A 57671-nucleotide genomic window follows, 5' to 3' on the forward strand; every position below is an offset into this window, starting at 1 on the left:
GTGCTCGTGCACCACGTCGACCGGGCAGCTACAGCGCGCGTACTCCGGGCGCTCACACAACTCGGCCAGCGCATCCACCTGAACCGCCTCGACGTACGCCTTGAGGCGTTCCTGCGCCTGCAGCACCACGACCAGCTCGTGCGCGGACAACGCCTGAACGTCGACCTCGGCCAGCAACACCGCCAACTCCGGCCCATGCGCCCGCCCCAGCCCGGCGACCGCCCAGGCGCCCTCGGGTGTCGCGTCGTCGTCGCTCACACAGTCACCCCTATTCGTCCGGCCGAAGGATCGCGCCTACACCCTCCATTCAACCGGACACGCGTTCGAATCCATAGAGATGACCACCATGATTCCTCAGGGCAACCGGTTGCCCCGAACAGGGCAACCAAGCCATCACCTCCGGGCAACCACGCCCTGCTTGACCAACTCCGCCAAGACCAACCCCGCCAAGACCGGACAGACACACGCCGATCTGCCCGGCGGCGACGACGAGCGCAGACGTCAGCGGTCCACGACATCGCGGAGATGGGCCGGCGACCGCCGCCGGGCAAGTCGACTAACCGTCACCGTCGACGGCGCGCAGGGTGTGCACCTTGATGTCCGCGGCGACCAGCCGCGCCGCCGCGTGCTGCCAGTTGTACAGCGTGCGTTCCGGCACGTACCTGCGGAACCAGTCGAAGGCGCGCCGCGAGGTCTCGTCCAGGCTGCTGAGGTCGGGCTGGCGACGGTAGGGACGGATGCCGGCGACGTACGGGAAGTACAACGCGTTGTAGTGGCGCCACTCGTCGCTGGTGCCGAACACTTGCTCGCGCGGGCGCAGCCGCTCGATGCTCTCCAGCAGGATCGCCTTCAGCTCGACCGCACGGTCCAGCGACTGTTCGGGTCCGCCGCGCGCGGCGAGCCGCTCGTCGACCGCGGGCAGCCGGGTCAGCGGGCTGGACACCAGCTTGCCGAGGTCGCCGTAGTGTCGCAGCGCATCGCGGACCAGCCGGGTGAAGGCGGTCTCGTCCATCGCCGCGAGCTCGTGGTGCTCGTCCCTGCGCGGAAGCGCGTCGGTGGCCGCACGCAGCTCGGACCGTTCGTCGCGCAGCCGCGGTGTGCCGGCGAACACGAACCGGTCGGCCATCGCCTGCAGCGGGCTGGCGAGCGTCACCAGCGCGACCGCTGTCGCCACGATGCCGAACACCAGCGGCCGGAGCGCCGCGTCGTCGTCGACACCGGCGAGGACCACGCCGACCTGGCCACCGAACACCACCGCCACGAAGCCGGCGCCCATGGCCGAGCGGCGCAGGTCGGCGGCGAGCGCCTCGCCGGACTCCAGCGCGTTCGTGACCGCGGCCACCACGCCCAGCACCACCAGGTCGAGGCCGATCCCGGCCAGTACGAGCCCGTCTGGCACCCAGTCGAGCGGCATCAGCAGCAGCGCCACACCGAGACCGAACAGCAGCGTGACCAGCACGACGATGCCATCGCGTCCGCTCGTCACACTACGCGCCCGCACCAGCAGCACGAGTGCCGCCGCCAACGGGACCAGCACCAGCGCCGTCGCGGCGACCTCCCACGGGCCACCCAGCCACGAGGCCAGCACCAGTGCCACCGTCCCGGCGGGCAGGACGGTGCGCCGCCACGACAGCTCGGCGCCCTGGCGCAGCGGATGCTCGGCCGGAAGCAGCGCGACCAGCACGCCGGTCCAGATCAGCACCGGCAGCCCGGCCAGCACGGCACCGGGATCGACGGTCCAGTCGGTGTCGAACGGTTCCAGCACGAGCGCGGCGGCGTAGGCCAGCAGCCCGGCACCTGAACGCGACATCACCGGGTCGGTGCGGTCGCGACCGAGCAGGTAGAGCCCGAGCCACCACGCGACCGTGAACGCCGCCACCGACAACCCGAGCACGACAAGGAGGCTAGCGGCCGCACCTGCCGGGGCTCAGGCCGGACTCGATACGGTAGGGACCAGCCAGACGAACCCGGCGGAGAGAGGCGGTCACCGTGTCAGCGTGTTGCGGACCATCGGCGGACCACGGCGGAGCGGCCGCCGACGTCGTCGAGCTTCCGTTCACCCCGCCGAAGCGCGAACATCGTGAGGTCGCACGTGGTATGGCGTCGATCCCCGGCGGCGAGTTCTCGATGGGTGGTGACGACCCGGACGCGTTCCCCGACGATGGCGAGGGCCCGGTGCGCACCGTCCGGCTGTCGCCGTACCTCATCGACACGACGGCCGTGACCAACCGCCAGTTCAACGCGTTCGTCAAGGCCACCGGCTACGAGACCGACGCCGAGCGGTTCGGCTGGTCGTTCGTGTTCCACATGTTCATCGGCGCCGAGCAGCGTCCACATGTCATGGACGCGACCGTGCCGGGCGCGCAGTGGTGGCTCGCGGTCGAGGGCGCGACCTGGCGTGCCCCCGAAGGCCCCGGGTCCGACGTCGACACCCGCCCGCAGCACCCTGTCGTCCACGTGTCCTGGCGCGACGCCGCCGCCTATGCGGCCTGGGCGGGCAAGCGGCTGCCCACCGAGGCCGAGTGGGAGATGGCCGCCCGCGGCGGGCTGCATCAGGCGAAGTACGCCTGGGGCGACGAGCTGGTCCCGAAGAACCGCTGGCGGTGCAACATCTGGCAGGGCACGTTCCCGCGCACCAACACCGCCGACGACGGTCACGTCGGCCCGGCGCCGGTCAAGTCGTACGCCCCCAACGGACTCGGTCTCTACGAGGTCGCCGGGAACGTCTGGGAGTGGTGCGCCGACTGGTGGAGCACCACCTGGCACGCTGAGCAGCGCCCCGAGACGCGCACCGACCCCGCCGGCCCGCCCGAGGGCGAGTTCCGGGTGACCCGCGGCGGCAGTTACCTGTGCCACGAGTCCTACTGCAACCGCTACCGGGTCGCCGCCCGGACCCGGAACACGCCGGACAGTTCCACCGGGAACACCGGATTCCGCTGCGCCGCCGACGTCGCGTCCGGCTGAGCCGAGGACGGGCCGTGGACGACGCCGGGCAGCCGTCGCGGCTGCCGCCCTACCTGGCGTTCTTCGGAACGCTGCTGCTCATCGGCCCGGTGCACCTGGTCACGCCGGGGCCGCAGCTGCTGACGTTCCCGGCCACGCTGGCCGGCCTCGCGGTCATCGCGGCCGGGCTGGTCCTGGCCGGCGGGCAGCAGCGCGCGATCGGCCGGCACGGTCAGGGCGGGATGTACACCGACGTCCCGACGCGGCTGATCGACGACGGCGTGTTCCGGTTCTCCCGCAATCCGCTCTACCTGGCGATGGTCCTGCTGACGCTGGGGATCGCCGTGCTGCTGGGCAGTCTCGGCGCGCTGGTGCTCGTGGCACTGGAGTTCGTGGCGATGAACGTGTGGGGCATCCCGTACGAGGAGCGGGTGCTGGCGCGGGAGTTCGGCGACGACTACGCCGCCTACCGCCGCCGGGTCCGCCGCTGGCTGTGAGCGTCATCGATCTCTGCCGCGGAACACCCGGCGTTTCTGGATGAAATACACAAATCAGTGTTAACCAGTACGTTAACCGCGAGTCGACTCCTAGTATGCCGTGCGTGATGTGATCGCCGTCCGTTCCCCACGCCTGGAGGAGTACGTGTCCGATCAACGACGCACGACGCCACTCGACCGCCGCCGATTCCTCACACTCGCCGGGGGTGGCGGGCTCGTCGCCGCCACCTCGACGGTCACCGGATTCGCCACCATCCCGGCGAACGCCTCCGCCTTCCCCGACGATCCGTTCCGGCTCGGCGTGGCCTCGGGTGACCCGCGCCCGGACGGTGTCGTGCTCTGGACGCGGCTGGCACCGGACCCGCTGGCACCCGACGGGCGCGCCGGCATGTCGCCTCGTACCGTCCCGGTCCAGTGGCAGATCGCCGAGGACCCACGGTTCCGCCACGTCGTCCGGGCCGGCACCGAACGCGCCAGTGCCGACCTGGCGCACTCGGTGCACGCGGAGGTCGACGGGCTGCAGCCGGGCCGGGACTACTGGTACCGCTTCCGCGCCGGCCGCGAGGTCAGCCCGGTGGGACACACCCGCACCGCACCGGCGGCCGGCGCGGCGCTGTCGTCGATGACGTTCGCCTTCGCCAGCTGCCAGAACTATCCCGCCGGCTACTTCAACGCCTACCGGCACATGGCGGACGAAGACCTCGACCTCGTGGTCCACCTCGGCGACTACATCTACGAAGGTACCGCTCAGGGCAGCCTCGGCCGCGGGCACCTTCCCACGGTCGAGTGCCGTTCGCTGGCGGACTACCGGATCCGTTACGGGCAGTACAAGAGCGACCCCGACCTGCAGGCCGCGCACGCCGCCTTCCCGTGGGTGGTCGTGCTGGACGACCACGAGGTCGACAACAACTGGGCCGACGAGGTCGACGGGCACGGTGCCGGCGGACCGGAGTTCCTCGCCCGGCGCGCCGCGGCGCTGCAGGCGTACTACGAGAACATGCCGCTGCGCCGCTCCTCGATGCCGAGCGGGTACGACATGCAGCTGTACCGGCGCCTCACCTACGGCAACCTCGCCCAGCTCAACGTCGTCGACTCCCGCCAGTACCGCGACGACCAGGCTTGCGGGGACGGCCGGAGGTTCGACTGCGAAGAGCGCCTCGACCCGAGCCGCACGCTGCTCGGCACCGAGCAGGAGTCGTGGCTGCTGGACGGTCTCGGCGGCTCTCCCACCACGTGGAACGTGATGGCGAACCAGATCTTCATGATGCAGGCCGACTCGGCGTACGGTCCCGAGCAAGCGTTCGGCATGGACACGTGGGACGGTTACGCCGCGGCCCGGTCCCGGCTGTTCACCGGTATCCAGGAGCGCGGCGTGCAGAACTTCGTCGTGCTCACCGGGGACGCGCACCGCAGCGTGGCCTCGGATCTCACCGTCGACTTCGACGACCCCGAGTCGCGCGCCGTGGGCACGGAGTTCCTCGGCACCTCCATCAGCTCCGGCGGCGACGGGCAGGACACCGACGACTGGGGCCGGCGCTGGCTCGCGGAGAATCCGCACATGAAGTTCCACAACGTCCAGCGCGGATACGCCAGGTGCGTGGTCACGCAGGACGAATGGCGCACCGACTACCGCGTCGTTCCGTACGTGACCGAGCGCGGCGCCCCGATCAGGACCCGCGCCAGCGTCTACGTCGAGGCCGGCCGAGCCGGCATCCAGGACGTGTCGGAGGGCTGAGCGAGCGCGACCTCGGCACCGACCGTGACCCGCCCGGCGTTCACCACGTCGCCCTGCACGCCGAAGGCGATCTCGCCGGCGCGGGTCCGGTCGGCGGCCAGCGCGGCCAGGACACGATGGTCGCGGCACCCCGCTCCGGGCTCGCGGTCGACGACGGCGCAGCGCGGCAGCGCGCCGCGGACGGTCACGACGGCCGGCCCGACCCGGAGCTGCACGCCGACCCACGCGTCCTCGCAGAACGGCGGCCGGCCCGGCGTGTCCACGACCAGTGTCGGCCGGAACCGTGCCCCGTCCTCGTCCGGCGCTCCGGTACGCCGGGCGAGCTCGGCCAGCGACGACGTGGTCACCAGCGAGACCGGTCCGGCCCAGATCACGGCTCCCGGCTCCCGCCGGCGGCACAGCCGGACCTCGCGTCCGAGGTAGCGGCTCAGCAACGCCGACCACGGCCCGTCGACGACGTTCAGGCCGACGCGGCGCCCCCAGTAGTCGCCGGTGACGGGGCCGGCCTCGGCCACCCCGCCGGTGACGGTGCCGATCGGGGTGTGCACGGTCAGTGACGGCGGGGCCCAGTCGGCGCGGCACGCCAGCAGTGCCGGGTTCTCGGCGGTGCGCGCCACCCGGCCGGTGGCGGTCTCGAACAGGCAGAACACCCGGTCGTCCGGCACCCCGTCGACCGTCAGCGCGACGTCGCGGCGCGGCACGTGTGCCATGCCTTTCACCGGCGTCGTCGCGATCCGCACCACGCGCATCCGTCGTTCTCCCCGTCCGTCGTCCCGTCCGTCGTTCAGTCGTCCAGCCCGCGCGCCTGCAGCGCCTCGCCGAGCGCGTCCGCCTGGCGCAACACACCGACGACCAGCGGGACGGCGAACGCGCGGATGCTGCGTTCGCGGCCACGGGCACGTTGTGCGTCGCGGACGCGGCCGGCGATACCGGCGACGACCGGCACGCTGCGGATCGCCAACGACAGCAGCAGTGACACCCGCCGCGGGTCCACGCCGACCCGGCGCAGCGGCGACATGCCACGTTCGAGGGCACCCATCAGCTCACTCATCCGCGTCGTCAGCGTCACCAGCCCGGCCAGCGCGACCGCCAGCACGATCCGCGCCGTCAGCGACACCGCGGACCCGGCGTCGGTGATCAGCAACTGGACCACCAGCAGCACCGGCACGAACCAGCGCAGCGGCCGCACCTGCGCCCACGCCGCGGCCGGCCGCACCCGGGCCAGCGCGTACATCGCGGCCACCCCGGCGGCGGCGACCCCGACGGACCACGGCTCCCGAGCCAGCAGCAGGGCGGTGCACGCGAGCGCCAGCCCGGCCAACTTGCCGCCGGCCGGGGCACGATGCAGCGGCGACGTCCCCGCGACGTACGCGCCGGTGATCATGCTCACCGGACCACCTCGAACACCGCGGCCACGCCCATGCCGCCGCCGACGGCGGCCGTCGCCAGGCCCAGCGTCCCGGCGGCCGCGCCGTCGCGCACCAGCCGGCTGAACAGCCGTACGACGACGACCGCGCCGGTGGCACCCCACGGATGCCCCAGCGCCAGGGCGCCGCCGTCGGCGCACACCACACCCGCGTCGACCTCCAGCGGGTCGAGACCCAGCGCGTCCGTCACCGCCAGCACCTGCCCGGCGAACGCCTCGACGATCTCGACCGCGGCCAGGTCGCACACGTCCGCGCCGGCCCGGTCCAGCACCCGGCGCACGGCATCGACGGGCCCCCAGCCGGGCAGCCGCGGGTCGCAGCCGGTGACACTGCCCGCGACCAGGCGCAGTCCGGGCCGTCCGGCGCGGGCCGACTCGGGCACCACGGCCACCGCGGCGGCCCCGTCACTGTTCGCGCACGAGTTCCCGGCCGTCACCGTGCCGTCCGGGACGAACGCGGCGGGCATCCGGGCCAGCACCGACATCGACAGCCGGCGCGGGCGGTCGTCGTGCTCGACCTCGCCGACGGGGACGGTCTCGGCGTCGAACCTCCCCTGCTCACGCGCCCGCAGCGCCTTCGCGTGGCTCGCCTGCGCATAGCGGTCCTGACGTTGTCGCCCGACCCCGCACGAGCCGGCCAGGCGGTCGGCCGCGGCGCCCATGTCCGGGTCGCCGAACTCCGGCGGCGCGAACGGCGCCCGCTCGTACGGCTCGTCGCCGGCGGCTGAGCGCCGGACCCGCAGCGGCGCGGTCGACGCGCTCTCCGCCCCGCCCGCCAGGACCAGCCCGGCGTCCCCGCCGCGCACGTGATCTGCGGCGTGCAGCACGGCGGCGAGGCCGCTGCCGCACTGGCGGTCCACCGTCACCCCCGGCACGCCCACCCCGAGGCCGGCCGACAGCGCCGCGACCCGGGCCACGTTTCCGCCCGGTCCGGTGCAGTTGCCCAGGACCACGTCGTCCACCGGCCCGAGCCCGTCCGCGTCGTCGGCCACCGCCGTCAGGGCCGTCGCCGCCAGCCGGTCGACGGCGACGGTGCCGAACGCCCGCCCGGTCGTCGCGATCGGCGTGCGCCGCGCGGCGACCACCACCGCGGCGTCCGGTCGCGCGGGGACGGCGGCGCTCACGACCACGGCCGCACGTCGAGGGTGCCGGCCGCCAGCGCGTGCCCGATCGCGGTGCGCGCGGGCTTGCCCGACGGCGTCCGCGGCAGCGAGCCGACCGCCACCCAGCGCCGCGGGCGCTGCGCGGGCGCGAGCCCTCGCCGGGCCGCCGCTTCAAGCGCCGCACGCGGGGCGGCGGGCCCGTCGTCCCGCGTGCGGTGCTCGACCACCGCGGTCACCACCGCGCCCAGCCGCTCGTGCCGGGTGCCGACCACGACGACGTCACGCACGCCCGGGACCTGCGACAGCACCGCTTCGACGTCCTCCGGGACGACGGTGGCCGCGCCCGTCAGCACGGCGCCGTCGGCACGCCCGCGTAGCCGCAGCGGCGGTCCCGGGTCGGCGAGGTCACCGACGCTCGCCCAGCCGTTCTCGTCCCACCGCAGCGGGCCAGGCGCACCCGCGAGGTAACCGTGCGCGAGCCACGGCGAGCGGACCCAGAGCTCGCCGGTGCCGTCGCCGTCGGCCCCGGAGCGCTGGCGCACGTCGATCCGCACACCGGGGAACGGCCGGAGCCCGGTGCCGTCGGTGTCCACGGCGACGAACGAGAGCTCGGCGGCGCCGTAGTACGCGAGCACGTCGACGCCCGCCGCGGCGGCGCGCTCGCGGAGCCCGTCCGGCAGCGCTGCGCCGCCCACGACGGCGGTGCGCAGCCGGGTCTGGTCACCGGCGGCGATCCGGCCGACCACCGCGTCCAGCGCGTGCGGCACCAGGTGCGCCACGTCGACCCCGGGCAGGCACGCGGCGACGGCGCTGTCCGACCAGTCCGGGGCGAGCTGCAGCGTCGCCCCGACGGCCAGGGTGTGCAGCGCGGCGAACGCGGTCAGGGACGTGGCCGGCGAGCCGGGCACGAGCACGGTGTCGGCGGGCGTGATGCCGGTCAGCGCCGAGACGGCGTCGTAGCTGTCCACCCAGGAGGCCGCCGAGCGCACGACCGCCCGCGGCCGCCCGCTGCTGCCGGAGGTGAACCCCGCCCACGCGGCCTCCGCTGACGCGGCGTCGCCGTGCGCGTCCCACGCATGCTCGCCGGCCGGTTCGATCGACGTGGCGGCGCCACGGACCCGCGCCGCAGGGGCCAGCGCGTCGACGACCTCCTCGTGCGTTGCCGGTTCGCACACCAGCGGCACGACACCGACCAGGTCCGCGGCGACGACCGCCGTCAGCGCCTCGACCGGGTCCGCGGAACCGATCGCGACCACGTCGCCGGCCCTCCCGCCGGCGGGGGTGAGCCGGCGTCCGCGCACCGGCAGGCCGGCCGCGCGCCACGCCGCCGCGGCGTCGGTCACGTCCCCGGCCAGTTCGCCGTAGCTGCGGACGCTCCCGCCGCAGCGCACCGCGATCCGCTCAGGTGTGCGTGCGGCGTGGTCGAGAAGCCTGCGAGCGATCGGCATCGACGCGGCTCACCCCTCGCCCGGCGCGGGCGGCCCGTCCGCCGCCGCGACCCGGCGCGCTCCCGGAGCGGCGGCCGGGTACGCACGCTGGGTGCCGGTGGTCACGACCGCGGCGAACACCGCCTTGGCCGCGTCACCCGGCAGGAACGCGGCCGAGATCAGCATCGTCTCGCCGAGCGGAACCCCCGTGACGAACGACTGGACCGGCACCCCGATGACCAGGACCACCGCGGAGCCGGTCAGACAGGCGCCCAGCACCCACGGCAGCGCGGGCCGCCGGCCGGCGCGCTCGACGAGCCAGCCCACGACCGCCGCCGCGGCCACCCAGCCGGCCAGGTAGCCCACCGACGGGCCCGCGAAGACGCCGAGGCCGCCGCGGCCGCCTGCCAACAGCGGCAACCCGGTCGCGACCAGGGCCAGCAGGACCAGCACGGCCAGCGCGCCGCGCCGCGCCCCCAGGATGGCCCCGCACAGCAGAATGCCCATGGACTGCAGCGTCACCGGTACCGCGTTGCCGAACAGCGCGAACGACCCGGGCACGCCGAGCACGGCGATCAGGCCGGCGAACACCGCGACCCGGGACATGTCCGCGGCCGACAGCCGGCTCCGGTCCGCGAGACGTCGGCCCGGTCGTGCCATCTGCTACCTCCGGAAGGGACAAGGCCGCCGGCGGCGGCTTACGGCATGGCCGCCGGCGGCGGCCATCGGCGTGCCTGTCCAACCATGACCCGCCGGAGGGGCTTCGGTACACGACGGTTCGCATCACGGGCGCACGCGGGTCTTGGAGGACTCGCACAATTCCCTCCGCGGCGGCGCCGTCGGCTGTCGGTGTCGGCGGGCACCATGGTCTCCATGACGACCAGCAACGACGTCGCGCTCGGCGGCCTGGACACACCGGTCGGGCACATCACGGTGGCGGTCACGTCCACCGGGCTGGCCCGGGTCTCCTGGGCGCGCCGCCACGTCGCCGGAGCCGCGCTGCCCGCAGCCGGCGACCAGGCACGGGTACGCGCGGTGACGACGCAACTCGCCGCGTACTTCCGCGGTGAGCTGCGCGCGTTCGACCTGCCCCTCGACTGGCGGTTCGTGTCCGGCACGGCGCGGGTCGTGCTGCAGACCCTCCACGCCACGGTCGGCTACGGCCGGTCGGTCACCTACGGCGAGCTGGCCGAGCGCAGCGGCACGAGCGTCCCGGCCAGGGGCATCGGCGCCGTCATGGGGTCCAATCCGCTGCCGGTGGTGGTGCCGTGCCACCGGGTGCTCGCGCACGACGGCCTCGGCGGGTACAGCGGCGGCGACGGTACCAACGGGCTCGAGGTCAAACGCTGGCTGCTCACCCTCGAGGGGGTGCTGCCGCCGACGTTCGACTGGAGCCCCGACCACCTGTGACACCTGCGGCCGGGCCCACCCGGCGTCATCCCGAGCAGTTCAGCAGCCCCATCCGCGCCTTCGTTTCGAGCACCCGCAGCGCGTGCTCGTCGACGGTGCCGGCGAACGCGGGGTCCGAGCCGGCGCGGTCGATCACCGCCTGCGTCATCTCCGGCAGCACCTCGGCCGTCGAGGCGATCACGATGTCACCGCCAGCCTCCAGGAAGTTCAGCGCGCGCTCCCCCGGCGGCACCGACTGCACCTCCGCGGCCGCGGCCAGGTCGTCGGAGACCACCACGCCGTCGAAACCCAGATCGTCGCGGATCATGCCGTCGATGATCGTGGGCGAGAACACCGCTCGCCGCTCCGGGTCGATGCGATCGTAGGTCGCCAGCGACACCATCAGGAACTCCGCCCCCGCGTCGAGCCCGGCCCCGAACGGCGCCAGGTCGGGGTCGTCCCGCGAGGTCCGGGTGTCGACCACGCCGCTGGAGAAGTCGGTGTTGCCCTCGACCTTGCCCAGTCCGGGGAAGTGCTTGACGGCGGTGGCCACCCCTGCCGCGTCCATGCCTTCGACGAACGCCTCGACGTAGCTGGACACCTCCTGTGCGTCGGAGCCGTAGCCGCGCTCGATGGCGCCGACCGGCTCGTTCGCGGCGCCGATGTCCTCCGGCACCACGTCGGCCACCGGGGCCAGGTCGACGTCGATGCCGCCGGCGCGCAGCTCCTCGCCCCACGACGCGGCCGCGGCGCGCAGCTCGTCGGTGCTCATCTCCGCCTGCTCCTGTGCCGACGGCATCGTGGAGAACCCCGGGCCCTTCAGGTGCTGGACGAGCCCGCCCTCCTGGTCGACCGCCACGAACGGCCGGGCGCCGCCGGGCGAGCCGGCGACCGTGCGAGCGCGCTCCGCCGCACGCGCCGACGCGTCGGTCCCGCCGGTCAGCTGTCCGATGAACAGCACCGACCCGACGTGCGTGTCGGCCAGTTTCTGCGACACGAAGGCCGGCGACTCGCCGACCTGGACGCCGCCCATGAACAGCTGCCCGACCCGTTCGGCCAGGTTCAGCCGGTCCAGGGTCCGTTCCGGGCAGGACGCGGCGGGGTCCGGGTCGTCCGGACCGGTGGTTCCCGCCGGCCCGGTCGGGTGTTGCCCGGTCGGCGACGGCTCGCCCGGCGGTGACGTCCGCTCCGGCGACGTGCCGTCCGGCGCCGCGGTGTCGTCCGACCCGCCGCACCCGGTCAGGCTCAACGCGAGTGCCGCCACACAGGCGACCCAACCGGCCGGCCACCCCGTCGTCATCCGCATCGGACCATCGTGACAGGTGCGCCGTGGCGTCTCCGGACCGACGCACTCGCTCGAACTTTCCGTTGCCGACACCGTGATGGCGCAGCTCGGGCACTGTCTCGGGTTACGATGAGTGAAATTCGGCCGATTTTCGCTCATACGAGGACGGTGGACGGTATGACGGCTGCGGACGACGACACCGACCTCGTCACCCTCGGCCGCCGCATCCGGCACGCCCGCAAGGCGAAGAAGCTCACGCTGGGCGAGCTCGCGGACCAGGTGCAGCGCGCGCCGTCGCTGCTGTCGCAGATCGAGAACGGCAAGCGCGAGCCGCGGCTGGCGCTGCTGCAGTCGATCGCGCGCGAGCTCGGCGTCGGTGTCGCGGACCTGATGAAGAACGAGCCTCCGTCGGAGCGGGCGGCGCTGGAGATCGCGCTGCACCAGGCACAGGCCCGGCCGCTGTACACCTCGCTCGGCCTGCCCGAGATCCGCGGCACCGCCACCCTGTCCACCGAGGTGCTGACCGCGCTCGTCGGCCTGCACCGCGAGCTCGACCGCCGCGCGACGGTGCGGTCGGCGACGCCGGAGGAGGCGCGGCGGGCCAACGTCGAGCTCCGGCACCACATGCGCGAGCGCGACAACTACTTCGCCGAGATCGAGCAGGTCGCCGCCGGGATCTCCACCGCCGTCGGGCACGCCGGCGGCCCGCTGACCCAGCGCGGGCTGAACGAGCTCACCGCGCACCTGGGCTTCACCCTGCACCGCGTCCCCGACCTGCCGCGAGCGACCCGGTCCATCACCGACCTGCGCAACCGTCGCATCTACCTGCCGCCGGCACCCCGCGGCGGACACGACCCGCGCTACATCGTGCTGCAGACGCTCGGGCACTTCGCACTGCACCACGAGGACCCGACCGGGTACGCGGACTTCCTGCGCCAGCGGGTCGAGGCGAACTACTTCGCGGCCGCCATGCTCGTGCCCGAGAACGCCGCGGTCGACTTCCTGCAGCGCGCCAAAGCCAACAAGGAACTGGCCATCGACGACCTCCGTGACGTCTTCGCGGTCTCGTACGAAACCGCGGCGCACCGCTTCACCAACCTGGCGACGCGGCACCTCGGGCTACCGGTGCACTTCATGCGCGTGGGCGAGGACGGCGTGATCTACAAGGCGTACGAGAACGACGACGTCAACTTCCCGCAGGACGTGACCGGCGCGATCGAGGGCCAGCTCACCTGCCGGTACTGGGCCGCGCGCGCGGTGTTCGAGTCCGCCGACCGGTACTCGACGCACTACCAGTACACCGACATGGACCGCGGGACGTACTGGTGCACCACCCATGTCGAACGCACCGGTGAGGGCGACTTCGCCATCGACGTCGGCGTGCCGTACGCGCACGTCAAGTGGTTCCAGGGACGCGACACCACCGTCCGCGCGCGTTCTACCTGCCCCGACCCGTCGTGTTGCCGCCGCCCGCCCGCCGAGCTGGCGATGCGCTGGGAGAAGTACGCCTGGCCCAGTGCCCGGGCCCATTCGCACCTGCTGGCGGCGCTGCCGCCGGGGACGTTTCCCGGAGTCGACGACACCGACGTCTACCGGTTCCTCGACCGGCACGGGCCGTCGCAGTGACCCGTCCTCGGCTGCTGAACCGCGCTCAGCTGCTGACCGCGCGCAGCGCCCCGGGCCGACGGCCGGCGAGGCGATCGAGAGCGGCGCCGCTGACGTCGTCGGCGGGAAGATAGACGAGCAGCCGCTGGTCGGTCGCGCCGGCGAGATCGAGCGTCTCGCACTCCAGCGACAACTCGCCCACGTCCGGGTGGACGAGTCGCTCGTGGCGTGGGTGGCCGGGCAGGTCGAGCGGGCTCTCGAGCCGCTCGCTGAACGCGGGCCCGGCCGCGAGGGCCAACTCCTCGGCGAACGCCGTCAGGTACGGGTCGACGCGGCCGGCGTCCATGCGCAGGCCGGCGACGTGCTCGTCGGCGACACGCTCCCAGTCCGGGTAGAACTCACGCGCCCGGGCGTCGGTGAACACGTACCGGACGAGGTTCGGCAGCGGCGCGTCCAGGATGCCGAGCGGACCCGCCAGGCGCTCGTAGCCGGACGTGCAGGCCAGGACGTCGGCCGTGCGATTGAGCAGCACCGCCGGGGCCGGCTCGAGACGTTCGAGCAGGCTCTGCGCGCTCGCCCGGACGGTGCTGGAGGGCGCCTCGACCTCGGGGCAGAGGAAGTCGTTCTCGGCGACCTTGGCGAGATTGCGCAGGTGCACCCGCTCGTCGGCGGTCAGCCGCAGCGCGTCGGCCAACGCCGTCAGCACCTGGGTGGACGGATGCTGGTCACGGCCCTGCTCGAGGCGGACCAGGTAGTCGACGCTGATGCCCGCGAGGGTGGCGAGCTCGGACCGGCGCAGGCCCGGGGTGCGCCGGCGCCCACCCGGCGGCAGCCCCACGTCGCCAGGGGTGACGGCATCCCGGCGGGCGCGCAGGAAGGCACCCAGTTCGTTGTCGGCCACGTCACAAGGCTACCGGCACCGCCGCGCGGCCGAGGGTGGCTCCCGGAGGGCTAGGTCTCGCGCGGCCTTCCTCATCCGCCGCCGGTCCGGCACGGTCGGCACATGACGACACACGACGCGGTCTTCACCGACGTGGAGATCCAGTACCTGAAGAGCCAGTTCCTCGGCCGGTTCGCGACGGTCGACGCGCAGGGACGCCCGCACGTCATGCCCGTCGGCGTCTTCGTCGATCTGGAGGAGCAGGCGATCGTCGTCGCCGGGCACACCGGCACGAACATGGCGGCGAGCAAGAAGTTCACCGACGCCCGGCTCCGGCCGGACGTGGCGTTCGTGGTCGACGACCTCGCGTCCACGGATCCGTGGACGCCGCGCGGCGTCGAGATCCGCGGCCGGGCCGAGACCTTCACCGAAGGCGGTGAGCAGCTCGGCCGGCGCCTCGACGCGATGATGCCGTTCGACCCGGCGTGGATCCGGATCCGTCCGCGCCGGATCCTGGCGTGGGGCCTCGACGCCGAGGTGTTCGAGCTGAACGCACGCGACGTCGCCGGGACCAGCTGAACTGGTCCCGGCGACGTCACTCACGGGCTCGCGTGCCTGGACGAGGTGTTCGGGTCGGGCATCCAGGAGCCGCCGACCGTGCCGGAGGCGCCTGGCGTCCCGGACCGGTCGGGCGCCGCGGACTGCCCGATCCAGTCGCGCGGCTCCTGGTCGTCGTCGCTGCCGGCCGCCCGCTCGTGCTGGGCGACCTTGCGCCGCAGGTACTCGATCTCGCGGCGCCGTTCCCGTGCCCGCCGGATCCCGGCGACGAGGGCGATCACGCCGGTCAGCGCGACCAGCCCGGTGCCGACGCCGCCGGCGAACACGCCCCACAGCGGTGTGTCGACACCCACGGTGAACACGTCGAACGCCACCGATTCGCCGCCGTCCAGGACGACCCCGACGACGAGAGCGACGACGGCTGCGAGCAGAAGAAGCGCGAGCAGGATCATGACCCCTGTCCTTCCCGCCTGGCGAGGTCCACAAACACTGCGCGGCGAGATCGTCCGCGGCCCGCCGGCGTGATCAGGCGTTCGGTCAGCCGGCCGGAACCCGGATCGGCGCCAGTTCGAACCGGTCGAGCTTCGGCGCGTAGCCCGACCACAGCCCGGTGTCGTTGCTGAACGTGATCGTGTTCGCGCCCTCCTCGAGCGTCACCGGCACGCCGACAGCCCAGTAGTTGTCCCACGCCCAGGTGTTGCGGAAGTACTTCCGCTGCGGATCGGCGCCGTTCACGCTGATGTCCGCCGGCCGGGAGATCACGTCGGTGTTGTAGGCGTGGCCGGTGTCGCGCTCGTCGTTGGCATAGTGCACGACGAGCAGGTGCCGGCCCGCCTCGGCGGCCTCCACGTTCAGGGTGAAGGTGTTCTCCGCCCCCTGGCCGACGCCGCCGACGTGCGCGCCGCCCGAGGCGTGCTCGGCCTCCTCGACGACGGCAGAGCCGGACAGCTCGTTGCCCGCGTCCTCGGCCTCGACCGTCTGCACCGGGCCGTCCGCGGGCCGCACCGTCAGCGAGTCCACCAAGGCCGGACGGCCGGTCGTGGACGTCACGGTCACCCGGTTCATGCCCGCCGACAGGAACAGCCGCTCCCGATCACGTGTCCAGCCACGACGCGCCGACGTCGGCTTCGTCCGGGTGCCGTCGACGGCGGCACCGTTGAGCGCCAGGCTCGACATGCCCCCGGCACGGCGCAGGTCGAGGTCGTGGTAGCCGTTCTCGGCCGCGTAGACGTCGAACGTCACGGTGTCCTGCCTGCCCGCGGCGACGTACCCGGCGCCGGACTGCTCGCGCTCGTCGTAGCGGTACCGCACGCCGTCGGCCGTACGCGCCCGCTCGGCCTCGTAGGTGATCGGCCGCGACGCGTCCGCGGGAACCCGCTCGAGGTCGATCCGGTCGAGGGTCGCCTCGCCGGTGGCGGCGCCCAGCACCGGGTCGGACGCGGCGAGCGTGATCCGGTGCTCACCGGCGTCGAGCTCCAGCGCCACGTCCTTGCGGGCGCGGTAGGTCCACGTCATCGTCGCCGGATAGTCGACGAACCGCGGGTTCGCGCCGTCGACGCGCAGCACCTGCTGGGACACCGTCCCGGTCTGGTTGCCGTACAGGATGCCGAGCCGGTAGCGCCCGTCCTCGGGCACCTCGACGTCGAACGTCACCGAGCTGGTGGGCTTGTTCAGCGAGCCGACGTCCTGGGTGCCCGACGCCGCGTGCTCGTTCCAGTCCTCCGCCGTGCCGTGCGTGTAGACGGTGCCGTCGACGATCTCGGCGTCCTCGGCCTCGTACGACGCGCTCCACGGCTGGTCGGTGTCCGGGTGGCTGCCGGCGCCGCCGGGCGAGAGGACGATCTCGTGCACGGACATCACGTCCCGGTCGCGCAGCGCAACGGTGATCGTCCCGTCGTCGGACACCTCGACGTCCCGGCTCGACGACGTGGCGGGCGGCGGCGCGTCGGCGTCCTGCCCGCTCCATGTCGTGGAGCGGACATCGACGCGCACCTGGTCACCGAACAGGGCGGGGTCGACTCCCTCGACGACCACGTCGGCGTCACCGCCACTGCCCCCGACCAGCACCCGTGCCTGCCGCTTCGCGTCGTCGACGGCGGCGATGCCCTGCAGCGTGTCCAGCTCACTCGGATGCGGCGGTGTCACCCGCACGGTCTCGCCGCTGAGGTCGGCGTACATCTTCAGGAACCACCACGAGCCGCTCGGCTTGTTCGTCTGCACGGCGTTGCCGGCCAGGTTGCCCGCGGCGGCCCAGTACGCCTGGCCGCCGGCGTCGACCTTGGTCTCCTCGAACGCCGACATCCACTGGATCATCTGCCCCGGCACGGTGAGGTCGCGGTTGCCGCCCCACTCGTTGATGTTGATGGGCAGCGGACCGATGCCGAGGTCCTTCTCCAGCTGCCGGTAGTGGGCGTAGTCGCCGCGGTAGGCCGGCAGCGAGTCGGACGGCAGCGTGTGCCAGGTCATGACGTCCGGGAGGACGTCGTGCTTCTTCGCGTAGGACAGGAAGTCCGGGAGGAACCTGCGGTCGTAGTACGCCTCGTTCGGTCCGGCGATGCGCGCCCCCGGGTCGAGTTCGCGGATCTTTTCGACGACGGTCTTCCAGTCGGCCAGGAAACGGTCCCGGTTGCGCTCGTACTCGGCCGGGTCGTCGGTGTTGAGCCCGTACCAGATCCAGTCCGGCTCGTTGAACGGCACGTAGACGTAGTTCTCACGGTGCGGGTCGGCGACCACGTCGGCGACGATCTGCTCGACCTTGCCGAGGTAGTCCTGGAAGCCGAAATCGTCGTACGGCCAGGTCGGGTAGATGTCCTGCATGTAGATCATCATGTAGTCGCCGCCGTTGCGGAAGAACGAGTCCGCCACGTCCAGCGCGTCGCCGTTCGGGTGCTGCTCCCCTTCCGGCGCCTTCTGCGAGGCCGTCCGGATGCCCAGCGGCTCGAGCAGGTTGTCGCTGGGCACGCCCTCGTCGCTGAGGCCGTACAGGGTGCCGTGCGCGCCGTGCTTGACCGGGCCGGTGCGTTCGGCGAGGTCGACGACGATTCGCTGCGGGTCGTCGTCGGCCACCGCCGACGGCGGCCCCGTCGCGGTCAGGCCGGCGGTGATCACCGCCGCACCCGCCGCGAGCGAGGCCAGAGCCGTGCGTTTCATGGTGCCTCCTGCGGGTTGTTCGGTCTCACTTGACAGCGCCGCTGGTGATGCCCGAGATGATCTTGCGCTGGGCGACGACGAACACGATGAGCAGCGGCAGGCTCATCAGGACCACGTAGGTGAAGATCAGGTGCCAGTTGTTCAGGTAGAGCCCGGCGCTGGCCACCTGGAACAGGTTCAGCGGCAGCGTGTCCAGCCGCCCGCCCAGCACGAAGAACGCGTAGAACACGTCGTTCCAGACGTACAGGCAGATCAGGATCGTCGCGGTCGCCAGCACCGGCCGCAGCAGCGGCAGGATGACCCGCACGAACACGGTCAGCGGCCGGGCACCGTCGACGCGGGCGGCCTCCTCCAGCTCGAGCGGGATGGTGCGGATGAAGCCGGTGACGAAGAAGATCACCGTGGACATGTAGATGCCCATGTAGACGCCGATCATGCCGATGGCGGTGCCGGCCAGACCGAGCTGTCGCAGCAGCAGCACGACCGTCACGACCGCCGGCGGCAGCACGATGCCGCTGATCGCGGCCGCGTACAGCACCGCGTAGCGGCGCTTCGAGCGCCGGGCGAGGATCCACGCGCCCATCGAGCCGAGCAGCAGCACGCCGAGCACCGACGGCACCATGACCAGGACGCTGCCGAAGAACCCCGACGGGATCCGCCCGCGGGTCCAGACCTCGCGGACGTTGTCCAGCAGCTGCCACTGCGAGGGCAGGTCCAGGTTCGGCGTGAGCGCCTCGCCCTGCGGCTTGCCCGCCGTCACCACGACCAGCCACATCGGCAACCCGACGAGGACGGCCACGAGTACCAGCGCCACGACCGGCTGCGCCTTCGTCCGTGCGCTGCGCCGGGGACGCCGGCGTAGGACCTCGGTGCTCACAGGATCTCCTCCCGCCTGCGCAGGATCTTGATGACCGGGAAGGCGAACAGGGCGACCATCAGGAACAGCACCAGGCTCATCGTGGTGGCCTGCGCGAACAGTCCCTGCCCGAAGGTGCGGTAGATGAAGATGTTGAGGATCTCCGTCGTCCGGGCCGGACCGCCCTCGGTGGTCGCCTGGACGACGTCGAACCCGTTCATCGAGCCGAGCAACGCCGTCGCGACACTGAACGTGACGGCCGGCGCCAGCAGCGGGAACCGGATCGCCCAGAAGGCCTTCCACGGTGAGGCGCCGTCGATCCGCGCCGCCTCGAGGACGTCGCCGGGCATCGTCTTCAGCCCGGCCATGTAGATCAGCATCGACAGCCCCATCCACTTCCATGCGTGGATCAGCGCGACCACCACGATCGTCCAGGTCGTGCTGCCCAGCCAGGCCGTGGTGACCTCGTGGCCGACCAGCGCGCCGATGAGGGCGTTCAGCGCCCCCTCCGGCTTCAGGAACGCCTGGAAGATGTAACCGACCGCCAGCGCGGACATCAGCACCGGGATGAAGAACGCCGCTCGCGCGAACCTGTTCAGCCGGGTGTCACGCTCCAGCAGCACCGCGAGGATCAGCCCGAACACGTTCTGGAAGATCGCGACCAGCACCGCGTACACCACGGTGATCCGCAACGAGGCGAACAGCGTCCCGCTGTCGGCCAGCTCGACGAAGTTGTCGAACCCGACCGGGTTGATCTCACTCTTGAAGCTGGACCAGTCGGTGAAGGCGTAGACGAAGTTGAAGACCGTCGGGACGAAGAAGAACACGACCATCACGACGAGCGCCGGAGCGAGGAACCAGCCCGGATGGGCCGCCCGCTCGCGCCGCTCGGCCGACGTCGTTCTCGACACCTTCCCGCCGGACCCGCCGGGCGGCAACCCGTCGGGCGCCGGCTGTCCCGGTGCCGCTCCGGCCACGGTCTCGTGCTCGGTCGCCACCGTGCTCTCCTTCCTTCCGGCGGCGTCGGCCGGGGCGAACGCCCCGGCCGACCTGGTCAGAACCCTTCGACACCCGCCGCGGACGCGAGCTGCTCGAACTGGTCCTGGGTCGCCGCCGCGACCTCCTTGGGCGTCATCTCCCCGGCGACCATGTCGGCGAGGTTGAGGTAGAGGTCGGGGTTGGCGGCCGCCAGTGCCTGCATCGACCCGACCGAGTCGCCCAGCGACGCGTGCGCGTCGAGAAGCGCCTGCGGGACGGAGTCCGGCGTCGGCACGTCCGGCTTCAGCGAGATCGTCCCCTGGCCGGCGACGAAGTCCTCGTATCCGGGCCCCATCCAGAACGCGAGCAGCTGACGAGCGGCGGCTTCCTTCTGCTCGTCCCCGCTGCGGAACGCGACCAGCGCGTTGCTCTGGTCCGGGATGTAGGTGCCGACGTTGCCCGACGGCGAGATCGGGAAGAACCCGATCTTCTCGTTCAGCGTCGCCGTGTCGGCCTTGGCCTGCAGCTGCCCGAAGAACGAGTTGACCTGCAGCGCCATCGCCGCTTCACCAGCGAGCAGTGCGTCGCCCTGCTCCTCGAACGTCGCGGTGGCCAGGTCGTCGTTGAACAGGCCCTCCTCGACCAGATCGCGGTAGCGGGTGATCGCGTCGAGCACGACCGGGCTCTCGAAGCTCTTCTCGCCGGAGTTGACGTCGTCCCAGAAACCGTTGGCGGCGGCCCCGGCGAGCTGGACCTGGACCCACCACTGGGTGGCCCACCGGTCGCCGGCCATTCCGTAGAACGGCGTCACGCCGGCGCTGTCGAGCTTCCGCGCCAGGTCGACCATCTCGTCGAAGCTGCCCGGCGGCTCGGTGATGCCGTGCTGGGCGAAGACGTCCTTGTTGTAGTACACGCCCTCGACGGACGGGCTGGAGATGAGCGCCGCGTACCGGGTGTCGTCGAGCAGCCCGGTCATGTCCTGCAGCTCGGGTTGCAGCTCCTCGATCCACGGCGCGCCGTCAAGCGGCTGCAGGTTGGTGTCGGCGTTCAGGGCGGTCAGCATGGACGCCGTCGGCTGCCAGAACGCCAGGTCGGGCTTGTCGCCGGTCGCCACGCGGGTCTGCACGCTCTGCTCGTACGGGTCCGGGATGGTGACGATCTCGACCTTCGCGCCGGTCGCCTTCTCGAACGCGGCCGTCACCTGTTCGGGGATGGTGGTGCTGTTCTGTGCCGCCCAGAGTGTCAGCGTGACGCCGTCGAGGTCGGCCGTGGGCTCCGGCCACTCGACGGCACCCCCGCCGGCCGAACCACCGCCTTCGGCCTCCGCCGCCGGGTCGCTGCACGCCGTCGCCATGAGCGCGACGCTCGCGAGCGCCGCGATGCTCGTCAGGGATCTGTTCATCGAGTCTCTCCTCCAGCCCTTCTCGTCTCCGTGTCGCCGGTTCGGGTCTGTCACGTTGTCGGTCGGATCCGCACGATCCGGGCCGCGGGTGGATCCGCGGCACCGGTCAGGCGCAGCAGTGCGTCGTCGCGGTCCCAGGTGTGCTCCCACGCCGGCAACCGGTCCGGATAGATCACGTCGACGTCGACGTCGGTCCCGCGCAGATGAGCGATCGGCAGCTGCACCGTCGCCTCGGCATGCGGACGGCGCCACACGCCAAGGTAGGTGACGTCGCCGGAGCGCAGCCCTAGCGATATCCACCGGTCGTTCCACCCGGGCAGTTCGAGCGGCCAGAACGGGACCGCCCGCGCCAGATCGGCGCGGATCTCGCGGTGCACCTCGACGCCGCGCCGGACCAGCTCGAGCTGGCCGGTGTCCATCCGGTCCAGGTGACCGGACAGGTACAGCCGCCCGAGCATGCCGGTGCACATCGTGAACGCGATCTCCTCGTCGCTCATCTCCGGTTGCGGGTAGGCCCAGCTCGCCGACTGCTCCGGGAGCACGGACATCGGCGCGGAAGCCGCGATCGGCGGGTAGAGCAGCGGGTTCTGCTGGTCGCTGGTCGACTGCAGCTGCAACCGGGCGAGCATGGCGTAGTCCATGCGCATCGCCCCGGAGCCGCAGTTCTCCAGAACGAGGCCCGGGTGGCGGTCCAGGACGCCTTCGAGCCAGCGCAGGTGCGCACGGTTGTGCTCCATCAGCCCGGCGCCGGCCGAGCCGTCCTTCGCGTCCGTGCCCGCGCCCGGGTTGATGTTGTAGTCGAGCTTGAAGTACCGGATGCCGAACTCGCCGACGAGCCGGTCCACGGTGGCGTCGAGGTGCGCGACGGCCGCCGGGTGGCGCAGATCCAGGTGGTAGCGGCCGTTCTCGATCTGGCGCCGGCCGTCGCGCTGGAAGAACGCGTCGTCGGGCAGCTCGTCGGCCAGCCGGCTGCGCACGCCCACCACCTCGGGCTCGAGCCACAGTCCGGGCGACATGCCGGCCGAACGGATCCGCTCGACGACCTCGCCCAGTCCCGCGCAGAAACGCGTGGTCGACGGCTCCCACGCACCGACGCTGTCCCACCAGTCGCCGTCGTCGTCGTACCAGCCGGCGTCGATGCAGAAGTACTCGGCTCCGGCGCTCGCGGCCGCGTCGATCAGCGGCAGCAGCTTCTGCGTCGTCGGGTCACCCATCAGCGTGTTCATGTAGTCGTTGAAGACCACCGGCAGCGCGACGTGGTCGTCGTCCGGGCGCACGATGCACCGCCGGTACGCGGTGAGCGCCGCGAGGGCCGACTCGGCGCCGTCGTCACCGACGGCGATGCCGACCGGCACGCTCACGAACTCGTCGCCGGGATCCAGGGCGTGACGCCACTGATGGTCCGCGTCGCGGGGACCGGAGAGGGCGACGTAGACGCCGTCGAGGCCCTCGCCGACCTCCCAGCGCCACGCGCCGTTGTGCTCGATCTGCCACGCCCACGCCCGGCCGGCGGACCGGTCGTGCAGCACACCGGTCGGCAGGTACTCCCCGCTCGACCACGACCCGTGGCTGGTGACGACCATCGCCCCGCGCGGATTCTGCCGATGCGTGCCGAGGTCGATGTCGGGCACGCCCGCGTCCCGCAGCGCACGGCGCTGCCAGCGGCCCTCGGCCAGCCAGTCGCTCTCGGCCCAGGACACGTCGACGTCGTCGGCCGAGGCCCCGGCCGCGAACGCGCCGGTCACCAGCGAGCTCACGGCGTGCAGCACGACCGGCCCGGACCCGCCCGCGGACACGCGGGTCCACGCCTGCACGGCCGGCACACCGTCCACCGACCGGAACCACACCTCGACACCGATGCCGGTCTCCGGGTCGGTGAGCTCGACGACGAGACGGCGCCACCCGTCCGCCTCGTCCGCACGGGACCCGGAGAACCGCAGCCGGGCTCCCACGATCGTCTCGATCGAGCGCGCGCCGGACCATGCGTGCCCGTCCCCCGCCAGCAGGACCTCGGCGAGCGGCTGGGCGGTCTCCGCTTCCGCGCTCCCGCCGGCCGGGCCGTCGTGCTCCGTCACGTCGGCGGGGTCGAGCCGGACCAGACGGGCCGGACCGTCCGGCTCGGCGACCACCACGAGCGTCAACGCGGAATGTCCCCAGACGACTCGGTGCGGGTGCGGGCTCATCGGCATCGTGCCTCTCGCTCGTTGTTAACGCTCACAGTCGTTGATGTGACGACGATGATAACGTTTTCAGACGAGCCGTCAATGGGCCCCGACCACGAATCACGATGAACGGGCCCCGACGGGGCAGGTCAGCGGCTCGGAGACGAAGGCACCGGACCGGCGCTCTCGCGCAGCACCAACCGCGGCGTGACCGACGACGACCTCACACCGTCGCCGTCCAGGGCGCCGCCGAGCAGCTCGAAGGAGCGCCGGCCGAGATCGGCGAAGTCCTGCCGGACCGTCGTCAGCGGTGGTGTCCAGTACCGGCTCAGCGGATGGTCGTCGAACCCGACGACGCTGATCTCGTCGGGCACCCGCCGGCCGCACTCCTGCAGTGCCCGGATGAACGCCATGGCCAGCTCGTCGTTACCGCACAGCGCCGCGGTGACGTCGGAGCGTTCGGCGACGCCGCGGCCGAACTCGTAGGCGCGCTGTGGATCCCAGCCGGCGTCGTAGATCGGCGGCGGCTCGACGCCGGCGTGCTCCAGCGCCTTACGCCAGCCCGCCGCCCGCCCGGCCCGCCGCCCGGACGTGGGGACGGCGACATAGTGCACGGTGCTGTGTCCCAGGCCGAGCAGGTACTCGGTGGCGTGCTTCGCCGCCGCGGTGTCGTCGAGGACCGCGTGCGGCCGGGCGTCACTCTTGCCGCCGGCGACCGCGACGACCGGGAGATCCGTGGGCAGTGCGCGCAACGCGGCCGCGCCGGCCGGGTCGAACTTCAGCACGACCGCGCCGGACACCGGGTGGCTCAGGGCGAGGTCGACGGCCGCCGACACCGCCTCCGGCTCGTCCGACTCGATCACCGTGATCATCACGATGAACCCGGCCGCCCGCGCGGACTCCTCGATGCCCTGCAGCGTCGTCGCGTACCCGTACCGCGTCGTGTTGCTGGCGATCACCGCGATGGCCGACTGCCGACCCGTGACCAGCGCACGCGCCGCACCGTTCGGCCGGTATCCGAGCTCGCGGATGGCCGAGTGCACGCGTTCCTTGCGCTCGGCGCTGACCGGAACCGAGCCCGTGATGACGCGCGACACGGTGGGCACGGACACGCCCGCGAGCCGGGCGACGTCCGTGATTGCCGGAGCGCGAGTCGATGACCTGGCCATATGCGGTCCAGGTTACCGTGCGCTGGTCGACATCAGCAGATCAGGCCGCGCTTGCCACCGGGCCCGTGCCCGACCGGCGCCTCGCCGATCCAGCGTTCGTCCACCGGGGCCGCGGCTAGTTGATACCGCGAGTCCGACGACAGGCGGAACCGCGCCGAACGGTTGTCCAGGCTCGCGTGCACCAGGTAGATGCTGAAGGTGAGCAGGTCGCCGGCCTCGAACTCGGCCGTGAGCCAACGCCCGCCCAGCTGCTCGCGCAACCGCACCGGATCGTCGGAGAGGCTGCCGTTCCAGCGCCAGCCGTGCTCCAAGGCGTAGTCCTCGTCGCCGTCGACGTTCGAACAGTAGGTGTCGACGTCCCGGCGGACGTAGTCGTCGCGGATCTGCGGCAGCCGGTGCGAGCCCTCCAGCACCATCAGCCCGCCGAGATCGAATCCGGCGTCGCCGAGCGGCACCCAGGCGGTGTAGAGATCGTGCGTGCCGCGCCCCATGAAGACGGCGTCCCCGTGCGGCTTGGTGCCGTGCCCGGGGGCCACCACCCGCATCCAGGTGTAGTCGAAGTGCCGGACCGGCCCGCCCAGCAACCGCTCGTAGAACTCCACCATCCGGCCCTCGTAGAGCAGGCCGTGCAGCACCGGGTTGTCGTGGGCGACGTCCGGCTTGAGGGTGAGGTCGCAGCCGGGCGGCGCGACCGCGAGCTCCGCCGGGTACGACGGGTCGCTGAAGCCCTCGGCGGCCAGCCGGTCGGTGACGCTGGCCCGCGCCGCACGCACGGCCGGGCGATCCAGGAACCCGGGCAGGAACAGGTAGCCGTCCGCGGCCATGCGCCGGCGCAGCTCGCCGGTGTCGTCCAGGGCGTCGGTGGACCGGCGCAGCTCGCCGAGATGCGCGGGCGACCGGCTCAGTTGCATGCCCTGCGCGGTCAGCGGCGTCTCCGTGGACCGTGGTTGACTTTTCACGTCAGGCATATGGTCAGTATGTCGCTACGGTGACATGCGGCGACAGGACGAACTCGTCTCGTTCTTGCACTTTTGCGACCCTGGAGCGTGGTTTCAGTGCCCACCGACGGCGACTCACCGCGGCCGTGGGCGCGCTACCTGACACCCACGGCGGTCCACCAGCGGCTTGGGCTGACGTGTCTCTGCGCCGGTCGCCAGTCCGGACCGGCGCACTGCCCGCCACGCGTCCTGGACAGCCATGCCGCCGTGCTCGTCCTGTCCGGTCCGGGCCGGCTCGAGTGCGGCAGGCCGGGCACGACGTACGAGCTCACGCCGCCGACGCTGTTCTGGCTGTTCCCCGGTGAGCCACACACCTACGGGCCGAGCCGCGGTGGCTGGCACGAGGTGTGGACGTTGTTCGACGGTTCCGCCGTCGCCGCCTACGAGGAGCTGGGCTACCTGTCGCGGACCGAGCCCGTGCTCCGCCTCGACGACTCGACGGCCGTCCGGCACACCATGGACCGGCTGCTCGAGGCCTGCCACGGACACCGGCCAGGAGTCGAGGTGACGGCGGCACATCTCGTCCACGAGCTGATCCTCACCGCCCACCACTCGCGCCGTGACCCCGGCGGCGCGACCGACGACGCCGTCATGGCCACCCTGCGCGAGCACGCGTGCACGGCGGTGTCCGTCGGCGAGATCGCCGCGCGCCTCGGACTGTCGCTCAGCGCCCTGCGCAGGGTGGTGCACCGAGCCGGCGGCTGCAGCCCCAAGGGCTACATCGTGCAGGTCCGGCTCAACCACGCCAAGGCGCTGCTCGCCGGATCGGAGCTGACCGTCGCGGAGATCGCGCGCGAGGTCGGCCACCACGACCCCGCGTACTTCACCCGGACGTTCACCCGGCACACCGGGATGCCTCCGGGCGAGTTCCGCAGGCAGCAGCGTCGGGTGCACTGAGCTGATCGTCCTCGGCCCCGGCCGCCGGCACCTTGTTGCCTGTGCGTCGCGGATGGACCGCGTCGAGAGCCCCGCATCCGGAACGCACAGGCAACTAGCGTCTGACGTCGTCCACCTCATCTGCCGGTGTCCAGCGTTCCGTGAGAAGTTCACGACCCGGCGGATGTCCGGGTAGCGGCTGCGAAGCGGTGGCGCGGAGCCCGTCCAGCGCGATGGCGGTGATCCGCGTCCGGGCGTTCCACGCGACGTCGAGCAGGTCGGTCCTCCCCTGCTTCCTGAGCTGATCCAGCAACGGTGACGTGGCGAGCTGCTCGATCAGCAGGTCCAGGTCGACCTGGGTGACGTCGGCCCGCAGAGCACCCGCCGCTCGGGCGCGCTCGACCAGCGTCGCGACGGCGTCGTCCGCACGCTCGTTCTTGTCGGCCATCTCGTCGGTGACGGTGATCGTCCCGGCGATCGGGCCCAGTGAGCCGGCGCCGAGCCCGATCGCGGCCGTGACGTAGTGCACGAGACCTTCCCACGGGTCGTCGATGGCGAGCCCTTCCGTGGCGGCACGGTGGTAGCCGTCCAGCGCGATGACGCTCAGGCGCTGGAAGAGCTCCTCCTTGGTCCGGTAGCGGCGGTACAGGCTGCCGATGCCGACCCCCGCACGCTTGGCGATCGCGGCGACCGACGCGTGTTCGCCATCGGCCCCGATCACCTCGCGTGCGGCCTCGAGCAGCGCACGGTCGTTGCGTTCGGCCTCGGCCTGCCGGGGAGCGCGCCGCGTGTCCTTCGCCATTCCGGCCAGCCTACCCCTTGCGGAGCGAATCGCTCCGGACCTATCGTGATGCTAACGGAGCGATTCGCTCCGCTTCAAGACGAAGGAGAGATCATGGGCGCGAACCACGCCACCACGCGCGACGACGACCGGGCCGCGATCCGGCAGGTCGTCGCGGAGGCGGAGAAACACCAGAACGACCTCGAGGCGTTCCTCGCCCTGCACACCGCCGACGCGATGATCGTCAACATCGCGGGGCGCCGGGTGCTCGGCCGGGACGACATCCGCGTGGCGATGGCGGCAGCGCTCGACTCGCCGCTGGCCAGCGTGTTCACCACCACCGAGATCGTGGACATCCGGTTCGCGAGCGCCGACGTCGCCATCGTCAGCGCCATCAAGCACGTGTCGGACGAGCGCGGCGGCTCATCGAAAGCCGGATCCGGCGAGGGACTTCCCGCCACGGGCAGTCTCACCTACGTCCTGGCGAGAGAGCACGACGCGTGGCGGATCGCTTCCGCCCAAACCACACCCATCGTCCAGGCAGACGCCGACCACTGATCCGTTGTCGCGGCTCCCCGCTAGCCCGCCGTCGTGGCGAGTGTCTGGGTGCCGAGAACCGTCAGCATGGCGAGGCGTTCGGCGTCCGCGGTGTCCGGCTCGGCCGTGTAGACCATGATGCGCAGGTCGCTGCCGGCCACCGTCAGAACGTCGCAGTCCAGGGTCAGCGGCCCCACCTGCGGATGCTCGACGGTCTTGCGCGCCGACTCGTGGTGGCCGACGGCGCCTGCGTCCCACAGTTCGGCGAACCGGGCACTGTTGGCGTACAACTCCGCGACAAGTGCCCGCAGCCGCGAGTCCGCCGGATAACGGGCGGCTGCACTCCGCAGATCGCAGACCAGGGCAGCCTCGAACGCGCGCCGCGACTCCGGCGTGTGCCGGACCCGGCTGCCCCGGCCGAGCAGGTTGCGCCACACGGCGTTGCGGTCGTTGCCGCGCAGACCGGTGGGGTCACCCATCAACGCAGCGTACGGCTGGTTGGCGACAACCAGGGTCCAGGACGCGTCGTAGACCGCGACGGGCGTCCCGCTCAGCCGGTCCAGCAGCCGTTCGACGCTCGGGGTGACGTGGGTGGGCACCGTCTCGGCTCCCGGCGCCGCCAGCCCGGCCAGCTCGAACAGGTGCGCACGTTCGGCCGGCGACACCCGCAGCGCCCGGGCCAGGGATTCGACGACCTGTGCGGACGGGTGCGCGGCGCGGCCCTGCTCGAGACGGGTGACGTAGTCGACGGAGACCCCGGCCAGCATGGCCAGCTCCTCGCGGCGCAACCCGGCTGCTCGCCGCCGGCCGCCTTCGAGCAGCCCCGCGGCATCCGGCGCGATCCGGTCACGCCAGCGCCGCACCGCCCGCCCGAACTCCGTCGCCATACCTCCAGTGTGCACGCCGACCTGCGGGCTCAGCCTGGTACCGGCGGTCCCAGGAAGACGGGACCACTGGCCGGCCACGCCGCCCGGGCGGACCGTGGAGGCATGACAACGACACTGATCACCGGAGCGAACAAGGGGCTGGGCTTCGAGACCGCCCGCCGGCTCGTCGCCGCGGGCCACACCGTCTACGTCGGCAGCCGGGACGATGCTCGCGGACGCCGGGCCGCTCAGCAGCTGGGCGCGAGGCACGTCCGCATCGACGTGACCGACGACGCCAGCGTCGCCGCGGCAGCGACGGCGGTGGAGGCCGACGGCGGGCTGGACGTGCTGGTCAACAACGCCGGCGTCGAAGGCAGGGATGCCGGCAACAACGTCGTCGGCCCCGCGGACGTGACCGCCGAGCAGATGCGGGCGCTGTTCGAAACGAACGTGTTCGGCGTCGTGCGCGTCACCGGCACGTTCCTGCCGCTGCTGCAGCGTTCCGCCAACCCGGTCGTGGTCAACCTCAGCAGCGGACTGGCCTCCCTGACCCGCCTCACCACCACGGGCACCCCGGCGTACGGCTACACCGGCGTCGCCTACCCGGCGTCGAAGGCCGCGGTCAACACGATCACCGTGCAGTACGCCAAGGCCTTCCCGGACATGCGGATCAACGCGGTCGAGCCCGGGTTCACCAAGACCGACCTGAACGGGAACACCGGCATCCAGACCGTCGAAGAGGGCGCCGAGATCATCGTCCGGATGGCTCAGGTGGGCTCCGACGGCCCGACCGGAGCCTACGTCGACGCTTCGGGTCCTCTCCCCTGGTGAGCGCGGCACGCCCGGCGTCGGATCACGCCTGCGCCGAGGTCCGCCACGCTGGGTCACGGCCGATGAAGCCCATCAACCTGTCCTGCGCGGAGGCTTCGTCGGCGACGGGCACGGCGGGACCGAACTGCCCGCTGTCACGCAGCATCTGCTCCATCGGTTTCATGGCCGCCAGCGCGGACCTGCAGCGCTCCTCGCCCAGGTCGGGCTCGCGGCCGAGCGCCTCGGCGAGGTCCCAGGAGTGCATCCAGACGTCGTCGGTGTAGAACGCGTCGATCGCCACGTCCACCGGCTTGTCGCCGGTGTGCGGGTTGCTGAGCACCCGCCCGGCGGGATCGTCGAGGACGGCCTGGATGTCGGCGACGTGCTGCTTCCAGGCGGCGACCGGGTCGGCCCCGACGTCCAGCGCCGGAAGCTCGATCCCGGCGCCGGTCAGGAAGCCGCGGGACCACTCGACAAGATGCTTCACGACGTCGAGCGCCGTCCACCCCTCGACCGGGCTGGGTCGCGCCCAGTCGCCGGCCGAGGCCGACTCGACGAGCCCGGTGAACCGGGCGGCGTCGTACGCGTGCCGCCCGGCCGGGCTCTGGGGTGCCGCCATCAGCGCGGGTCCTTCGCGAGCAGTTCGTCGAGCTTCTCGTAGCCCTCGTTGACCCCGGTGTCCATGCCGCTGGACAGGATGCCGTCGCGGGTCTGGAAGTCCTCGACCACGCTCAGCACCCGAAGCCGCGTGCCTCCGCCGTCGAGCTGCTCGAACGTCAACGTCTCCAGCGAGACTCCGTCGGGCACGCCTTCGTAGGTGAACGTCCACACGATCCGTTCGTTCGCGCGCACCTCGTGGAAACTGCCGTAGAAGGAGGCGATCTGTTCGCCGTCACGGTCGTTGGCGAAGGCCCACTCGCCACCCGTGCGGGCGTCCCACCTGGTGATCCTCGTGGTCATCGAATGCGGACCGACCCAACGCGCGTAGAGCTCGGGGTCGACGTGGGCGCGGAACACCTGCTCGGGCGCCGCGTCGAACTCGCGGATGATCTCGATGGTCGGGACCTTCTCGTCGGCCACGATCCGGGTCTCGTGCTTGGCCATGGTGCGTCCTCCCTCTGGGTGTCGTCTCAAGAAGTCTGGTCTTCGGACGTGTCACCTTCGGACACGGCCATCCGATCCAGAACGGCGTCGAGGCGTTGGTAGCGCTGCTCAGCCTCGCGGCGGTAGCGCTCGATCCATTTCGTCATCAGGTCGAACACCTCCGCATCGAGGTGGACCGGCCGGCGCTGAGCCTCCTTGCTGCGGACCACCAGCCCGGCCTCCTCGAGCACTTTCACGTGCTTGGAGACGGCCTGGAGGCTCATGCCGTACGGCTGTGCCAACTCGCCCACGGTCGCGTCCGCGCCCGCCAGCCGGGCCACCAGATCGCGCCGGGTCGGATCGGCCAGTGCCGCGAACGCCCGGTTGAGCTGCTCCGTTACCTCGTCCACCATCGTTCCTCAACTTGTTGGTTGAATACGACCTTAGAGCGAGTCCCCAGTCATTGTCAACCGTCTGGTTGATAACGCTGCGGAGGCATCGGCCGGGCCGCTGCGCCCGGCACGAGCGGTGCAGGTGGATCGCGGTCAGCGCTGGGCGTCTCCTGGCGGCTGGCCGTCTGCCTGCAGCATGGCGAGGGTGAGGACGTTGTCGCCGATCCCCCAGCCTCCGTCGGCGACCTCTTCGACGAGGACCATCGTGGTCGGCCGGGCTCGTTCTCCGTAGATCTCGGCGTAGAGGTCGGTCGTGCGGTGGACGATCCGTGCTTTCTGTTCGGCGGTCAGGGAACCGGCCGGGACTTTGAAGTTGGCGAAGGGCATGATGAGGACTCCTTTGCGGTCGACGGTTGCCGTCAGACGATGCCGCCGTTGGCGCGGACGACCTGCCCGTTGACCCAGTGGCCCTGCTCACTGGCGAGAAAGGCCGCCACGCCCGCGATGTCGGCGGGCGTGCCCAGACGTTCGAGCGAGGGCTGGGCGGCGAGGCGGGCGACGGTCTCCTCGTCCTTGCCGTCGAGGAAGAGGTCCGTGGCGGTCGGGCCGGGCGCGATGGCGTTGACGGTGACGTCCCTGCCGCGCAACTCGCGGGCGAGGATCATGGTCAGCGCCTCGACCGCCCCCTTGCTCGCGCTGTACGCCCCGTAGCTGGGCAGGGCGAGGCCCACGACGGACGTGGAGAACGTGATCAGCGTGCCGCCGGAGCGCAGCCTGCGCGCGGCCTGCTGTGCGACGACGAACGTGCCGCGGATGTTGGTCCGGTGCAGGTCGTCGAGGTCGGCGAGGTCGAGGTCGGCCACGGTGGACAGCACCATCCTGCCCGCGGCATGGGCGACCACGTCGACACCCCCGAAGGCCGTCTCGGCGGCGTCGAACAGCGCGGCGACGTCGTGCTCGTCCGCCACGTCAGCCCGGACGGCGACGGCGCGCCCGCCCGCCGCTTCCACGGTCCGGACGACGTCCTCGGCGAGGTCCTTGCGTCCGGCGTAGCCGACGGCGACGGCGTGCCCCTCGGCGGCGAGCCTGATCGCCACTTCCCGCCCGATGCCGCGCGATGCGCCGGTCACGATGGCGGCCCTGGTGTGCTCGGTCATGTCTGCTCCGTTCACTCGGTGACGGCTCCACCATGAACCGGTTCGGTCAGGGCAACCAGGCGCCGTTGACCCAGGGGTTGTCATCCCCTGGGTCACGCCCGGCTGCCGGCGCATACTGGTCCGGTGGACCTGGCAGAGTTCGGGGCGTTCCTGAAGTCGCGACGCGATCGCATCCGCCCGTCGGATGTCGGCCTGTCTCCGGGACCGCGCCGCCGTGTGCCGGGGCTGCGCCGCGACGAGGTCGCGCAGCTGGCCGGCGCCTCCGTCGACTACTACGTCGAGCTCGAACGCGGCGGCGGGGCTCAGCCGTCCGAGCAGATGGTCGCGGCGCTGGCCCGCGCCCTGCGGCTGGGCCTCGACGAGCGAGACCACCTGTACCACCTCGCCGGGCGCCCGGTTCCCCCGTCGGGCAGCGCCGCGGCGCACGTGCACCCCGGCATGCTCGACCTGCTCGACCGGCTGTCCGGAACGCCGGCCCAGGTGATCACCGACCTGCACGTGACGCTCGTGCAGAACCCGCTCGCGGTCGCCCTGCTCGGCCCGGCTCCCTCCGCGAAGGGCGTACGGGCCAGCTTCGTGTACCGCTGGTTCACCGACCCGGCCTCCAGGGCGATCTACCCCGCGGACGATCACGAACGCCAGTCCGGCACGTTCGTGGCGGACCTGCGTGCCGCGGTGGCCCGACGCGGTCGCGACGCGGAGGCCGGGGACCTGGTCGCCGACCTGCAAGCGCGCAGTGCCGAGTTCGCGGAACTGTGGCAACGGCACGAGGTCGCCGTACGGCGGGGAGACCGCAAGCGCATCCAGCACCCGTCGCTGGGCATCCTCGACGTGAACTGCCTGAACCTGATCAGTGAGGACGGCCGCCAGCGGCTGCTGTGGTTCACGCCCGTGCCCGGCACCGATTCGGCGGCGCAGCTGGAACTGCTCTCCGTCCTGGGCACCCAGGACGTCACCCGCGAGGTCCGCTGAACCGCTCCCGGAGGGCGCAAAGCACTCGCTACTCGCTTCTCCGGGTCTACCTTTGCGTCAATGGATCCAGAGACGACGCGGCTGCTCGAGGCGACCGAGGCGGCCCGTGAGCGCGGCGACTGGCACACGGTGTACCGGCTGCTTCGCGACGCTCACGAGGGCGGGACACGACTCCCGGCCGCGGCCCTCGCCCGGTTCGGCCAGGCTGCCTGGTGGCTGGGCAAGGTCAGCGAGAGCCTCGAGACCGGCGAGGAGTGCCACCGACGGTTCCTGGCCGAGGGCGACGAGGAAGCGGCTGCCGCCAACGCCGTGGACATGGCGGTCATCTGGATCCTGCGCGGCGACGTCACGATCGGGTCCGGCTGGCTGGGTCGTGCCCGGCGACTGCAGGAAGGACGTCCGCCCGGGCTCGCCCATGGGCTGCTGCGTTACGTCGAGTGCCTGGGCCTGCTGGGCGAGGCCGACATGGGGCGGGCGGCCGAAGGTGGACGGGAACTGCAGCGGCTCGGCGCCGAGCTCGCAGAGAGCACGCTGAGCGCGCTGGGGCTCGCGGTCGAGGGGGTCGCCAGGGTCCGCCTCGGAGACGTCGCCGACGGACTCGCGCTGCTCGACGAAGCCATGCTTCCGGTGCTCGCCGGAGACGTGAAGCCGGAGTACGCCGGTGGGATCTACTGCGACATGATCGCGGTCTGCCACGACCTGGCGGACGCGCAACGTGCCCGGCGATGGACCGAGACCACCGAGCGCTGGTGTGCGCAGTTCTCCAGCGCGGCCATGTACCTGGGCATCTGCCGCGTCCGCCGGGTCCAGCTGCTCAACCAGGCAGGCGCGTGGAGCGAGGCCGAGCGCGAGGCGATGCAGGTCTGCCGGGACGTCGAGGGGATCAACGCGTCGGTGGTTGCGGAGGCACACTGCCAGCTCGCCGAGATCCACCGGCTCCGCGGCGAGCTGGACCAGGCTGCGCGCGCACTCGAGCAGGCGCGGGCACACGGCGGCGACACCCAACCCGAAGAGGCCCGGTTGGCTCTGGCCCGCGGCGCGGGCGGTGAGGCGATCGACGGGCTGCGCCTGGCCCTTGCCCGTCACGAGAGTGACCCCCTGCATCGCGCGCCGCTCCTGCTGGCACAGGCGGAGGTGGCCCATCAGACACGTGCTCCCGCGGTCGCGGAGGCCGCGCGCCTCGAGCTCGCGCAGATCAGCGTGAGGTTTCCCAGCCCCGGGATGAGAACCTGGGCCGCGCACGCGCACGGTTTGACGGCGCTGGCGGCCGGGAAGCACGAAGCGGCGCTGGCCCCGCTGCGCAAGGCGATCGGTGGCTACGAGGCGATGACCGCACCGTACGCCGCCGCCCAGGCGCGGCTGCTGCTCGCCGGTTGCCTGCGCGAACTCGGGCACGACGGCCAGGCCGAGACCGAGGACCTGGTCGCTCGCCGCTCGCTGGCCGACCTCGGCGTACGAACGTTCCCGCGGCACGAACCACCCGGAGGGCTGACCTGGCGCGAGGCCGAGGTGCTGGGCCGGGTCGCCCTGGGTGAGACCAACCGCCAGGTCGCCGCCGCGTTGCACATCACCGAGAAGACCGTCGGGCGCCATCTCTCGAACGTCTACGTCAAGCTCGGCGTCACCTCCCGGACCGCCGCGGCCGCCTGGGCCCACGACCACGGGGTTCGAGCTCACCGAGCCGGATCCTGACTACGGCATTCGCCGTACGCCGGTCCCCAGGTCGTGGGGATTCTCCCGATGCCCCGAGGTGCCCGGACTTCCTAGCGTGAGGAGTCCACAGCATCGAGAGGAGCTCGTCATGGCCACCACCGAGATCGCCCCGCAGCCGTCGATCGACCCCGTCGCGGCAGAGGAGTTCGCCGGCCGGGTGCTCTCCATCTTCGATGACGCCGCAGCGGCACTGATGATCAGCATCGGACACCAGACCGGGCTGTTCGACACGCTCGCCGGGCTGCGTCCCTCCACCAGCAGCGACGTCGCCGCCGCAGCCGGCCTGAACGAGCGCTACGTGCGCGAATGGCTCAAGGCGATGACCATGGCGCGGATCGTGGACTACGACCCCGTGGCGCACACTTACCACCTGCCGGTGGAGCACGCCAATTCGCTGATCCGCGCCTCCGGGCCGGGAAACCTCGCTGTGCTCACCACCTTCATCTCCATGCTCGGCGAGGCCGAACCCGGGATCGTCGAATGCTTCCGCACCGGCGGCGGTCTCCCGTACTCCGCCTACGAGCGCTTCCACGAGACCATGGCCGGGGTCAGCGGCGCGGCCGTCGACGGCGCTCTGCTCGAGGTGCTCCTGCCGCTCGCTCCGGGACTCGTCGAGCGGCTCGAGGCCGGCATCGACGTGCTGGACATCGGATGTGGCCGCGGGCACGCGGTGAACGTGCTGGCCGGCGCGTTCCCAGACAGCACGTTCACCGGCTACGACTTCTCAGCCGACGCCATCGGCTGGGCTCGCGACGAGGCCGCCGAACTGGGCCTGGCGAACACCACGTTCGAGGTCGTCGACGTGGCCAGGATGCGGGACTCCGAGCGCCACGATCTGGTCACCGCCTTCGACGCCATCCACGACCAGGCCGACCCGGCCGGCGTGCTGGCCGCGGCGTGCCGCGCGCTGCGACCGGGTGGCACCTTCTTCGCCGGCGACATCAAGGCTTCGAGCAACGTCGAGGACAACTTCGCGATCCCGTGGGGAACCTTCATCTACACCGTCTCGACGCTGCACTGCATGAGCGTCTCCCTCGGCCTGGGCGGGGCCGGTCTCGGCACCGGCTGGGGCCGTCAACTGGCGACGTCGATGATCGCTGACGCCGGATTCGTCGACGTGGAAGTCAACGAGGTGGAGACCGAGCCCTTCAACCTCTACTACGTCGCGCAGAAACCGTGAGTTCGGCGGCCACCGCCGACCCTCCACCCACCAGCGCAAGGAGAATCCAATGACCTCGACCCAGTCCACCACCACCCAGACCGTCGACGTGAGCACGGGGGTGCGCCTCGAATATAGCGACGTCGGCGTCGGGGAACCGGTGCTGCTCATCATGGGCGCCGCGGGCTCGCTCGGCGTATGGGGACCGCTCGAGCCGGCCGTGTCCGCACACCGGCGGGCCCTCTCCTACGACCACCGCGGCATCGGCGCATCCTCCCGCGGCGGGGGTGAGATCACCACGGCCAGCCTCGCCGACGACGCAGCGGCGCTGCTCGACGCTCGGGGGATCGCGACGGCCCACGTACTGGGCTGGTCGCTCGGCAGCGCTGTCGCCCAGGAGCTCGCGCTCCGACACCCGGACCGGGTCGTCAGCCTCGGGCTCTACGGCACCTGGGCCCGCCTCGACGGGTTCCAGACAGCCGTTCTGGGTGCGATGCGGCATGCCTGGGACACCGGCGACCTCGAGTCGGCCCTCGGTGCGCTGGGGCTGTGCTTCTCCGCCCGGATGCTCAACGCCCCCGACTTCCAGCAGCAGCTCGAGTCGTTCCTCCCCCTGTTCCCACAGACAACCGACCAGGCCCGCGTGGTGGCGGAACAGTGGGAGGCGGTCTTCGCCCACGACACCACGGACCGGCTGGCCTCGGTGGCGGCCCCCACGCTGGTGATCTCCGGGGAGGAAGACCTGGTGACCCCGCGCTCCCGGTGCGAGGCGGTCGCCCGGGCGATCCCCGGGGCAGAGATCGTGCATCTCGACGGACCCGGCTCCGCCCATGCGCTCCACCTCGAGCGCACCGACGAGGTGGCGGCCGCCGTGACCTCCTTCTGGGACCGGCATCCGCTGACCGACGGGAGTCTCCGATGAGCAGCCGGCGAATGGCCGCGCCCCGGCTGGGAGCCATCTCAGCGCGTTCCTGATGACACTCGCGATCATCACCGCGGCACCCGCCGCGTCCTGCCTGTCAGGCCGCCGCGGACCCGGCGACGGCGCGGAGCGTGCGAGACATGGCGAGACCTCTCAGGGTGGGTTTACTGAGGCTTGGCTAACCAAATTACACCACGAGTGATCTGTCCGGCTTCACGACGTCCGGCACGTGGGTCGATCGGCCACTGCGGCGCGTTCACGGCGATCACGGGCCCGTCGGGCTCGGGCAAGAGCACGCTGCTGCCCGCGTGGCGGGCGAGTAGCCGCGGCCCGGCGCAACGACGAAGCGGCCGGCCAGAGAGTCTCTGGCCGGCCGCTTCGTAAACAGGGGTGGAGGTGCCGGGAATCGAACCCGGGTCCTTCGACGCTCCCTCAGGGCTTCTCCGGGCGCAGCCTGCTGTGTCTCTACTCGGCTCCGGTGATCACGCAGGCGAGTCCACCGTGACGAGCCCAGTCGCGTGAGTGTCCCTGCCGGTCCCGCGACCGTACCGGCAGGTGAGCCTCCTCAATGATGCCGAACACCGGGTCGGAAGCGAACCCGGGTCGACAGACTTCTAGCTCCCTGCCTCAGGCGGCGAGGGCGAAGTCAGTGCGCTTTTCGTTGGCACTTGTAACGTTGCCGCGAGCGTTAACGAGATAACGCGGCCTCCTCGGCCCGCTTCCCCTGGTTCGACGTGCGAAGTCGAAACCGCTCACCCCCTCTTGAATTTTCAAACCCCCGCACGAGCGACCCGCGCTGGGACTCGTCTGAGGATACTGCCTACAACGACGAACGGGCGAATCAGATTCCCGGCTCGCCCACCACCTGCTCCGGGCCCGACACGTTCTGGCCGAATCGCTACTTGCGAGTAACATGGTGGTGACGCCGACGAGCGGAGGCGGCACCATGACGGACGCGACGGGTCACTCGGACACCACGGCCGGCGGGGTGCCGGTCGACGAACGCGAGGCGCGACGGGTCGCCGAGGCCGCGCGCGAGACCCGCTGGGACCGGCCGTCGTTCGCCAAGGAGCTCTACCTGGGCCGGTTCCGGCTCGACCTGATCCATCCGCATCCGCGGACCCCCGCGGACGACGCCGCGCGCGCCGACGCCTTCCACGACCGGCTGCGCACCCTGTGCGAGACCGAGCTGGACGGCACCGTCATCGAGCGCGAGTCGCGCATCCCGGACGAGTACATGAAGGCGATGGCCAGGCTCGGCGTCTTCGGCATGAAGATCCCCGAGGCGTACGGCGGGCTCGGGCTGACCCAGGTGGGCTACAACCGGGCGCTGATGCTGCTCGGCGACGTCCACCCCAGCATCGGTGCCCTCGTCTCGGCGCACCAGTCCATCGGCGTCCCCGAACCGGTCAAGCAGTACGGCACCGAGGCGCAGAAACGCGCCTACCTTCCGCGCTGTGCCCAGGGCGGCGTCAGCGCGTTCCTGCTCACCGAGCCGGACGTCGGCTCCGACCCGGCCCGGCTGGCCGCCACGGCCACGCCCGTCGACGGCGGCGACGCGTACGACATCGACGGCGTGAAGCTCTGGACGACGAACGGTGTCGTCGCGGAGCTGCTCGTCGTGATGGCGCGGGTGCCCGAGCACGACGACGGACCCGGCGGCGTCACCGCGTTCGTCGTCGAGGCCGACTCCCCCGGCATCACCGTCGAACGCCGTAACGCGTTCATGGGACTGCGCGGGATCGAGAACGGCGTGACCCGGTTCGACCGCGTCCGGGTACCTGCCGCCAACCGGCTCGGCCGTGAGGGTGACGGCCTGCGGATCGCGCTGAGCACACTGAACACCGGTCGGCTGTCCATCCCGGCCCTGTGCACGGCGGCGTCGAAGTGGTGCCTGAAGATCGCCCGCGAATGGTCCGCCGAGCGCGTCCAATGGGGCAAGCCGGTGGGGCGTCATGCCGCGGTCGCGCACAAGATCTCCTACATCGCCGCCACCGCTTACGCGCAGGAGGCGGTGCTCGACCTGTCCGCGCACCTGGCCGACGAGGGACGCCGCGACATCCGCATCGAGGCGGCCCTGGCCAAGCTGTGGACCAGCGAGACCGCATGGAAGATCGCCGACGAGCTGGTGCAGATCCGCGGTGGCCGCGGCTACGAGACGGCCGAGTCGCTGCGCGCCCGCGGCGAACGGGCGGTACCGGCCGAGCAGATCCTGCGCGACCTGCGCATCAACCGCATCTTCGAGGGCTCCAGCGAGATCATGCACCTGCTGATCGCGCGCGAGGCGGTCGACGCGCACCTGCAGGCCGCCGGCGACGTCATCGACCCGGACGTGGCCCTGGCCGGCAAGGCACGCGCCGCGGCCAAGGCCACCGGCTTCTACGCCCGCTGGCTGCCGCAGCTGGTCACCGGCAGCGGCCAGCTGCCCGCGTCGTACGGCGAGTTCGGAGAACTCGCCGGGCACCTGCGCTACGTCGAGCGCGCCAGCAGGCGCCTGGCCCGGCACACCTTCTACGGCATGGCCCGGTGGCAGGGCGGGCTCGAGCGCAAGCAGGGGTTCCTCGCCCGTGTCGTCGACATCGGCGCCGAGTTGTTCGCCATCGCCGCGAGCTGCACCCGGGCCCGCATGCTCGCCGACGACGGCGCCGACGAGGCCCACGACGCGGCGCAACTGGCCGACGTGTTCGCGCGGCAGGCGCGGCTGCGCGTCGAGCGGCTGTTCGAGGCGCTCTGGCACAACACCGACGCCGCCGACGAGGCGCTGGCCAAGGCCGTCCTCCGGGGCGAGCACACCTGGTTCGAGGCCGACGTGCTCGACGTCAGCGAGGGCACCGGACCGTGGGTGGCCGACCCGGAGTCGTCGGCCGGCGCCGAGAACGTCGCCCGGCGGACGATGCCGTCGACCCGCGAGTAGAGCCCCGCCGTTCTCAGCGCTTGCGGGCCCAGGCCATGGCCCGCTCGGCCTCGCGCTTGGCTTCCTTCTCCGCGATCGCGCGGCGCTTGTCGTGTGCCTTCTTGCCGCGGGCGAGCGCGATCTCGACCTTGGCGTAGCCGTCCTTGAAGTACAACGACAACGGCACCAGCGTGAACCCGGCCTCACGGGTCTTGCCGATCAGGCGGCTGATCTCGTCGCGGCGCAGCAGCAGCTTGCGCGAGCGCCTCGGCTCGTGGTTGGTCCACGTGCCCAGGTCGTACTGCGGGATGTGGACGTTGCGCAACCACACCTCACCGTCACGGACGTCGGCGAAACCGTCGCCCAGGGACGCCTTTCCTGCGCGCAGCGACTTGACCTCGGTACCGGTCAGCACGATCCCGGCCTCGTACGTGTCGTCGATGTGGTAGTCGTAGCGCGCCTTGCGATTCTGTGCGATCAGCGACCGTCCGCGTTCCCGTGCCATGCGTCCCAGGATGTCACCTCGACCACCCCGGCGACGACTCCGTTTCGCGCCGGGCCCGCTACAGGTAGCCCATCGGGTCGGTCAGCGAGCCGTCAACATACAGCATGAAGTGCAGATGGCACGCGGTCGAACTACCCGTGGTACCGGAGTATCCGATCACCTCACCCTGCACGACCCACTCACCGGGACTGGCGGCGAACCGGGACAGGTGACTGTACGTCGTCACCATCCCGCCGTGGCTCACCGCGACCTGGTTGCCGTAACCGCTGCGGTAGTTCGCCCACTCCACCGATCCGGACCCCGCGGAGCGGATCGGGGTGCCGCAGTACGCCCGGAAGTCGGTGCCGTCGTGCAGCTTGTACACGCCGGTGATCGGATGGACGCGCATGCCGTACGACGAGGTGATGTACGGGTTCGACACCGGGTACTGCAGGCCGGACCCGGAGTCGTCGTCGGAGTCGTCGGACTCCTCGTCCGAGTCGCTCTCGCCGGAGTCGTCCGAGCCGTCGTCCTCGGACCCGTCGTCCGAGTCGTCGTCCGAGTTCTCCTGCTCACGCTCCCGTTCGCGTTCGCGTTCGCGCTCCCGTTCGCGTTCCCGCTCCCGTTGGCGTTCGCGCTCGCGCTCGCGCTGTCTGATCGCAGCGATCTCCTGCTGGATCTTCTCCCGCTCGGCCGCGAGCGCGGCGGTCTGGGTCGCGTCCTTCTCCTTCGCCTTCTGCGCCGCGGCAACGGCGTCGTCGCGGGCGGCGACCAGGCGGTCGACGTCGGCCTTGGCCGCGGCGGCGGACTCACGAGCCGACACGGCCGCGGCTTGCGCCGCCTCGGCCTGCTCCTCGCGCCGCTTGGTCTCGTCGAGACGCGCGGCCGCCTCCTGCCGCAGCGACTCGGCCTCGGCGCGCAGGTCCTCGAGCACGACGCGTTCGTTGGCCAGTTCGGCGCGGTTCTGCTTGAGGCTCGTGAGCACCCTGTCCTCGGCGTTGACCACCGACTGGGTGGCCTCGATGCCCGAGGCGAGGTCCTGCAGGCTCTCCGCCTGCATGACCGCGGCGATGCTCGCCAGGTCACCGCCGGCGCCACGCTGGTAGGCCTGCACGGCCACCTGGCTGATCGAGGCACGCTTGCCGTCGATACGCCCGGAGACCTCGTCGATCCTGGCTTTCTGCTTCTCGACCTCGGCCTCCGCCTCGGCCAGGCGCTCGGCCGCGGCCTTGTCCGCCGCCCGGGCGGCGGCCACCTCGCCCCGCGCGACCTCCAGCTTGTTCTGCGCGGCCTCGACCTGTTGCCGGGCGCTCGCGAGGTTCGCCTCCGCGGCCGGCAGCTTGGCCACCGCGTTCTGGTACGCCCGCGTGGCGTCGGCCAGTGCCTGGGTGGAGTGGGCGAGCTCGTTCCTCGCCTCGCCGAGATTGTTCTCGACGTCCTTCAGCCGGTCCTCCGGGTCCTCGGCCCACGCCTGCGCCAGGCCGGACCCGAGAACGCCGACGGTTGCGACGAGCACCGTCAGCCGGCGCGTCCACGAAAACCCATCAGTCACAGCTTTCACAGCTGCCCCCTTCGCACCACTCGTGCTCGACCGTAACATCGTTCACTCTGGACGCGAAGTGGTCACGAACAGATTCGTCACAGCGCACACGACGTGCGACGGCGCCGCGCCGGGTGCCACACGCGGGGCACGACACCCCGGCACAGCCGCCGTTTCCGCCGACACCAGCCAAAAAACACCGGTGTCATTCACGGCTCAGACTCGTAGATAACGCCGCAGGGTGATGAAGGAAGCCATCGCGGAAATCAGCACACCGGTCAACAGCAGCCACGGCACCGTGGCCCACACGTCCCCGCTGTCGACCCATGCGGTGAACGTCAGGTTCGGCGCGATGAGTCTGCTGATGATCAGCTGCTCCATCCCGAACAACGCCAGGCAGCCCACGATCGACCCGACGAGACCCGCGATGACCGCTTCGAGGATGAACGGCAGCTGGATGTAGAAGTTCGACGCGCCGACCAGGCGCATGATGCCGGTCTCACGCCGTCTGCTGTACGCGGCCAGACGTATGGTGTTCGCGATCAGCAACACCGCCGCCACGACCTGCAACGCCGCGACCCCGATGGCACCGATCTGGAACCCGCTCAACGCCCGGAAGAGTGGCCCCAGGAGTTCGCGCTGGTCCGAGACGTCCTGCACGCCCGCGAGGCCGGAGACCGCCGAGACGACGCCTTCGTACTCCTCCGGGTTCTTGAGCGCGACCCGGAACGACTGCTGCAGCTGATCGGGGGTGATGCTCTCGGCGATGGACTCGTCGAACTGCTCCTGGAACCGCTTGTAGGCCTGCTCCTGGTTCTCGTAGAAGACCTCGTCGACCTCGGGGTGCTCCTCGAGCGTCTGCCGGATCGTCTCGCGCTGGGCGTCGGTCACCTGACCGTCCGCGCAGCCGGCGCCGGTGGCGTACTCGTTGCACATGAACACCGAGATCTCGACCTTGTCGTACCAGAAGCCCTTGGTCGTCTCGGCCTGTGCACGCACCAGCAGGCCGGTGCCGAACAGGGCGATCGAGATCGCCACCGTGATGACGACCGCGACGGTCATCGTCAGATTGCGCCGGAGACCCGTGGTGATCTCCGATAACACGTACTGGAAGCGCATCGCTCTCTTCCGGGTTGCCTTCGGTGGCCTGGACGGCCGCGGTCGTGAGGTCGTCGGTCGCCGCTACCGGGAGTAGCCGTACACGCCTCGGGTCTGGTCGCGGACGAGTTTGCCCTGCTCGAGCTCGATCACGCGTTTACGCATCTGGTCCACGATCGACTGGTCGTGGGTGGCCATACAGACCGTCGTCCCGGTCCGGTTGATCCGGTCGAGCAGCTTCATGATGCCGACGCTCGTGGCCGGGTCGAGGTTTCCGGTGGGCTCGTCGGCGAGCAGGATGAGCGGCCGGTTCACGAAGGCGCGCGCGACCGCGACCCGCTGCTGCTCACCACCGGAGAGCTGGTCGGGCATGCGGTCTTCCTTGCCTTCCAGCCCGACGAGCTCGAGCACCGCCGGGACGTCCCGGCCGATCTGCCGCCGCGGCTTGCCGATGACCTGCAGCGCGAACGCCACGTTCTCGAAGACCGTCTTGTTCGGCAGCAGCCGGAAATCCTGGAAGACGGTGCCGATACGCCGGCGCAGGTGCGGAACCTTCCAGTTCGACAGCCGGTGCAGATCCTTACCTGCCACCCGGATACGTCCCGAAGTGGGACGGTCCTCCTTGAGCACCAGCCGCAGGAAGGTCGACTTCCCGGACCCGGACGGGCCCACCATGAAGACGAACTCCCCCTTCTCGACCTCCATGGTGAGGCTGTCGAGCGCAGCCTGGGTCTGGGTGGGATAGAGCTTGCTGACGTTGTCGAATCGGATCACGATGCCTCGCCGGTGTTGATCTCAGACGCACCCGTGGCCCCCGTTGCCGGGACCGAGCACGAATGTGAGTGTACGTCGGCGCGCCCATGAACGCTCAGCGTCACGCCTGCGCCTTGGCCTGCTCGTGCTTGCGCCACCGGATGCCGGACTCGAGGAACCCGTCGATGTCGCCGTCCAGCACGGCCTGGGGGTTGCCGACCTCGTGCTCGGTCCGCAGGTCCTTGACCATCTGGTACGGATGCAGGACGTACGAGCGCATCTGGTCGCCCCAGGACGCCTTGACGTCCCCGGCCATCTCCTTCTTCTGCGCCTGTTCCTGCTCGCGCTGCAGGAGCAGCAGCTTCGACTGCAGCACCCGCATCGCCGCGGCCCGGTTCTGGATCTGCGACTTCTCGTTCTGCATCGAGACCACGATGCCGGTCGGCTGGTGGGTGATGCGCACCGCCGAGTCGGTCGTGTTGACGCTCTGTCCGCCGGGACCGGACGAGCGGAAGACGTCGACGCGGATGTCGTTCTCGGGCACCTCGACGTGGTCGGTCTGCTCGATCAGCGGAATGACCTCGACCGCGGCGAACGACGTCTGGCGACGGCCCTGGTTGTCGAACGGAGAGATGCGCACCAGCCGGTGGGTGCCCGCCTCGACCGAGAGCGTCCCGAACGCGAACGGCGCCTTGACCTCGAACGTCGCCGACTTCAGGCCGGCTTCCTCGGCGTAGGAGGTGTCCAGGACCTCGGTCTTGTAGCCGTGCCGTTCGGCCCAGCGCAGATACATCCGCAGCAGCATGTCGGCGAAGTCCGCCGCGTCCACCCCGCCGGCGCCGGCGCGGATCGTCACCACGGCCTCGCGCTCGTCGTACTCGCCGGACAGCAGCGTGCGGATCTCGAGGTCGGCCACCGTCTTGCGCAGGTCGTCGATCTCGCGCTCGACCTCGGCCATCGCGTCCGGGTCGCCTTCGTCACGCCCGAGCTCCACCATCACCGGCAGGTCGTCGACCCGCTGGCGCAGCTCGGTGACCTTGCGCAGCTCGGCCTGGCGGTACGAGAGCTGACTCGTCACCTGCTGCGCCTTCTCGACGTCGTCCCACAGGTCGGGAGACGCTGCCTGCTCTTCGAGGTCGGTGACGCGCTCGGCGAGCTTGTCCGGTTCGAGGACCTGCTCGATACCGGCCAGCGTCTCGGAGAGTTCGGCGATCTCGGCGTCCAAATCACGTGCTGCCACGTCGGACAAGCGTACGCGCTATCACGGCCGCTCCGATGACAGTGGCGAGGACGCGCGTCGGCCGACCACCCGGGGTCGCTGGGCGTGGCTTCTCGCCACGGTCGGTCGACGGACTCGCCGACTGCTCGCCGTACGTGTGATGGGGGTGCGACTGGTGGGGTCAGAGCACCAGTAACCGCGCCCCATCACGCGGAGTTCGCGGCGTTCGCCGGCGGCGGCAGGCCGGCGGCGTCGGCGACCACGCGCATGTTGGTCTCGAAGATCCCCTCTCGGGCATCGGCCGGCAGCCAGTCGAGGTGCCCGTAGGCCTCGAGGCTGGTGAAGCCGTGCAGGGCCGTCCAGCAGTGCAGCATCGCCTGAAAGGTCTCCGCCGACAGCGCCGGAGCGTCATCGGGCTGCATAGGGTCGTCGCGGCCCGCCGTGAACCGGCACACGGGATCGGGCGCGTCGCGGAACCGGGGCTCGCGCAGCACCCCGAGCTCGATCGCGTCGAAGAACAGCGACTTGAGCTCGATCATCGCACCACGCGCCGCCTCGGTGACCGACCCCTCGTCCGGAGCCGCGTACCCGGGCACCGGCATGCCGAGGATGAGCGCGAACCGCTGCGACTCACCCAGCGCCCATCGCCGGTAGGCCTGGGCGACGGCGAAGAACCGCCCGCCCGGGTCGTCCTTCGGCAGCCGGTCGCGCTCTTCGGCGACGGCCGCGCCGAGATCGGCGAAGGCGTCGACGATCAGCTGGGTCAGCAGCTCGTCCCGGTCGGCGAAGTAGCGGTACAGAGCCGGAGCCGTCATGCCCATGTGCCGGGCGATGTCGGAGAACCGGAAGTCCGTCGTCCCCTGCTCGCGCATCAGCTGCAGCGCCGTGTTCTTGATCTCGTCGACGGTGGCCGCCCGCGCACGTTCGCGACGCGACATCGCGGGCTGCTCGGCGGGGCGGTCGTCAGCGACTGTCGCATCGATCGGTTCGTCGGCCACTTCTCCCGCGCCTCCTCAGGTGAGCTTCCGTTAAGCATCGTCACAGACGTGAAGCCTCTTGACAAGCAAGACTCCGATCGTGTTTCGTTACGTCCCATAACACTAATGAACCATTGTAACTTCAACGGAGTTTCACGAGGAGGCCCCCGATGACCACCGCAGACACATCCGCGCCGTCGCCACCGCGCGCCGGTGTCCTGGGCCGGCTCGCCGGCGCCGCGTTCCGCATGCGCGGACGCGTCGTCATCGCCTGGGTCTTGGCGATCGCCGGCGCCGTCGGCCTGTCGTCGGCGTTCGCCGGCGAGTTCACCGCCGACTACTCCGCACCCGGCTCCGACTCCGCGCAGGCGCAGGACCTGCTGGCCGACCGGTTCCCCGCGCAGGCCGGCGACGTCGTCGACGTCGTGTTCCGGTCGGACGAACCGGCCACCGACCCGGCCGTTCGCGGCGACGTCACCGCCGTGCTGGACGAACTGGGCGGCATGGACCACGTCGCCGCCGTCGACGACCCGTACACCGCACCGGGCTCGATCTCCGATGACGGCCGGACCGTGCACGCACAGCTGCACCTCGACGTCACCACCCCGGCCGACATGCCCGTCGAGGTCACCGAGGCGATGCTGGACACCGCCGCCGACGCCGAGAACGCCGGGCTGGACGTCGCCCTCGGCGGGCAGACGATCCAGGCGGCCGAACAGGAGGAGATCGGCTCCGAGATGATCGGCATGGCCGCCGCGGCCGTCATCCTGCTGGTGACGTTCGGTTCCGTCGTCGCGGCCGGGCTCCCGCTGGTCGTGGCCGTCGCCGGTCTCGGCGTCAGCGCGACGCTCACCGGCATCATCGCCGCGGCGACCGAGGTTCCGGACTGGTCCACCGCGCTCGCCACGATGATGGGCATCGCCCTCGGCATCGACTACGTGCTGCTCATGGTCACCCGGTTCCGCGAATGGCGTGCCGCCGGCCTCGATCCGGAACGTGCCACCGTCGCCACCCTCGACACCGCCGGCCGGTCGGTCATCGTGGCCGGCAGCACCGTCGTGGTGAGCATGCTCGGGCTGTTCGCGATGGGCCTGTCGTTCATGCGCGGCGCGGCGATCGTGACGATCGTGGCCGTGCTGGTGGTGATGGCCGCGGCCGTCACCCTGTTCCCGGCGTTGCTCGGCTATCTCGGCCGGTGGGTCGACCGGCTCCGGCTGCCGCTGGGACGGCGGCGCGACGTCCGGGTCGCCACCGGCGGACACGTCGAGCCCGGCCGTGCCTGGACGCGGTGGGGCCGGCTGATCGACCGGCACAGCGTCGTCGCGACGGTGCTGGGTGTCGGGCTGCTGCTGGCGCTGGCCGCGCCGTTCCTCGGGGTCCGCTTCGGGTTCCCGGACGCGGGGAACAACCCCGAGGAGCGCTCGGCTCGCCAGGCCTACGACATGCTGTCCGACGGGTTCGGCGACGGGGCGAACGGGCCGCTGCTGGTGGTCGCCGACCTCCCGTCGTCCGAGGCCGCGGACGCGCTGCCGGCGCTCGCCGAGGAGCTCGGCGCGACACCCGGTGTCGCCGCCGTCTCGCCCCCGCAGCTCAACCCGGCCGGCGACGCCGCGGTGCTCACGGTGGTACCGACCACCGGCCCGCAGGACGGCGCGACCGAGGACCTGGTGCGTGCGCTGCGCGACGACGTGATCCCGGCGGCCACCGACGGCAGCGGCGCGCAGGTCCACGTGGGCGGCGTGACCGCCGCCTCGATCGACTCCACGTCGAACACCGCCAGCAGGATTCCCCTGCTCATCGGCGGTGTGGTCGCGCTGTCGATGCTGCTCCTGCTCGTCTCGTTCCGTAGCCTCGTCATCCCGGTGACCGCCGCCGTGATGAACCTGCTGTCCGTCGCCGCCGCCTACGGTGTCGTGGCGCTCGTCCTGGAGGGCGGATGGGCCGGACAGCTCGTCGGCATCGACACCGAGACGCCGATGCCGGCGTTCATCCCGGTACTCGTGTTCGCCGTGCTGTTCGGTCTGTCCATGGACTACGAGGTGTTCCTGATCAGCCGCATGCGCGAGACGTGGATGCGCACCCGGGACAACGGCCGCGCGATCGTCGAGGGACTCGCCGGTACCGGACGGGTGATCACCGCCGCCGCGGCGATCATGGTGTCGGTCTTCGCGGCGTTCGTCCCCAGCCCCGAGGTGTTCCTGAAGGTCATCGGCGTGGGCATGGCCGCGGCGATCCTGGTGGACGCGACCATCGTGCGGATGCTGCTGGTGCCCGCGGTGATGAACCTGCTGGGACGGGCGAACTGGTGGCTGCCGTCGTGGCTGGACCGGCGTCTTCCGCAGCTGCACGTCGAGGGGCGGCCGGAACTGTACCTCGACGACACCGCCGGCCATGCCGACAAGGACCTGGAGCCGGCCGGAGCCAGGTGAGCATCACCCGGAGAAACGATCAGGTGACAGCGGGAGCCTGCGTGCACCCGCCGTGTCACCTGATCGTTTCCCGTCGTCAGGTCGAGTCGGTGCGCAGCAGGCCGCGGACGGCGCGCAGGCCCACCGACAGCCGGGCCAGGTCGAAGCTGTCCCCCTCGACGATCTCGTGCAGGGTCTGCTGCGCCCGGCCGACGACCACCTCGTCCTGCGCCGCCCACGCCTCGACCCGGGCCCGCGGCTCGGCCGACTCGTCGGTGTGCCGGATGACCTGCGCGGCCAGCGACGCCTGCAGGGCGTGCAGGTCGTCGCGCAACGCCGCACGCGCCATGGTGTGCCACCGGTCGTGCCGCGGCAGCGAGACGATCCGCTCGAGCAGCCGGCCCAGCTCGAGGAACGCGCCCAGCGTGAAGTGCACGTGCGCCACCTCGAGCAGATCGGTCCCGGTGGTCAGCGAGGTGTCCACCATGCCGAGCCCGGCGTACGCCGGTGGCAGCACCGCGACCCTGGTGGCCAGCTCGTCCGGGACCCCCGCCGTGGTCAGCGTGTCGAGGCGCTGGGCGAACAGGTCCTGCTCGCGGCCCACCAGCACGTCCGGCAGCGCCGTCAGCAGCCTGGAGATCGGTTCCTCGAAGAACCCGATCTGCCAGGCGATGTCCATGGGCGGGCGCCGGTTGACGGTCAGCCAGCGCGTCGCCCGTTCGGTGATGGTGCGCCCGGCGAGGCGCATCTCGGTCTGCACCTCGAACGGCACGACGGTGTCGAGATCGTTGACGGCCGCGTGCAGCTCGGGCATGCGGAACACGACCCCGGCGACCGTGTGCGCGCGCGCCAGGTCCTCCAGCGAACCGCCGGTCTCCATGGCCAGGCGGTACGCGAACGTCGTCCCTGCCTCGTTCACCAGCTGGTTGACGACGACGTTGGTGATGATCTCGCGCCGCAGCGGATGCTCGTCGATCCACTCCGGGTAGCGCTCTCGCAGCGCACTCGGGAAATAGGCGTGCAGCGCCCAGCCCAGGTACGGGTCGTCGGGCACCCGGCCGGCCAGCAGCTCCTCGTACATGATGTTCTTCGTGTAGGCGAGGACGACGGACATCTCCGGACCGGTCAGCCCACGGCCGGAGCTCACCCGCTCGGCCATCTGCCGGTCGGTCGGCAGCGCCTCGAGCGTGCGGTCCAGCAGGCCGTTGTTCTCGAGTTTGCTGAGATAGGACCGGTGCACGTGGGCGAGGTTGCCGGCCTGGTGCACACCACCGGCCAGCGCGACGTTCTGGTTGTAGTTGTTCGCCAGCACCAGATCGGAGATCTCGTCGGTCATCTCCGCCAGCAGCTCGTTGCGCTGCTTCTCGGTCAGGTCACCCGCCCGCACCACTGCGTCCAGCAGGATCTTGATGTTGACCTCGTGGTCGGACGTGTCGACGCCGGCGGAGTTGTCGATGGCGTCGGTGTTCACGTGGTGGCCGTGGTGCCCGCGATCGCTGTCACTATCGGCGCTGAGCACGTACTCGATACGGCCGCGCTGGGTGAGACCGAGGTTGCCGCCTTCGCCGACGATCAGGCAGCGCAGCTGCTCGCCGTTGACCCGGATGGCGTCGTTGGCCTTGTCACCGACGTCGGCGTTGGTCTCGGTCCGCGCCTTGACGTAGGTGCCGATGCCCCCGTTCCACAGCAGGTCGACCGGCGCGGTGAGGATCGCGCGCATCAGCTCCGCCGGGGTCATCGACTCCACGGACCCGTCGATGCCCAGTGCCTCGCGGACCTGCGGCGTCAGCGCGACGGACTTCGCCGACCGCGGGTGCACGCCGCCGCCGTCGCTGATCAGGTCGGTGTCGTAGTCGTTCCAGGTCGACCGTGGCAGCTCGAACAGCCGCCGGCGCTCGGCGTACGAGCTCGCCGCGTCCGGGTTCGGGTCGAGGAAGATGTGCCGGTGGTCGAACGCCGCGACCAGCCGGATGTGCTCGGACAGCAACATGCCGTTGCCGAAGACGTCACCGGACATGTCGCCGACGCCGACGACGGTGAACTCCTCGCGCTGGCAGTCCCGGCCGAGCTGGCGGAAGTGCCGCTTGACGGACTCCCAGGCCCCGCGGGCGGTGATCCCCATGGCCTTGTGGTCGTAGCCGGCCGACCCGCCGGAGGCGAAGGCGTCACCGAGCCAGAACCCGTAGTCCTTCGACACCTGGTTCGCGATGTCGGAAAAGGTCGCGGTGCCCTTGTCGGCCGCGACCACCATGTACGGGTCGTCGCCGTCGTGTCGCACGACCCGCTGCGGAGGCACGACGGTGCGGTCGGGGGCACGGTTGTCGGTGACGTCGAGCATCGCCCGGATGAACGTCTTGTAGCACTCCACGCCCTCGGCCAGCCATGCCTCGCGTCCGGCCGACGGGTCCGGCAGCCGCTTGCCGACGAAGCCGCCCTTGGCCCCCACCGGGACGATGACCGAGTTCTTCACCGCCTGCGCCTTGACCAGGCCGAGGATCTCGGTGCGGAAGTCCTCGCGACGGTCCGACCACCGCAGCCCGCCGCGGGCGACCGCGCCGTAGCGCAGGTGCACGCCTTCGACACGCGGCGAGTACACCCAGATCTCGTACGCCGGGCGCGGCTCCGGCAGCTCCGGCAGCGAGCGCGAGTCGAGCTTGAAGCTCATGGCGTCCGGCCCGCCGTCGTCGGTCAGCCGGTAGTAGCTGGTGCGCAGCGTGGCGTTGATCAACCGCAGGAAGGAACGCAGGATACGGTCCTGGTCCAGGCTGGCGACGTCGTCGAGCGCCTCCTCGATACGGGTCGTGACCTCGGCCGCCGCGGTCTCGCGTGCGCTCCGGCCGGTCTCGTCGTCGGCGTGGCGCTCGGGGTCGAAGCGGATCTCGAACAGCTCGACGAGCCGGCGCGCCACGTCGACGTGGCCGGACAGCGCCTCCTCGAGATAGTTCTGGCTGAACGTGGAACCGGCCTGACGCAGGTACTTCGCGTAGGCGCGCAGGATCGACGCCTGCCGCCAGGACAGTCCGGCCTGCGGCACCAGGGCGTTGAACCCGTCGCTCTCGGCCACTCCGCGCCACACGGCGGCGAAGGCGTCCTGGAACAGCACCTTGAGCCGTTCCGCCTCGCCGGGCCGCAGCCCCACGTATCGCAGACCGAAGTCGTAGATGTAGGCCGTGACGTCACCGTCGGCGGTGTGCCGGACGACCTCGTACGGGCGCTCGTCGACGACCTCGACGCCCATGCGCGACAGGATCGGCAGCACCTGGGTCAGTGAGATCGCGGCGCCGGTGCGGTAGATCTTGAACCGGCGGTCGTCCACCGGCCCGCCCACGGGCTGGTAGAGGTTCATGCCGAGCCCGTCGCTCTCGGGCAGCTCCTCGAGGCGGCGCAGGTCGGCGACCGCGGTGCGGGCGGAGAAGTCCTCCTTGTAGCCCTCCGGGAACCCGTCGCGGTAGCGCCGCAGCAGCGTGGCCGCGCTCTCCTCGCCCACCTGCTCGGCGAGCGCGTCGGACAGCTCGTCGCTCCACGAGCGGGTCGCGGCGACCAGCTGGCGCTCCAGTGCGGTCACGTCGATGTCCGGCAGCTGCTGCTCGCGGCCCATGCGGATGACGAAATGCAGCCTGGCCAGGACCGACTCGCCGATGCGCGCGGTGAAGTCGATGGACTCGCCGCCGGTGGCGGCCAGCAGGATCCGCTGAATGCTCTCGCGGACGCCGGTGTTGTAGCGGTCCCGCGGCAGGTAGACGAGGATCGACAGGTACCGCCCGTAGTCGTCGCGACGGACGAACATCCGCAGCGCGCGCCGCTCCTGCAGGTGGACCACGGCGAGAGCGGTGGGCAGCAGGTCGTCCACCGGTGTCTGGAACAGCTCGTCGCGCGGATAGGTCTCGAGCACCTGCAGCAGGTCCTTGCCCGAGTGGCTGGTCGGCGCGAACCCGGCGCGGTCGATGACCTCCTGCACCTTGCGCCGTAGCACCGGGATGCGCAGCACGCTCTCGGTGTAGGCCGGGGAGGTGAACAGTCCGAGGAACCGGCGTTCGCCGACGACCTCGCCGGAGGCGTCGAACATCTTCACGCCGATGTAGTCGAGGTACGCGGGCCGGTGCACCGTCGACTTCGAGTTCGCCTTGGTGAGAACGAGCAGCCGCTTCTCGCGGGCCTTCGCCCGCACCTCCGGCGGCAGCTTGCCGAACGAGCCGGACAGGTCCTGGTCGGCGCGGAGGATGCCCAGCCCGGTACCGGTGACCGCGCGCAGCACGTCCTCGCCCTCGACCTGGTCGAGCATGTACTCGCGGTAGCCGAGGAACGTGAAGTGGTCGTCGGCCAGCCAGCGCAGCAGCTCGCGAGCCTCGTCGATCTCGACGTCCGGCACCGAGAGCACGACGTCATCCGGCGGCGCGTCGAGCTCGTCGGCCAGGTCCTCGGCCCGCTTACGCATCCGCTGCCAGTCCTCGACGGCCTCTCGCACGTCGCGCAGCACACCGCGCAGCCGCTCGGTGATGCGGTTCTGCTCCTCCGGGTCGTCGGTGCGGTCGATCTCAACGTGCATCCACGACTCGACGACCGCGTCGGCGGTCTCGGCCAGCCGCGGGTCGTTGTCGCCGAAGTCGCAGATCTCGAGCAGCTCGCCGGTGATGTCACGGCGCACGACCATCTGCGGGTGCACCACGAGACGGATGGGGTGGTCGTGCTCGCTGAGCGCCATGGTGACGGAGTCGACCAGGAACGGCATGTCGTCGATGACGACCTCGACGGCGGTGTGCCCCGACGCCCAGCCGTGCTCGTCGATGGTCGGCGTGTAGACGTTGACGACGGCGGTGCCCTGTGGCCGGCTCTGCGCGGCACGCCGGTGCGACGCGGCGACACCGTAGACGTCGACGACGTCACGGTCGACGAGGTCCTCGGCGGCGACGTGGCGATAGTAGCGGCGCAGGAAGGACTCGTCGTCCTCGCGGCGGCTACGGTCGCCGACCGTCGCGGCCTTGGCGAGCAGTTCGGCCTTGGCTTCGTCCAGCCGGTTTCGCATGGTCCACCACCCACGGATCCGTCACCCCGCACGCCGTCGTACGGGACCCCTCAGACCCTAGCCGTTGTGGGCCGTCCCGTGCGCGCCGGCCGGGGCCCTTCCGACGGCGGCTCACAGCCAGGAGCGCAGCTCCCACAACAGCGGGTAGTACCGCAGGTCCAGCCTGCTGCGCAGGTAGCCGGCGCCCGACGACCCCCCGGTGCCGGACTTGGTGCCGATCATGCGTTCGACCATCGTGACGTGCCGTGCCCGCCAGTCCGCGGCCATCTCGTCGTGCGTGAGCAGCCCTTCGGCCAGCTCCCAGACGTCGCCGTAACCGCCGCGGTCGTGCGCCGCGGTCCGCAGCGACCCGCGCACCTGCTCGTCGCCGTCCGCGCGGAGCCCGTACGAGCGCAACACCGCCAGGAAGGCGTCCCACAACGTCGGCTCGTCCAGGCGGCGCCGCAGCCGCGCGGACTCGTCGGCGGTCAGGCCGCGGAACCGGGCCAGGAACGCCTCGTCCTTCGCGCCGGACACGAACTCCAGCTCACGGAACTGCACCGACTGGAACCCGCTGGCCGGGGCCAGCCGGGCGCGGAACTCGAGGAAATCCTGCGGGGTCATCGTCTCGAGGACGCCGACCTGTTCGATCAGGATCCGCTCGATCTCGTGCACCCGCGCGAGCAGATGCCGGGCCCACCACAGCCGGCCGTCGAACATCGCCTCTCGCGCCGCCTGCACCTCGTGCAGCAGCTGCTTGAACCACAGCTCGTAGACCTGGTGGATCGTGATGAACAGCAGCTCGTCATGGGCGTCGGTCTGCAGCTGTTGCTGGCCGAGCAGCCCGTCGAGCCGTAGGTACGTGCCGTAGGTCAGCCGTGCGCCGTCCTCGCCGAAGTGCGCCGACGGCGCCTCGGACCGTTCCTGCCGGGAGGTTTCGTCACCATCGTGTGTCACCGGACCAGGGTATGGGCGAGGATGATGGTCATGGACCTGCACAGCGAGCTGCGTTACGACGCCGACCCGGCCACCGTGTTCGAGATGCTCACCGACGAGACGTTCATCGCCCGCAAGACCACCGCGGCCAAGGCTCTGCGCCACGACGTCACCATCACCCGGCAGGGCGAGCGCGTCACGATCGAGCTCACACGTGTCATGCCACCGGACGTGCCGGATTTCGTGCGCCGGTTCGTCGGCGACACCATCGAGATCCAGCAGACCGACGTCTGGGAGGCCGCCCGCCCCGACGGCACGCGGTCGGGCACGATCACGCTGGACATGGTCGGAACACCGGTGTCGTGCTCAGGCACCATGAGCTTGCAGCGCAGCGACGGCGGCACCGTCATGACCATCGACGGCACCGTCAAGGCCTCGGTGCCGCTGGTGGCCGGCAAGGTCGAGCGAGCCGTGCACGAAGGGCTCGCCGAAGCCGCCCGGATCGAGGAGAGCGTCGGCCGCGCCTGGCTGGCCGAGCAGCGCTGACGCGCAGCCCCGACTGTCAGCGCCCGGGCGCACCCCCGTCGAGCGCGCGCAGCGAAACGTTGCGCTCGGCCGCGCCGGCCCGCCGGCCGCCCTGCCGCGAGGCCGGGGCCTCGGCCGCCGGGTTCGTCGACGGCGCGGCTGGCTGTTCGCCGCCGTTCTCGCGCAGCGCCTCGGCGAGCTCCGCCGGGCCGGTGACGGCCATCGCGAGCGCACGGCCGAGGTCGTCGCGGTCGAGCGGTTCCTCGGCGGTGCGCCGCAGCCGGTCGGACAGGTCGATGACCTTGTCCGCCGACCCCAGCGTCGTCCGTGCGGACGTGAGGTGCCCACGCTGCAACGGGCGACCGGCGATCATCAGCGCCAGCGCCTCCGCGGTGTCGCTCCAGTCCGACGCCGGCGCCTGCTCGCCGATCAGTCCGGCGACGCCGGTCATGACCCGGTCCGAGGCCGCCACGAGGCGCTCGGCGGTCTCGCCGTCGCTGTCCAGAGCGGCCAGCCGTAGCGCTACCGCGGTGACCAGGGCACCGTCGGCCGGGCTACGACGTGGCTGGGAGAGCAGCCGCACCGCTCGAGCAACATACGGCCTGGTCGACAGCCGATCATCCATCACGCGTGACACCTCGTGTTCATTTCGTGCCTCCGGGCATGTCGGTCGTGCTGGTCATGCGGCGTCGTCCGGGTCAACCCGCGTCGTCCGGACGGCGCTGCATGTGCGGGTACTCGTGCGTGAGCGGCGGCACGAAGGTTTCCTTCACGGCGCGAGTACTCGTCCACCGTAGAAGATTCTGCACCGAACCCGCCTTGTCGTTCGTCCCACTGGCCCGACTTCCACCGAATGGCTGCTGCCCGACGACCGAACCGGTGGGTTTGTCGTTGACGTAGAAGTTGCCGGCGGCGAAGCGCAGCGCCTCGGTGGTACGCGCGATGGCGGCCCGGTCCTGAGCGATGACCGCACCGGTCAGCGCGTAGTCGGAGACGCCCTCGAGCTGGGTCGTCACCGCGTCGTAGTCGGCGTCATCGTACACGTGGACCGCGAGGATCGGCCCGAAGTACTCGGTGACGAAGACGTCGTCCTCCGGATCGGTGCACTCCATGACCGTGGGCCGGACGAACCAGCCCTCGGAGTCGTCGACGGTGCCGCCCGCGACGATGTCGACGGCGGGGTCGGCCTTGGCCCGCTCGATGGCGGCGGCGTGCTTCGCGAACGCGCGGTCGTCGATGACCGCGCCGAGGAAGTTCGACATCTCGGTGGTCGGCCCCATCGGCAGCGACTCGGTCAGCGACAGGAAGTCGTCACGCATCCGGCTCCAGACACTGCGCGGCACGTACGCGCGCGACGCGGCCGAGCACTTCTGGCCCTGGTACTCGAACGCGCCGCGTACCAACGCCGTGCGCAGCACGCCCGGGTCGGCGCTGGGGTGCGCCAGCACGAAGTCCTTGCCGCCGGTCTCGCCGACGATGCGCGGATAGCCGCGGTAGTTCGTGATGTTCTCGCCGATGCCGCGCCACAGCGACTGGAACGTCGGCGCCGAGCCGGTGAAGTGCAGTCCGGCGAGATCCGGCTGCGCCAGGACCACCTCGGAGACGGCGAGGCCGTCGCCGGGCAGCATGTTGATGACGCCGGGCGGCAGCCCGGCCGCCTCGAGCAGGCGCATCGTGAAATGCGCCGCGAGCTGCTGCGTCGGGCTGGGCTTCCACACCACGGTGTTGCCCATGAGCGCCGGCGCCGTAGGCAGGTTGCCCGCGATGGCGGTGAAGTTGAACGGGGTGATGGCGTACACGAAGCCGTCCAGCGGACGGTGATCGAGACGGTTCCAGATGCCCTTCGAATGCGCGACCGGCTGCTCGGCGAGCAGCTCGCGGCCGAAGGCGACGTTGAACCGCCAGAAGTCGATCAGCTCGCAGACCGCGTCGATCTCGGCCTGCACCACGGACTTCGACTGCCCGAGCATGGTGGCCGCGTTGATGGTCTGCCGCCACGGACCGGACAGCAGCTCCGCGGCCTTGAGGAAGACCGCCGCCCGGTCGTCGAAGGACAGCGCGCGCCACTGCGGCGCGGCCTGCCGGGCGGCCTGCACGGCGGCCATGGCGTCGTCGGCTCCCGCGTTACCGAACGTGCCGAGGACGTGGTGACGCGCGTGCGGCTGCACCACGTCGGTCTCGGCTCCGCTGCCTAGCTTCTGATCACCACCGATGGTGCAGGTCAGCTCGTGACGAGTGGAGCCGAGATCGGTCAGCGCGCGCTCCAGCTCGGCGCGCTCGGGCGACCCGGGTACGTACGACAGATTCGGTTCGTTCACCGGCGGTGGAACGTTGGTCACGGCATCGAAGGCACTAGGGAAGACACCAGGCGTGGGTGGCATGGTACGACAGCTCCGATCGTCGTCGTCGAGTATCGGTCAGCGGCGTGAAGCACCTCGGTACCTCACGGCCCAGTATCCACCGTCCCGGCCGGTTCGTGTCCGCCAGGGAGCGGTGTACGCCGCAACCGGGACAGCGTGTCGGCCGACGTGCGTATCGAGGTCTCGAGGACCTCGAGCCGCCGGCCGGCGTCCATCACGTTGGCGCCGATGACCTCGAGATCCTCCGGACCGGGACCGAGCACGACGACGTGTGTCCCCTCGGCGCGGAGCTTGCGCGCCTCGTGCACGCACCGCCGCGTGCACCGCGCCCGCCAACGGCGCTCCAGCCGGGACAGCAGCGCGCTCGGATGGTCGAGTTCGAACGACACCATCGGCGCGACCACGTACACCTCGTCCAGGCCCAGGCCCGTGAGCAGGTCGGCCGACGTCACCGAGCAGGCGCCGCCGTCGACGTAGCGGTGCCCGCCGATGGTGACCGGCGCGAACCAGCCGGGGATGGCGCACGAGGCCATGACCGCGTCCGCCAGTGACGCCGGCGCCGCGTCGGAGCGTCCGAACGCGACCCGCCGCCCGGTCTCGTAGTCCAACGCGACCGTCCACACGCCGGGGTGCGGACACGATCGC

50 protein-coding genes, 1 other RNA gene and 1 pseudogene (1 of these 52 running past the window's edge) are annotated in these 57671 nt (G+C 71.3%); 16 read left to right on the plus strand and 36 right to left on the minus strand.

Annotation, left to right across the window (positions count from 1 at the left end):
- A pseudogene (locus CLV30_RS21370) lies at positions 1-258 on the minus strand (hypothetical protein); the annotation flags it as partial.
- Between the two features lie 298 nt (positions 259-556).
- A complete protein-coding gene (locus CLV30_RS21375; protein WP_106539274.1) occupies positions 557-1894 on the minus strand; it encodes a hypothetical protein in 1338 nt (445 codons plus the stop codon).
- 203 nt (positions 1895-2097) lie between these two features.
- Here CLV30_RS21375 and CLV30_RS21380 point away from each other — a divergent pair, with 203 nt between their 5' ends.
- The 3 genes from CLV30_RS21380 (at position 2098) to CLV30_RS21390 (ending at position 5175) form a co-directional block, all read left to right on the plus strand.
- Complete coding sequence (locus tag CLV30_RS21380) at positions 2098-2964, plus strand: formylglycine-generating enzyme family protein (protein WP_106539275.1); 867 nt, start codon at positions 2098-2100, stop codon at positions 2962-2964.
- A 14-nt stretch (positions 2965-2978) separates the two neighbouring features.
- On the plus strand, positions 2979-3440 hold the full coding sequence (locus CLV30_RS21385) for a methyltransferase family protein (protein ID WP_165358676.1): 462 nt from the start codon (positions 2979-2981) through the stop codon (positions 3438-3440).
- 145 nt (positions 3441-3585) lie between these two features.
- Positions 3586-5175, plus strand: a complete 1590-nt coding sequence (locus CLV30_RS21390; RefSeq protein ID WP_106539333.1) for an alkaline phosphatase D family protein — start codon at positions 3586-3588, stop codon at positions 5173-5175.
- Here CLV30_RS21390 and CLV30_RS21395 read toward each other — a convergent pair.
- From CLV30_RS21395 to CLV30_RS21415, 5 genes are read right to left on the minus strand one after another with little or no spacing between them, the layout of a single operon-like run.
- Positions 5127-5924, minus strand: coding sequence for an MOSC domain-containing protein (locus CLV30_RS21395; RefSeq protein ID WP_106539277.1), 798 nt, complete (start codon positions 5922-5924; stop codon positions 5127-5129). The two genes, CLV30_RS21390 and CLV30_RS21395, sit on opposite strands and share 49 nt — an antisense overlap.
- 35 nt (positions 5925-5959) lie before the next feature.
- The gene (locus CLV30_RS21400; RefSeq protein ID WP_106539278.1) at positions 5960-6559 is read right to left on the minus strand and encodes an energy-coupling factor transporter transmembrane component T; all 600 of its coding nucleotides are present in this window, start codon (positions 6557-6559) and stop codon (positions 5960-5962) included.
- A gap of 2 nt (positions 6560-6561) precedes the next feature.
- Entirely contained in the window at positions 6562-7725 is a 1164-nt protein-coding gene (locus CLV30_RS21405) for a thiolase family protein (protein WP_205740945.1), read from the minus strand.
- On the minus strand, positions 7722-9152 hold the full coding sequence (locus tag CLV30_RS21410; RefSeq protein ID WP_106539279.1) for a class I adenylate-forming enzyme family protein: 1431 nt from the start codon (positions 9150-9152) through the stop codon (positions 7722-7724). The genes CLV30_RS21405 and CLV30_RS21410 overlap by 4 nt, the downstream gene beginning before the upstream one ends.
- A gap of 9 nt (positions 9153-9161) precedes the next feature.
- Positions 9162-9791: a biotin transporter BioY gene (locus tag CLV30_RS21415; RefSeq protein ID WP_106539280.1), complete on the minus strand. Its 630-nt coding sequence runs from the start codon at positions 9789-9791 to the stop codon at positions 9162-9164.
- A 213-nt stretch (positions 9792-10004) separates the two neighbouring features.
- Between CLV30_RS21415 and CLV30_RS21420 the strand changes: the two genes are divergently transcribed.
- Complete coding sequence (locus CLV30_RS21420) at positions 10005-10541, plus strand: methylated-DNA--[protein]-cysteine S-methyltransferase (RefSeq protein ID WP_106539335.1); 537 nt, start codon at positions 10005-10007, stop codon at positions 10539-10541.
- A gap of 25 nt (positions 10542-10566) precedes the next feature.
- On the opposite strand, the gene CLV30_RS21425 is transcribed toward CLV30_RS21420, so the two are convergent.
- Entirely contained in the window at positions 10567-11826 is a 1260-nt protein-coding gene (locus CLV30_RS21425; RefSeq protein WP_165358677.1) for a glycoside hydrolase family 3 N-terminal domain-containing protein, read from the minus strand.
- Between the two features lie 156 nt (positions 11827-11982).
- Here CLV30_RS21425 and CLV30_RS21430 point away from each other — a divergent pair, with 156 nt between their 5' ends.
- Positions 11983-13431, plus strand: coding sequence for a helix-turn-helix transcriptional regulator (locus CLV30_RS21430; RefSeq protein WP_106539282.1), 1449 nt, complete (start codon positions 11983-11985; stop codon positions 13429-13431).
- Positions 13432-13456: 25 nt separating this feature from the next.
- Here CLV30_RS21430 and CLV30_RS21435 read toward each other — a convergent pair whose 3' ends face one another.
- Positions 13457-14311 (minus strand): helix-turn-helix transcriptional regulator, encoded by an 855-nt coding sequence (locus CLV30_RS21435; protein WP_106539283.1) that lies wholly within the window; start codon positions 14309-14311, stop codon positions 13457-13459.
- Positions 14312-14413: 102 nt separating this feature from the next.
- Between CLV30_RS21435 and CLV30_RS21440 the strand changes: the two genes are divergently transcribed.
- Positions 14414-14869, plus strand: a complete 456-nt coding sequence (locus tag CLV30_RS21440) for a PPOX class F420-dependent oxidoreductase (protein ID WP_106539284.1) — start codon at positions 14414-14416, stop codon at positions 14867-14869.
- Between the two features lie 20 nt (positions 14870-14889).
- Here the strand turns inward: CLV30_RS21440 and CLV30_RS21445 are convergent, their stop codons facing one another.
- The 8 genes from CLV30_RS21445 to CLV30_RS21480 all read right to left on the minus strand — a co-directional run bounded on the left by CLV30_RS21445 (position 14890) and on the right by CLV30_RS21480 (position 25533).
- Positions 14890-15300: a hypothetical protein gene (locus CLV30_RS21445; protein ID WP_106539285.1), complete on the minus strand. Its 411-nt coding sequence runs from the start codon at positions 15298-15300 to the stop codon at positions 14890-14892.
- Positions 15301-15385: 85 nt separating this feature from the next.
- Positions 15386-17998 carry a carbohydrate-binding protein gene (locus tag CLV30_RS21450; RefSeq protein ID WP_106539286.1) on the minus strand — a complete coding sequence of 871 codons (2613 nt, stop codon included), beginning with the start codon at positions 17996-17998 and terminating at the stop codon, positions 15386-15388.
- Between the two features lie 25 nt (positions 17999-18023).
- Positions 18024-18875 (minus strand): carbohydrate ABC transporter permease, encoded by an 852-nt coding sequence (locus CLV30_RS21455; protein ID WP_205740946.1) that lies wholly within the window; start codon positions 18873-18875, stop codon positions 18024-18026.
- A complete protein-coding gene (locus CLV30_RS21460; protein WP_106539337.1) occupies positions 18872-19687 on the minus strand; it encodes a carbohydrate ABC transporter permease in 816 nt (271 codons plus the stop codon). The genes CLV30_RS21455 and CLV30_RS21460 overlap by 4 nt, the downstream gene beginning before the upstream one ends.
- A 221-nt stretch (positions 19688-19908) precedes the next feature.
- On the minus strand, positions 19909-21234 hold the full coding sequence (locus CLV30_RS21465; RefSeq protein ID WP_106539287.1) for an ABC transporter substrate-binding protein: 1326 nt from the start codon (positions 21232-21234) through the stop codon (positions 19909-19911).
- Between the two features lie 50 nt (positions 21235-21284).
- The gene (locus CLV30_RS21470) at positions 21285-23423 is read right to left on the minus strand and encodes a glycoside hydrolase family 36 protein (RefSeq protein WP_211300100.1); all 2139 of its coding nucleotides are present in this window, start codon (positions 23421-23423) and stop codon (positions 21285-21287) included.
- Between the two features lie 122 nt (positions 23424-23545).
- Positions 23546-24565, minus strand: a complete 1020-nt coding sequence (locus tag CLV30_RS21475) for a LacI family DNA-binding transcriptional regulator (RefSeq protein WP_106539288.1) — start codon at positions 24563-24565, stop codon at positions 23546-23548.
- Positions 24566-24597: 32 nt separating this feature from the next.
- Positions 24598-25533, minus strand: coding sequence for a phytanoyl-CoA dioxygenase family protein (locus CLV30_RS21480; protein WP_165358678.1), 936 nt, complete (start codon positions 25531-25533; stop codon positions 24598-24600).
- Positions 25534-25620: 87 nt separating this feature from the next.
- Between CLV30_RS21480 and CLV30_RS21485 the strand changes: the two genes are divergently transcribed.
- Positions 25621-26460, plus strand: a complete 840-nt coding sequence (locus CLV30_RS21485; protein ID WP_165358679.1) for an AraC family transcriptional regulator — start codon at positions 25621-25623, stop codon at positions 26458-26460.
- Positions 26461-26554: 94 nt separating this feature from the next.
- Here CLV30_RS21485 and CLV30_RS21490 read toward each other — a convergent pair whose 3' ends face one another.
- Positions 26555-27241 carry a TetR/AcrR family transcriptional regulator gene (locus CLV30_RS21490; protein WP_106539291.1) on the minus strand — a complete coding sequence of 229 codons (687 nt, stop codon included), beginning with the start codon at positions 27239-27241 and terminating at the stop codon, positions 26555-26557.
- A 93-nt stretch (positions 27242-27334) separates the two neighbouring features.
- Here CLV30_RS21490 and CLV30_RS21495 point away from each other — a divergent pair, with 93 nt between their 5' ends.
- The gene (locus tag CLV30_RS21495) at positions 27335-27778 is read left to right on the plus strand and encodes a YybH family protein (protein ID WP_106539292.1); all 444 of its coding nucleotides are present in this window, start codon (positions 27335-27337) and stop codon (positions 27776-27778) included.
- A 20-nt stretch (positions 27779-27798) separates the two neighbouring features.
- Here the strand turns inward: CLV30_RS21495 and CLV30_RS21500 are convergent, their stop codons facing one another.
- Positions 27799-28644 (minus strand): helix-turn-helix transcriptional regulator, encoded by an 846-nt coding sequence (locus tag CLV30_RS21500; RefSeq protein ID WP_106539293.1) that lies wholly within the window; start codon positions 28642-28644, stop codon positions 27799-27801.
- 102 nt (positions 28645-28746) lie between these two features.
- Between CLV30_RS21500 and CLV30_RS21505 the strand changes: the two genes are divergently transcribed.
- A complete protein-coding gene (locus CLV30_RS21505) occupies positions 28747-29454 on the plus strand; it encodes an SDR family NAD(P)-dependent oxidoreductase (protein ID WP_106539294.1) in 708 nt (235 codons plus the stop codon).
- A 22-nt stretch (positions 29455-29476) separates the two neighbouring features.
- Here CLV30_RS21505 and CLV30_RS21510 read toward each other — a convergent pair whose 3' ends face one another.
- The 5 genes from CLV30_RS21510 to CLV30_RS21530 form a co-directional block, all read right to left on the minus strand.
- Complete coding sequence (locus tag CLV30_RS21510; RefSeq protein ID WP_106539295.1) at positions 29477-30052, minus strand: TIGR03086 family metal-binding protein; 576 nt, start codon at positions 30050-30052, stop codon at positions 29477-29479.
- A complete protein-coding gene (locus CLV30_RS21515; RefSeq protein WP_106539296.1) occupies positions 30052-30537 on the minus strand; it encodes an SRPBCC family protein in 486 nt (161 codons plus the stop codon). The genes CLV30_RS21510 and CLV30_RS21515 overlap by 1 nt, the downstream gene beginning before the upstream one ends.
- Before the next feature lie 26 nt (positions 30538-30563).
- Entirely contained in the window at positions 30564-30926 is a 363-nt protein-coding gene (locus tag CLV30_RS21520; protein ID WP_106539297.1) for an ArsR/SmtB family transcription factor, read from the minus strand.
- A 135-nt stretch (positions 30927-31061) separates the two neighbouring features.
- Complete coding sequence (locus tag CLV30_RS21525) at positions 31062-31295, minus strand: tautomerase family protein (protein ID WP_106539298.1); 234 nt, start codon at positions 31293-31295, stop codon at positions 31062-31064.
- 32 nt (positions 31296-31327) lie between these two features.
- On the minus strand, positions 31328-32065 hold the full coding sequence (locus tag CLV30_RS21530; RefSeq protein WP_106539299.1) for an SDR family oxidoreductase: 738 nt from the start codon (positions 32063-32065) through the stop codon (positions 31328-31330).
- A gap of 123 nt (positions 32066-32188) precedes the next feature.
- Here CLV30_RS21530 and CLV30_RS21535 point away from each other — a divergent pair, with 123 nt between their 5' ends.
- From CLV30_RS21535 to CLV30_RS21550, 4 genes are all read left to right on the plus strand, one after another.
- The gene (locus tag CLV30_RS21535) at positions 32189-33037 is read left to right on the plus strand and encodes a helix-turn-helix transcriptional regulator (RefSeq protein WP_106539300.1); all 849 of its coding nucleotides are present in this window, start codon (positions 32189-32191) and stop codon (positions 33035-33037) included.
- A gap of 60 nt (positions 33038-33097) precedes the next feature.
- Positions 33098-34729, plus strand: a complete 1632-nt coding sequence (locus CLV30_RS21540; protein ID WP_106539301.1) for a LuxR C-terminal-related transcriptional regulator — start codon at positions 33098-33100, stop codon at positions 34727-34729.
- Positions 34730-34838: 109 nt separating this feature from the next.
- Positions 34839-35930, plus strand: coding sequence for a class I SAM-dependent methyltransferase (locus CLV30_RS21545; protein ID WP_106539302.1), 1092 nt, complete (start codon positions 34839-34841; stop codon positions 35928-35930).
- A 49-nt stretch (positions 35931-35979) separates the two neighbouring features.
- Positions 35980-36831: an alpha/beta hydrolase family protein gene (locus CLV30_RS21550; protein WP_106539303.1), complete on the plus strand. Its 852-nt coding sequence runs from the start codon at positions 35980-35982 to the stop codon at positions 36829-36831.
- A gap of 388 nt (positions 36832-37219) precedes the next feature.
- Here the strand turns inward: CLV30_RS21550 and ssrA are convergent.
- Positions 37220-37591, minus strand: a transfer-messenger RNA (tmRNA) gene (gene ssrA / locus CLV30_RS21555).
- 186 nt (positions 37592-37777) lie between these two features.
- On the opposite strand from ssrA, the gene CLV30_RS21560 reads away from it, so the two are divergent.
- Positions 37778-39745 carry an acyl-CoA dehydrogenase family protein gene (locus CLV30_RS21560; RefSeq protein ID WP_106539339.1) on the plus strand — a complete coding sequence of 656 codons (1968 nt, stop codon included), beginning with the start codon at positions 37778-37780 and terminating at the stop codon, positions 39743-39745.
- Positions 39746-39758: 13 nt separating this feature from the next.
- Here CLV30_RS21560 and smpB read toward each other — a convergent pair whose 3' ends face one another.
- The 6 genes from smpB to CLV30_RS21590 form a co-directional block, all read right to left on the minus strand.
- Entirely contained in the window at positions 39759-40229 is a 471-nt protein-coding gene (smpB, locus tag CLV30_RS21565; protein WP_106539304.1) for an SsrA-binding protein SmpB, read from the minus strand.
- Positions 40230-40287: 58 nt separating this feature from the next.
- Positions 40288-41760 carry a M23 family metallopeptidase gene (locus CLV30_RS21570; RefSeq protein ID WP_129711052.1) on the minus strand — a complete coding sequence of 491 codons (1473 nt, stop codon included), beginning with the start codon at positions 41758-41760 and terminating at the stop codon, positions 40288-40290.
- A 204-nt stretch (positions 41761-41964) separates the two neighbouring features.
- Positions 41965-42867 (minus strand): permease-like cell division protein FtsX, encoded by a 903-nt coding sequence (gene ftsX / locus CLV30_RS21575; RefSeq protein WP_106539306.1) that lies wholly within the window; start codon positions 42865-42867, stop codon positions 41965-41967.
- 63 nt (positions 42868-42930) lie between these two features.
- On the minus strand, positions 42931-43620 hold the full coding sequence (ftsE, locus tag CLV30_RS21580; protein ID WP_106539307.1) for a cell division ATP-binding protein FtsE: 690 nt from the start codon (positions 43618-43620) through the stop codon (positions 42931-42933).
- 100 nt (positions 43621-43720) lie between these two features.
- Complete coding sequence (prfB, locus tag CLV30_RS21585) at positions 43721-44839, minus strand: peptide chain release factor 2 (protein WP_205740950.1); 1119 nt, start codon at positions 44837-44839, stop codon at positions 43721-43723.
- A 185-nt stretch (positions 44840-45024) separates the two neighbouring features.
- Positions 45025-45816, minus strand: coding sequence for a TetR/AcrR family transcriptional regulator (locus CLV30_RS21590; protein ID WP_106539309.1), 792 nt, complete (start codon positions 45814-45816; stop codon positions 45025-45027).
- A gap of 149 nt (positions 45817-45965) precedes the next feature.
- Here CLV30_RS21590 and CLV30_RS21595 point away from each other — a divergent pair, with 149 nt between their 5' ends.
- Positions 45966-48224 carry an MMPL family transporter gene (locus tag CLV30_RS21595; RefSeq protein ID WP_106539310.1) on the plus strand — a complete coding sequence of 753 codons (2259 nt, stop codon included), beginning with the start codon at positions 45966-45968 and terminating at the stop codon, positions 48222-48224.
- A gap of 76 nt (positions 48225-48300) precedes the next feature.
- Here CLV30_RS21595 and CLV30_RS21600 read toward each other — a convergent pair whose 3' ends face one another.
- Positions 48301-53226, minus strand: coding sequence for an NAD-glutamate dehydrogenase (locus CLV30_RS21600; RefSeq protein WP_106539311.1), 4926 nt, complete (start codon positions 53224-53226; stop codon positions 48301-48303).
- 111 nt (positions 53227-53337) lie between these two features.
- Positions 53338-54162 carry a tryptophan 2,3-dioxygenase family protein gene (locus CLV30_RS21605; RefSeq protein WP_106539312.1) on the minus strand — a complete coding sequence of 275 codons (825 nt, stop codon included), beginning with the start codon at positions 54160-54162 and terminating at the stop codon, positions 53338-53340.
- Positions 54163-54192: 30 nt separating this feature from the next.
- Here CLV30_RS21605 and CLV30_RS21610 point away from each other — a divergent pair, with 30 nt between their 5' ends.
- Entirely contained in the window at positions 54193-54687 is a 495-nt protein-coding gene (locus CLV30_RS21610; RefSeq protein WP_165358680.1) for a DUF2505 domain-containing protein, read from the plus strand.
- Between the two features lie 16 nt (positions 54688-54703).
- Here the strand turns inward: CLV30_RS21610 and CLV30_RS21615 are convergent, their stop codons facing one another.
- The 3 genes from CLV30_RS21615 to CLV30_RS21625 form a co-directional block, all read right to left on the minus strand.
- Positions 54704-55291, minus strand: a complete 588-nt coding sequence (locus CLV30_RS21615) for a hypothetical protein (protein ID WP_129711053.1) — start codon at positions 55289-55291, stop codon at positions 54704-54706.
- A 73-nt stretch (positions 55292-55364) separates the two neighbouring features.
- A complete protein-coding gene (gene pruA / locus CLV30_RS21620; protein WP_106539315.1) occupies positions 55365-57047 on the minus strand; it encodes an L-glutamate gamma-semialdehyde dehydrogenase in 1683 nt (560 codons plus the stop codon).
- Between the two features lie 62 nt (positions 57048-57109).
- A protein-coding gene (locus CLV30_RS21625) for a patatin-like phospholipase family protein (protein ID WP_106539316.1) crosses the window boundary here: on the minus strand, positions 57110-57671 show its 3' portion. The gene runs 455 nt beyond the window's last position; only the last 562 of its 1017 coding nucleotides appear in the window; its start codon lies beyond the right edge, outside the window; it ends in the stop codon at positions 57110-57112.

It is taken from the genome of Haloactinopolyspora alba (genome assembly GCF_003014555.1).
GTDB classification, from domain to species: domain Bacteria; phylum Actinomycetota; class Actinomycetes; order Jiangellales; family Jiangellaceae; genus Haloactinopolyspora; species Haloactinopolyspora alba.

What these genes read in the sequence shown, in the direction of transcription:
- CLV30_RS21380 (WP_106539275.1), top strand. Translation starts at nt 2,098, where the DNA reads ATGGCGTCGATCCCCGGCGGCGAGTTCTCGATGGGTGGTGACGACCCG.
- CLV30_RS21395 (WP_106539277.1), bottom strand. Translation starts at nt 5,924, where the DNA reads ATGCGCGTGGTGCGGATCGCGACGACGCCGGTGAAAGGCATGGCACAC.
- CLV30_RS21400 (WP_106539278.1), bottom strand. Translation starts at nt 6,559, where the DNA reads ATGATCACCGGCGCGTACGTCGCGGGGACGTCGCCGCTGCATCGTGCC.
- CLV30_RS21410 (WP_106539279.1), bottom strand. Translation starts at nt 9,152, where the DNA reads ATGCCGATCGCTCGCAGGCTTCTCGACCACGCCGCACGCACACCTGAG.
- CLV30_RS21415 (WP_106539280.1), bottom strand. Translation starts at nt 9,791, where the DNA reads ATGGCACGACCGGGCCGACGTCTCGCGGACCGGAGCCGGCTGTCGGCC.
- CLV30_RS21420 (WP_106539335.1), top strand. Translation starts at nt 10,005, where the DNA reads ATGACGACCAGCAACGACGTCGCGCTCGGCGGCCTGGACACACCGGTC.
- CLV30_RS21425 (WP_165358677.1), bottom strand. Translation starts at nt 11,826, where the DNA reads ATGCGGATGACGACGGGGTGGCCGGCCGGTTGGGTCGCCTGTGTGGCG.
- CLV30_RS21430 (WP_106539282.1), top strand. Translation starts at nt 11,983, where the DNA reads ATGACGGCTGCGGACGACGACACCGACCTCGTCACCCTCGGCCGCCGC.
- CLV30_RS21440 (WP_106539284.1), top strand. Translation starts at nt 14,414, where the DNA reads ATGACGACACACGACGCGGTCTTCACCGACGTGGAGATCCAGTACCTG.
- CLV30_RS21445 (WP_106539285.1), bottom strand. Translation starts at nt 15,300, where the DNA reads ATGATCCTGCTCGCGCTTCTTCTGCTCGCAGCCGTCGTCGCTCTCGTC.
- CLV30_RS21450 (WP_106539286.1), bottom strand. Translation starts at nt 17,998, where the DNA reads ATGAAACGCACGGCTCTGGCCTCGCTCGCGGCGGGTGCGGCGGTGATC.
- CLV30_RS21460 (WP_106539337.1), bottom strand. Translation starts at nt 19,687, where the DNA reads ATGGTCGTGTTCTTCTTCGTCCCGACGGTCTTCAACTTCGTCTACGCC.
- CLV30_RS21465 (WP_106539287.1), bottom strand. Translation starts at nt 21,234, where the DNA reads ATGAACAGATCCCTGACGAGCATCGCGGCGCTCGCGAGCGTCGCGCTC.
- CLV30_RS21470 (WP_211300100.1), bottom strand. Translation starts at nt 23,423, where the DNA reads ATGCCGATGAGCCCGCACCCGCACCGAGTCGTCTGGGGACATTCCGCG.
- CLV30_RS21475 (WP_106539288.1), bottom strand. Translation starts at nt 24,565, where the DNA reads ATGGCCAGGTCATCGACTCGCGCTCCGGCAATCACGGACGTCGCCCGG.
- CLV30_RS21480 (WP_165358678.1), bottom strand. Translation starts at nt 25,533, where the DNA reads ATGCCTGACGTGAAAAGTCAACCACGGTCCACGGAGACGCCGCTGACC.
- CLV30_RS21490 (WP_106539291.1), bottom strand. Translation starts at nt 27,241, where the DNA reads ATGGCGAAGGACACGCGGCGCGCTCCCCGGCAGGCCGAGGCCGAACGC.
- CLV30_RS21495 (WP_106539292.1), top strand. Translation starts at nt 27,335, where the DNA reads ATGGGCGCGAACCACGCCACCACGCGCGACGACGACCGGGCCGCGATC.
- CLV30_RS21500 (WP_106539293.1), bottom strand. Translation starts at nt 28,644, where the DNA reads ATGGCGACGGAGTTCGGGCGGGCGGTGCGGCGCTGGCGTGACCGGATC.
- CLV30_RS21505 (WP_106539294.1), top strand. Translation starts at nt 28,747, where the DNA reads ATGACAACGACACTGATCACCGGAGCGAACAAGGGGCTGGGCTTCGAG.
- CLV30_RS21510 (WP_106539295.1), bottom strand. Translation starts at nt 30,052, where the DNA reads ATGGCGGCACCCCAGAGCCCGGCCGGGCGGCACGCGTACGACGCCGCC.
- CLV30_RS21515 (WP_106539296.1), bottom strand. Translation starts at nt 30,537, where the DNA reads ATGGCCAAGCACGAGACCCGGATCGTGGCCGACGAGAAGGTCCCGACC.
- CLV30_RS21525 (WP_106539298.1), bottom strand. Translation starts at nt 31,295, where the DNA reads ATGCCCTTCGCCAACTTCAAAGTCCCGGCCGGTTCCCTGACCGCCGAA.
- CLV30_RS21530 (WP_106539299.1), bottom strand. Translation starts at nt 32,065, where the DNA reads ATGACCGAGCACACCAGGGCCGCCATCGTGACCGGCGCATCGCGCGGC.
- CLV30_RS21540 (WP_106539301.1), top strand. Translation starts at nt 33,098, where the DNA reads ATGGATCCAGAGACGACGCGGCTGCTCGAGGCGACCGAGGCGGCCCGT.
- CLV30_RS21545 (WP_106539302.1), top strand. Translation starts at nt 34,839, where the DNA reads ATGGCCACCACCGAGATCGCCCCGCAGCCGTCGATCGACCCCGTCGCG.
- CLV30_RS21550 (WP_106539303.1), top strand. Translation starts at nt 35,980, where the DNA reads ATGACCTCGACCCAGTCCACCACCACCCAGACCGTCGACGTGAGCACG.
- CLV30_RS21560 (WP_106539339.1), top strand. Translation starts at nt 37,778, where the DNA reads ATGACGGACGCGACGGGTCACTCGGACACCACGGCCGGCGGGGTGCCG.
- smpB (WP_106539304.1), bottom strand. Translation starts at nt 40,229, where the DNA reads ATGGCACGGGAACGCGGACGGTCGCTGATCGCACAGAATCGCAAGGCG.
- ftsX (WP_106539306.1), bottom strand. Translation starts at nt 42,867, where the DNA reads ATGCGCTTCCAGTACGTGTTATCGGAGATCACCACGGGTCTCCGGCGC.
- CLV30_RS21595 (WP_106539310.1), top strand. Translation starts at nt 45,966, where the DNA reads ATGACCACCGCAGACACATCCGCGCCGTCGCCACCGCGCGCCGGTGTC.
- CLV30_RS21600 (WP_106539311.1), bottom strand. Translation starts at nt 53,226, where the DNA reads ATGCGAAACCGGCTGGACGAAGCCAAGGCCGAACTGCTCGCCAAGGCC.
- CLV30_RS21610 (WP_165358680.1), top strand. Translation starts at nt 54,193, where the DNA reads ATGGACCTGCACAGCGAGCTGCGTTACGACGCCGACCCGGCCACCGTG.
- CLV30_RS21615 (WP_129711053.1), bottom strand. Translation starts at nt 55,291, where the DNA reads ATGGATGATCGGCTGTCGACCAGGCCGTATGTTGCTCGAGCGGTGCGG.
- pruA (WP_106539315.1), bottom strand. Translation starts at nt 57,047, where the DNA reads ATGCCACCCACGCCTGGTGTCTTCCCTAGTGCCTTCGATGCCGTGACC.